Here is a 57,671-nt window from a genome sequence, read left to right on the forward strand (position 1 = left end):
GCGCGGGCACCCTCGACACCGTCGCGGAACTGACCGCCGAGGTGCGCCGCGCCCTGCTGCGCTGGGAGCCCCGGGTGGACGTCGTGAACGTGGAGGTCAATCCCGCCGAGGACGACCCGTCCGTGCTGTACATCGAGATCACGTACCGGCCGAAGGACACCAACGACCACCGGAACCTGGTCTTCCCGTTCTACACGATCCCCGACGACCCCGAGAGCGACTACTGATGGCCCTGCCCACCCCCGACCTCGACGACCGCCGGTTCCAGGACCTGGTCAACGACGCCAAGCGCATGGTCATGCAGCGCTGTCCGGAGTGGACGGACCACAACGTGTCCGACCCGGGCGTCACGCTGATCGAGACGTTCGCGTTCATGACCGATCAGCTGCTGTTCCGGCTCAACCGGGTGCCCGACCGGCTGTACCTGAAATTCCTCGACCTCATCGGGCTGCAACTCGTGCCGCCCGTGCCCGCCGAGGCGCCGGTGACGTTCTGGCTGTCCGCACCCGCGTCCGCCCCGCTGACCATCGCCGCAGGCACCCAGGCGGGCACCCCGCGCACCGAGACCAGCGAGTCCATCACGTTCGCGACCGTCGAGGACCTGCCCATCGTCCCGGTCGCGCTGACGCACGTGCTGACCCTCGGGGCGGGCGCGGAGTCGTTTCTCGACTGCACCGAGGCGCTGCACCAGGCCCACCCGTTCGGCGTCTTCGGCGAGCGTCCGGCGCCCGGCGACGCCGTGTACCTCGGGCTGTCCGACGCGGCGCCGCGCTGCGCCGTCCGCCTCGACTTCCGCGGCCACCTCGACGGCGTCGGCGTCGACCCGCTGCAACCGCCGCTGGCCTGGGAGGCGTACGACGGGCGGGACTGGGTGCCGTGCCACGTCGGCGACGACGCCACCGGCGGGCTCAACCGCTCCGGCGCGATCACCCTGCACCTGCCCGGGGACCACCAGCCGACCGTCGTGGGCGGCGTGCGCGGCGGCTGGCTGCGGGCCCGCGTCACCGAATGCGGGACCGACCAGCCCGCGTACACGATGACCCCGGTCGTGGACGGTCTCACCGTGGCCACCATCGGCGGCACCATGACCGCCCTGCACGCCGACCTCATCCAGAACGAGACCCTGGGTACGGCCGAAGGCGTGGCCGGGCAGCGCTTCACGGTGTCGCGTACCCCGGTGTTGCGGGCCGGGGTGGACGCGGAGCTGGAGGTCAGCTCGGACGACGGCTGGCAGGCCTGGACCCGGGTGGACACGTTCGCCGACAGCGGCCCGGACGACCGGCATTTCCTGCTCGACGGCGCGACCGGCACGGTCGCGTTCGGCCCGGCGCTGCGCACCGAGGACGGCGGCATCCGCCAGTACGGTGCGATCCCGGAGGCCGGAGCGGCGATCCGGATGCGCCGGTACTGCGTCGGCGGCGGCGCCCGCGGCAACGTCGGCCCCGGCGCCATCCGCACCCTCAAGTCGTCCATTCCGTTCGTCGCCGGGGTGGAGAACCTGCGCCGCGCCCAGCACGGCGCGGACGGCGAGAGCATCGAGCAGGCCAAGGCGCGCGGGCCCATCCTGCTGCGCTCGCGCAGCCGCGCCGTCACCGTCGAGGACTTCGAGACCATCAGCATCGAGGCCGCGCCCGAGGTGGCCCGGGTGCGCTGCCTGCCCGCGGGCGCCGAAGGCGTCGAGCCGGGCTCGGTGAAGGTGCTGGTCGCGCCGACCGCCGCCGCCGACAACGGCCGACTGCGCCTCGGCGACCTGGTGCCCTCCGACGACACGCTGCGCCGGGTCGCCGAACGCCTCGACGCGGTGCGCCTCATCGGCACCCGGGTCGTCGTGGAACCCCCGATGTACCGGGGCATCACGGTCGTCGCGCAGCTCGTCGCGAAACCCCGCGCCCGGGCCGAGAAGGTGCAGGCCGCGGCGGCCGAGGCGCTGTACCGGTTCCTCAACCCGCTGACCGGAGGGCCGGACGGCACCGGGTGGCCGTTCGGCCGGGCGGTGCACGCGGGCGAGGTCTTCGGGGTGCTCCAGCGCGTCGACGGGGTCGAACTGGTCGACGACGTGCGGCTGTTCAGCGCCAACCCGGTCACCGGGGAACGCGGCCAGCCCGCGGGCAAGGTGGAACTGCCCGCCAACAGCCTGGTCTTCTCGTACGAGCACCAGATCCGGGTGACGGCGCGGTGAGGGGTACCGTGCCGGGGCTGGGCACCCCGTACCCGCTGCACACCCTGCTGCCCGCGGTCTACCAGGAGGAGGACCCGTTCGTCGTCCGGTTCACCACCGGGCTCGACGACGTGCTGGCCCCGGTGATCTCCACCCTGGACAACCTCGAATCGTACGTCGACCCGCTGCTGGCACCGGAGGACTTCCTGGCGTGGCTGGCGGGCTGGGTCGGGGTGACGGTCAACGACAACGCGCCGCTGCCCCTGCACCGGGCCACGGTCGCCCGGGCCGCCGAACTGCACCGGCTGCGCGGCACGGTCGCCGGGCTGCGCGCCGCCCTGGAACTGCTGACCGGCGGGGACGTCGACATCAGCGACAGCGGCGGGGCCACCTGGTCGGACACCCCGGGCGCGCCCGCACCCGGCGACCCCCACCCATGGGTACGGGTCCACGTCCGCGTGCCGGCCGACCTGGGCTGGTCGCCGGACGCCCTGCACGCGGCCGTCGAGGCGGCCGTCGTGGCCGCCAAGCCCGCACACGTTCAGCACGTCGTGGAGGTGACCACCCGATGATCGTCTGCAAGAACTGCGGGTACCGCAACGCCGGGTCCGACTCGTTCTGCGGCTCGTGCGGCGCGTTCCTGGAGTGGACCGGGGAGCGGGTCGAGCAGCCGAAGCCCGCGCCCGCCCCCGAGCCGGAACCGGAGCCGGAGCCCGCCAAACGGGGCCTGCTGTCCCGCGTGCAGTCCATGCTGTACGCCGACGTCGGCCACCGCGACCCGATCCCCCGGCCCACGCGGCCGGGCATGCCGGGTGGGGCGGGTGCACCCGGCGGTCCGCTGGGCAGTGGGTCCGGGCTGAAGCCGCCGGCCGCCAAACCCGCCGTGCCGCCCCCGCCGGGTGGCCGTCCCGCGCCGCCCCCGCCGCCGGGTGGCAAGCCTGCGCTGCCACCGCCGCCGGGTGGCAAGCCCACCCTGCCGCCTCCACCCGGACGCGGGCCGGTACCGCCTCCACCCGGGGGTGGCTCGGTGCCGCCTCCGCCGCCGGGCGGCAAGACCACCTTGCCTCCTCCGCCGCCACCCGGCGGGACCCAGCAGCCGAGTGCGCCGACCTCCGGCCCTGTGAAACCCGCTGATGGGGCCGTGCTGCCCCCTCTGCCGGGTGGGGCTGCGCTGCCACCCCCGCCGGGGCGACCTGCCGGGTCGCTGCCGCCGCCGCCCGGGGGCCGGGCCACCCTGCCTCCGCCACCCGGCGCGGGTGCCCTGGTCGCGCCGCTGTCCAGCGGTACCGACACACCGGCCATCACCCCGGATCCGTTGCCCGGGCCCGGCGTCAGCACGCTGCCGGTCCGTACCCCCGGCAGTGATCCCGGGGTCGTGGCGCCGCAGGAACGTGGTCGCGCCCGCCGGTCCGTGCCGCGCAGCGCGCCCAGCCGCCAGCTGCAGCCGGGCGACCTGGTGTGCGGCGAGTGCGGCGAGGCCAATCTGCCGACCCGCCGGTTCTGCAGCCGGTGCGGTAACGACCTGAACGACGCAGAGGTGGTCCGCGCCAAGTGGTGGCAGCGGATCCTGCCGAAACGCAAGCCGCGCGAGGCGCGCGCCGTCGAGGCGGAGACCGGGGTCGCCAGGACCGGCGAACGCCGTCAGCACAAGCGGTCCATCCTCCCGGCGCTCCGCAGGATCGTCGCGGTCGTGCTGCTGCTGGGCGGCCTCGCGTACGCGTTCGTGCCCGCGCTGCGGGAACGCACCAACGCCGAGGTGCTGGGGTTGCGCGGGCGGGCCGAGAAGCTCATCTTCGGCCAGCCCGTCCCGGTGCGGGCGGTGAAGGCCACGTCGACGCCGGTAAACAAGAAGCACCCGGCGGACGCCGCGGTCGACGGACACTGGAACACCTACTGGTCCACCCCGGTCTCCGGGGCGCGGCGGCTGACCCTGACCTTCCAGCAGCCGGTGGAGCTGCACCGGGCGCTGATCCGGGGCGGCATCGTCGGAGACGTCCGGGCCAGCCAGCGGCCCAGGACCCTGCACCTGGTGTATCCGAGCGGCCAGGGCCAGGATCTCGACATGGTCGACCACACCGACCCGCAGGAGTTCGAGCTGGACAGCGGCGGCAAGGTGAGTTCGGTCGAGATCTACGTGCAGGACACGTACACGAACGCCGAGAGCAAGCAGGTGACCATCAGCGAGGTGGAGCTGTTCACCAAGGAGTGAGCCCGCCCGACACGACATCGGCCCCCGACCCGGAAGGGCGGGGGCCGATGTCGTGGGCCGGGCTCAGCTGGTGTGGTAGTTCCCGTCACCGAAGAGCTGGAAGTCCCACTGGAGGCTGCGGGTGTTGACGAGGCTGCTCACCGAACCGCTGACGGTCAGCGGCAGCCGGGCGACTGGTGCCGTCTCCGTGCCCGCGTTGCTGGGGTTGTGCACGTTGATCTGGACGTCCACGTCGAAGCCCCACAGTACGCTGCAGCGCGGCACGTACAGGTAGCAGTTCGGGATGAAGGCGCCGCCACCGTGGTGGCGGGCGCCGTACTCCCAGCGCAGGTCGAACGCGATGTCGACGACCTCGACCCCGAACGCGTTCTCCATCTGCAGGCGCCAGGTGAGCCGGTTCGGTCCCTGAGCGCCGGTGAGTGAGCTGATCGGGTCGGCGACCCCGGCCGGCACCGCGTTGCAGGTGTTGCTGGCCAGGCTCGCCGAGGGCTTGCCGGACTCGATGACGTGCCAGGCCGCGCTGGCGATGTTCGCCACATCGGTCATGCTGTCCACCCCTCCCGCAGGCCCTCGCTTCGCTCGGTCATGCGATCGCGCTCCCGTCCCCGTGGCCGTCCATGTCGGGTACGTCGACCATCGCGACCTGCTCCTCCTCGATGCCGGTCTGCGGCTCCGCGGCGAAGTAGTAGGTCTCGAGGTATTCGCGTTCCTCCGGCGTCCACTGGCTGGGGTCGCTGGGGAACGGTGTGCCGTCACCCCGCAGCGGCACCCCGTCCTCGCTGATGTGCTGCGTCATTGCCGTCCTCTCCGTGGTGTCCTTCATCTCCGGATGTCGAAGTCCGGGGGCAGGGGGCTGCCGGGCACGATGACGAACTCGAGCGTGGCCTTCAGCGGGGCACTCAGCTCCGGCGCGGACGCGGGGAGCACATCGGCGGTCAACGGGTGCTTTCCGGTCCAGGTGTTCGGGAACACCACGAACGGCACGGAGAACGTCCCATCCCCGCGTGCCTTCGCGGTCGTGGTGCCGGGCATACCGGTGAGGTGCAGCTTGGAGACGCTGTTCGGGGGGAACCCGGTGCCGCGGACCTGGATGACCCGGCCCGCCGGGGTGACCGTCGGGCTGGAGACCAGCGTGGGTGCCAGCCCGGCGCCGGTGAGGCTGACCGGGAAGCTCAGGGCGGTCGCCGAGGGCCCCTCGTACCCGATCGTCAGCACGGCCGGGCGCGAACCGACCGCGGTGGGCCGGTGCGTCACGTCCACGCGGCAGCTGCCGCCGGGCGCCAGCGTGTTGTTCGTGCAGGTGTCCTTCGCGACGCGGTAGTCGTCCCGGAACAGCGAGGCGCTCAGCCCCACGACGCCCAGTCGCAGCGGTCCGGCGCCGGTGTTGCGGACGGTCACCGACCTGACCGGGCTGGTGCGCAGCACCGGGCGGCCCCCGAAGTCGAGGCGGTCCGGTGCCGCCGCGAACACCCCCGGCGGCGCGGGCGGCGTGGACGGCGGGGTGGACGGCGGAGTGGACGGCGACGTGGACGGCGACGTGGACGGCGTGGGCGGCGCCAGCCCGGCACCGGTCAGCGACACGGCCAGCGGGGTGTCGCTGCCGTCGAAACTGATCCGCAGCACCGCGCTGCGCGGCCCGTCCGCACTGGGCCGGAACCGGATCGACACGACACACTTCTCGGACGCGTGCAACACGTCCCTGGTGCATGTCTCGCCCGGGAAGAGGTCGAAGTCCGCGCCGTCCACGACGACCTCACGCACCCGCAGCGGGCCCGCGCCGACGTGGGTCACCGTGACATCGCGCAGCACCTGGGAGTCGAGCGGCACCTGCCCGAAGTCCTGCGGGTCGGCCGCCAGCGCGGGAGCGAACCGACGCTTGAACACGTCCAGGTGCTTGTTCGCGTCGTCGCCGACGAGATCGTCGGCCGCCGATCCGTACGCCACCGCGGATCCGTTGGCGCTGAGCACCGGCGAGCCGTCCGGGCCGAACACGGTCTTCATCGACTCGGTGCTGGGGTCATAGTCCTTCGACCCGTCGCCCGTCGGGCGCAGCAGGCCGCTGTCGCCCGTACCCTCGCAGGGTTGGGGTTTGGTCGCGCACGTGGTCGACGGCGAGGCGAGTTCGGCGGGCAGGCGGGGCTCCCCGGCCTTCGCGCGGGCCGCGTCGACGATCACGTCGCGGACCACGATGTCGCAGAACGAGCTGTCGCCGAGGCAGGAACCGTCGCGGTTCCCGACGTCCGTGCCGTTGTGCATGCCCGGGGTCGGCGTGGTGAAGGCCAGGTAGCGGCCGTCCGCCGAGAAGGCCGGCTGGCTGCCCCGACCCTCGGTGCCGTCCGCTTTCCGGGAGGCGACCTCCACCGTCGGCGTGCCGAACGTGCCGTCGCCATCCGGATCGCGGTCGAACAGCAGCACGCGGGTCGGACCGAAGTCCTTCTTGTCGGTGAACGCGTAGCGGCGCCCGTCCCCGGACAATGCGGGTGCGCCGAACACGCGTCCGCCCTCGGCGATCGTCTTGCCGTCGGCGTCCAGGTCGAGGCGGGTCAGCTTCATGGTGCTGACGTTGTAGTCCAGCACGGTGTACACGGCGGGCGACTCGCTGTCCGAGTACTCGGCCACGAACGCGACGTGCGTGCCGAGGGTGCCCATCGTGGACTGGTCCTGGCGCCGCAGCCGCCGCCACGTGTCGTCGTTCAGGTCGTTCGGGGCCGTGACGTACGCACGGTCGGCATCCGCGGGGACGAGCAGCCGACCGTCGTCGCCACGGCGCAGTTCCACGACCTCGATGTAGCCCTTGCTCGGGTCGATGTCGTCGCCCGGTGCCTTCCGGGCCGCTGCTTTCCGGGCCGCTGCTTTCCGGACCGCTGTCATCTTTGCGGGGGCCTTCGCGCCCGGCAGTGGCGTCGAGTGGGCCTTCAGGCTGACCTGCGGCACGCGGTGTCGCGGGACGTCGTACGAGACCCGTCGCCCGTCACCGGAGATGTGCGGGTTGGACGGGTCGTAATCGTCGCCGCTGACCACGGTGAACCGGCAGGTCCCTTCGAACCTGCCGTTGCCGTCCGGGTCCCGGTCGCAGACGACGATCGCGTGCTGCTCGAAGCTTGTGGCGATGTTCCGGGCATTCGTGCGGAACACCACGAACCGTCCATCGTCCGAGATGGACGGCTGGGAGCTGTTGCCGTTCGCGGGCACGACGGTGTCCCCGCTGTCGACGTCGAGCCACAGACCGTGCGAGATGAGCGTCGTCGTGCCGACCCGGGTGTCGCGTACGTACACATCGGCGTCCGGTCCGGGATCCTGGACCGTGCGCGACGTGTCCTGCGAGGTGCTGAGCAGGTCCACCGGGTCGAACGGCTCGTCGGTCGTGAACGCCACGTACCGGCCGTCCGCGGAGATGGCGGGTTCACTGCTGTCGTAGACGTTCGCCGGGGGCGTGGCGCCCGATGTGCCCACCGAGACCCGCTGGGTGCCCGATCCCGCCTCCGCCGCGGCCGAGTCGTTCGCGAATGTCAGGCCCACCACCACGGCTGTCGTGCCGAGCGCTGCGGCCAGCCCGCCCGCCAGCATCATCCGGTGAACCTGAGTGCGCTGCCTGGGCACGGCGTCTCCTCGCAGTCTGGGTGACTCGACGCTACGGAGATCCGATGTGGGCACCGCAGTGCTGCGGGGCGTCCTGCGGGGCAGCGCGGACTGCCCTTTGGTGCCGCCGGGTGCGCCCGGCCGGGTACCCCCGCGAGCGTCCCGTGGACGCGGCGGCCGCCGCACACTTCAGCGCCATGGGAGTGTCAGTGTCATTGAGCGCCGAGTCGCTCGAGGTGGTTCCGGGCGAGGAAGCGGTGTGCGCGGTGACCGTGCGCAACACCGGCACCGTCATCGACCAGATCACTGTGGACGTGGTCGGACCGGCGGCGGCCTGGTCGGTGGTGGAGCCGCCGACGGTCAACCTGTACCCCGGTGACGTCGGCGAGGTGCGGGTGTATCTGCGACCGCCGCGCGCCTCCCAGCCCGGCGCGGGCCCGGTGCGCTACGGCGTACGGGCGACCTCGCTGGAGGACCCGCGGGGGTCGGCGACCGCCGAGGGGGTCGCCGAGATCGCGCCGTTCACGGAGCTGCGGGTCAGGCTCGTACCGCAGATCTCCCGCGGCAGCCGCAAGGGCAAGCACAAGGTCGACGTGTCGAACCTGGGCAACATCGCGGTCGGCACGCAGCTCAGCGCGGTGGACCCGGACGACGCTCTGACGTTCGACGTGCCCCGCCCCGCCGTCGTGGCGCCGCCCGGTGTGGTCACCCAGGCCAAGCTCAACGCCGTGCCACGCCGCAAGTTCTGGACCGGCAAGCAGCAGGTCAAGCCGTTCCAGGTGGTGGTGCAGCCCGAGCGCGGACCGGCCAGCACGGTCGACGGTACGTTCGAGCAGGACCCGATCGTGCCGCGCTGGGCGGCGGCGACCGCGATCGCCGCGCTGGCGCTGGCCGTGGTGCTGGCCGGGCTGTGGTTCACGCTGGTCAAGCCCGCGGTCAAGTCGGCGGCCACCGAGGCGGCGGCCACCGAGGCGTCGAAGGCCGCCGCGGCCGCGGCTTCGGACACCGGCGGCGGTTCCTCGGGTACGGCCTCGGACGTGGCGCCGTCACCGTCCGCCCCGACCCTCGTCAAGCCGGCGAAGAAGCTGGAGCCGGGTTCGCCGGGTAACCCGCTGCTGGCGCCCATCTCGTTCCGGATCGAGACCAAGGTGAAGCCGAACAACAAGTTCAGCACCGTCACCTCCCCGAACCAGCCGAAGAACAAGCCGCTCGACGTCACGGACCTGCAGCTGCAGAACCCGGCCGCGGACAGCGGATTCCTGGAGGTCCGGCGGGGTGACGACGTGATCTACCAGGCCGGTCTGGACAACTTCCGTGACCTCCCGCAGGCGTACGTGACGCCGGTGCGCTATGCCAAGGGGCAACTGGTCACCGTGGCGATCCAGTGCGCCAACCCGGCACCCGAGAAGCGGCCCTGCACCGCCGCCGTGACCGTGGTCGGCAAGACGTCCTGAACGGCGCGTCGCCCGGGGGTGGCGGACACCCCCGGGCGACGCGTTGCGTCAGATCAGGCCCTCGCGCAGCGCGTACGCTACGGCGTGCGAGCGGTTGCGCAGCTGGAGCCGGGTGGTGACGTCGTGCAGCACGGTCTTGATCGTGCGCTGCGAGTACGACAGCCGGTGGGCGATCTCGGCGGTGTCGAGGCCGTCCGCGACCAGCCGCAACACCTCCACCTCGCGGTCCGCCAGCACCGCGAATGACAGCCCGCGCGGTGCCAGGACCTGCCGCTGAAGCTGTCCGACCTGGTTGAGCAGGCGGCTCAGCAGATCCGGGGGGACCGCCGCCTCACCGGCGGCCGCGGACCGGATGACCGACACCAGCCGGTCCGGTGTCGCCTCGGCGCGCCGCACCAGGGCCGCCACACCGGCCTCGATCGCGGAGACGAGCGCCGCGTCGTCCAGCTCCACCACCACGAGGACCACGCTGGTCCCGCGCTGCCGCAGGGTACGGATGGCGCGCAGTGCCGGTTCGCCGACCCGGTCCGCGACGACCAGCGACACCGTCGCGTCCTCGACGTGGGCGGAGTCGAGTACTCGGACCTCGGGCCGCGGCCGCAACTGGCTGGCGACCCCCGCCCGCGATATCGGGTCGTCAGCGTGGATGTAGGTCGTGATGCGTTCCATGGCTTGTCCTTCCATGCCCGCCCCCACGGCAAGGCGCGCAAAGAGTGCCGTGTCCCACTCACCGCCCGATCAACGAGGACTCAACGGGGGCTTTCCCCCGGTTGCACGATGGCTTTCCGTGACGCGACCGGAGATGCTTCCTTCACACCCTGAAGCGGTGTGACCTGCGAATACGCCGCCTTTCGCGACAAGGGCGCCCACGCTGTGTCACATCGACGACGGGCGCTGTCGACGAGCGGAATTCAACCGTTCGGCCGATGCGCGTGCTGTCCTCCCGTATGGGCGCGGCCTCGGTAAACCGGCCTGGCGGTGCCGTCCACCAGCGCGGACCGTAGCCCTCGCATTACCAGATCCCGTGACCGCAGACCGGTTCTCCACAGGACAGGACACCGTCCACAGGACCACGGTTCGCCGATTGAGCCGCACCCCACCGGCCCGGGAGCGTGTGGGCACCCACCACCCGCCGCCGTTGGAGGCCGTGATGCGTGCCCCTAGCTCCGTCCGCTCCGGACCCCGCCTGCCCCTCGTGATCACCGGCGATCCGGACCTGCTCGACGACCTGTTACGCCTGGCCGCGGCCGGTGGCGCCGAGGTCGAGGTGGCATCCGACCCGGCCGCCGCCCGCCCCCGTTACACCGCCGCACCGCTCGTGGTCATCGGCGCCGACCAGGCCGAGTCCTGCCTGCGCGCCCGTCTGCCCCGCCGTCCGCGGGTGGTCATCGTCGGCCGTGCCCAGCTCGCCGAGGCCGTGTGGGAGGTCGCCGAGCTGTTCGGCGCCGAACACGTGGCGGTGCTGCCCACGGCCGAGCCGTGGCTCGTCGACCGCTTCGCCGAACGCTACGACGCGCGTGCCGGGCGGGTACTGGCCGTCATCGGTGGCCGCGGCGGCGCGGGTGCCAGTGTCCTCGCCGGGGGCCTCGCGGTCACCGCGGTCAGCGCGGGCCTGCGTACGTTGCTGGTCGACGCCGACCCGCTCGGCGGCGGGCTCGACCTCGTCCTGGGGTGGGAACAGGTCGACGGCCTGCGCTGGCCCGCCCTCACCGGCACGGGCGGCCGGGTCGACCCGCCCGCCCTGCTGCGTGCCCTGCCGCACCGCGGCGACCTGGTGCTGCTCTCGTTCTCCCGCGACGAACCGCCCGCCGTACCCGGCGAGGCCATGGCGGCCACGCTGGACGCCGCCCGCCGGGGGCGCGACGCGATCGTCGCGGACCTCCCGCGCCACCTCGACGATGCGGCGGCCCTGGCCCTGCAGGCCGCCGACCGGGCCCTCATCGTGGTCCCCGCCGAGCTGCGGGCCACCGCCGCCGCGGCCCGGGTCACCGCGGCGGCCGCCGTGCACTGCGACCGGCTCGAGGTGGTGGTCCGTGGCCCCGCGCCGGGGCGGCTCAAGGCCCGGGAGATCGCGAGCGCGCTGGGCCTGCCCCTGGCCGGGACGCTGCGCCCCGAGCCCCACCTCTGCCAGGCCCTGGAACGCGGCGAAGCCCCGGCCGCCGATGGGCGAGGGCCCCTCGCCGAACTGTGCCGCCGCCTGATCGACGATCTGGTGGCCGGCACCCACAGCCCGGCCGCGGCATGAGCGCGCCGCTCGGACCGGCCCTCACGGACCGGGTCCGGCGGCGGTTCGCCACCGCGGGTGTCGAGGCGACCCCCGCCGCGGTCGTCACCGCGGTGCGCGACGAACCCGGGGCGGCGGTGCTCGGCGACACGACCCTGCTGCGCCTCGCCGGCGAGGTACGCGACCACCTCGTCGGCGCCGGGCCGCTCGCCCCGCTGCTCGGCGACGACGAGGTCACCGACGTGCTCGTCAACGGTCGCGAGGTGTGGGTGGACCGGGGACACGGCCTGCACCGGGTGACCGTGGACGTCGGCGGTCCGGACGACGTGCGCCGTCTCGCCCAGCGGCTCGCTGCCGCCTGCGGGCGGCGGCTCGACGACGGCCAGCCGTACGCCGACGCCCGCCTGCCCGACGGGACCCGGCTGCACGCCGTGCTGCCGCCGGTCGCCACGAGCGGTCCCTACCTGTCGCTGCGCACCTTCCGGCACCGCCCGTACACCCTCGCCGAGTTGGTGGGACAGGGCACCGTGCCGGCCGCGGTGGCCCCGGTGCTGGCCGCCGTGGTGGGCGCCCGGCTCGCGTACCTGGTGGTGGGCGGCACGGGCAGCGGCAAGACGACCCTGCTCGGCACGCTGCTGGGACTCGTCCCGCCCACCGAACGCATCGTGCTCGTGGAGGACGCTGCCGAGCTGCGCCCGGTGCACCCGCACGTCGTCGGGCTACAGGCCCGCACCTCCAACGTCGAGGGTGCCGGCGCGGTCGACCTGACCGACCTGGTGCGCCAGGCGCTGCGCATGCGACCCGACCGCCTCGTGGTCGGGGAATGCCGGGGCGGCGAAGTCGTGGATCTGCTCGGTGCGCTCAACACCGGCCACGACGGCGGAGCGGGCACGCTGCATGCCAACACCCCGGCCGACGTGCCCGCGCGGCTCGAGGCGCTGGGCATGCTCGGTGGTCTGCCCCGGGCCGCCCTGCACGCCCAGGTACTGGCCGCGCTCCAGGTCATCCTGCACCTTCGGCGCACCGAATCGGGTCGCGTGCTGGAATCCGTCAGCGTGCTGCGTCCGGCGGACGAACGTCATCTGGCCACCGTCGTGCCCGCGTGGCGGCGGGGGCACGGCGCCGGACCGGGCGCGGCGGTGCTCGCCCGGCTGCTGTCCGAGCGGGGGGCGGCCGCACCGGCCGTACTGATGGAACCGGCGCGTCCGTCATTGCCGCGGTCCAGCCGGGGCCCGGCATGACGGCCGACCGGTTCCTGCTGGCCGCCTGTCTCGTCGCCGGTGCCCTGGTCGCGGCGTGGCCCGGGATGCGGGCCAACCGACACCGGCTCCACCCGTCCACCCGCGGCCACCCGCTTCGTCCGCGCGGGGGCCGGGAGCGCCTCCCGTCGCCCATCCTCGCGGAACTGCGCTCCGCCCTTCAGGCGTGGCCGACAGCTCTTGCCGGTCAACCGCTGCGCGTTGTCGCGGTCGCCGGTGGGCTCGCCGCAATCGCCGGTTGGCTGGTGGCGGGACTGGTCGCCGGGCTGGTCGCGGCGGTCTACGCGGCGCTCGGGTGCCGGGCCCTGACCCGCGGCATGGCCCGGCGGGCAGCGGACACCGCCCGCTCCCAAGCACTGGACGATCTGTGCGCGCTCGCCGCCGATCTGCGAGCCGGAAAGCCACCGCCCGTGCCGATGTCCGCCGGATCACCGGCCGCCAGCGCTGAGCCGGACGATGGCGGGCCGGGTCCGTTGTCCGCCGACCCGGAGCGGCGACGCATCGCCGAGCTGACCGAGGCGGTATGGCATCTGGCCGAGCGCACCGGAGCCCCCGCCGCCGACCTCGTCGAACGGCTCGAGGCCGACGTCCGTGCCGGAGTCCGGGCCCGCTCCTCGGCGGCCGCGCAGGCCGCAGGCGCTCAGGCCACGGCGCTGCTGCTGGCGGCGCTGCCGCTGGGCGGCATCGCACTGGGGTACGCGATCGGCGCGGATCCGCTGCGGGTGCTGCTGCACACCCCGCTCGGGGCGGTGTGCGCGCTCGGCGCGGCGGCGCTGCAAAGCGTCGGCCTGCTGTGGGCGGACCGCCTCGCCACCGGATCCGCGCCGTGATCGCGGCCACCGCGGGGTTTGCGGTCGTCACCGGGCAGCGCTACCTGCTCGGCGGCCTTCGCCTCCATCCGGTCCGGACGGCTCGGGCAAAGCGCAGCGCCCGCCCTCTCGCCGCGGCGGTGGCGAGGTGACGGTCCTGTTGGCCGCGGGCGCGACGGTCATCGCGGCGTCGATCCTGGCCCGGCGCCGGGGCAGCGGGCGTCGTCTGGCGCGGCTCCGCCGCACCACCGCGCCGAGGCGTACCCGGGATCCGCGTCTGCTGCTGGCCGTCTTGTCCGCGCTGGCCGTCGCCGGGGTGATCGGCCGGTGGTGGGGCGTGCCCGTCGGTGGGGCGGCCGGGGTGGTGGTGGATCGGTTCCTGCATCACAGGCAGCCCGCGACGGTGCGGGCCGCCCGGCTGCGCGCCACGGCCGACCTGCCATTGTGCGCGGATCTACTGGCCGCGGCGTTGCGCGCCGGTGCGCCCGTCGACCGGGCGGCCGGTGCCGTGGCCGAGGCGCTCGGCGGCCCGCTCGGCCAGCGGCTGGCGTGCACCGCGCGAGCCCTGCGGCTCGGCGCCGACCCACCCGAGGCATGGGCACACCTGTCCGGGGTGGACGGTGCGCAGCGTGTGATCGCCGCGGCGATCCGCTCCGCCGCCAGCGGTGGCGCGTTCGCGGGTGCACTCGTCCGGCTGGCGGACGACCTGCGTACCGACCGCACCATCGCGGTCGAGGCGGCGGCCCGGCGGGCGGGCGTGCTGATCGTCCTTCCGCTGGGGCTGTGCTTCCTGCCGGCCTTCGTGCTCGCCGGCCTGGTGCCGGTGGTGGTCGCCGTCCTCGGCGACGTGCTGTGAAACCGGGAAACACCCACAGAAGAGGAGAGACACATGCGCAAACTCATCACCCGACTCCGGGGCGACGACGGGATGAACACCGCGGAGTACGCGGTCGGGACGCTGGCCGCAGTCGCGTTCGCGGGCATCCTGCTGAAGGTGCTGACCAGTGGCAACGTGCAGGCGGCGCTGACCGCGGTGATCGACCGGGCGCTGAAGTGACCGCGCGCCGGTGGCCCGGCCGCGACCGGGGCTCCTTCACCGCCGAGCTGGCGGCCGGGCTGCCGGCGCTCATGCTGCTTCTGCTCGCCGGGCTCACCGCGGTCAACGCCGTGACGACCCGGGCCCAGTGCGTGGACGCGGCCCGCGAGGGCGCCATCGCCGCCGCCCGCGGTGAATCGGGCACGGCGGCCGCGGTCCACGTCGCACCGTCGCCATCCACAGTAGACGTCCTGACGAGTGGCGACACGGTCACCGTCACGGTTGCCGCCCGGGTTCGCCTCCTCGGCGGAGGTCTCCCGGGCTTCACCGTGCGGGCCTCGGCGACCGCCGCGCGGGAACCCGACGGCCTGGCGGCGATCCCATGAGGTGGCCAGGCCGCACGGGTGCGCGGCGGTGGGCGGCGCACCGCAGTGTGCGGCTGGCGGCACTGGCCCATGTCATCCACCGCCGCACCGTCGAAGCCGTTCTCCTCCACCGCCGGGCCGTCTTCCTCCACCGCCGGTCAGTTTTCCTCTACCGCCGGGCGGGCGACGCCACGACCGCCTCATCCCGGCGCCATTTACGGGACCGAGGTGCGGCGTCGCTGCTGGTGCTGGCGATCGGTCTCGCGCTGGTCGCCGCCGGGCTCGCGGGAGCCGCGGTCGGGGCGGCACGGATCGGACGGCACCAGGCGCGAACCGCTGCAGATCTGGGCGCGCTCGCCGGAGCCGCGCGCGTCGTCGAAGGCCCGGCGGTGGCCTGCGCCGAGGCGGCGCGCTTCGTGGCCGCCAACGGGGCCGTGCTCAGCTCCTGCGCGGTCGAGGACCTGGAGATCGTCGTGCGTGCCGAAGTGAGCGTCACCCCGCTGCCCGGGCTGACCCGGCAGGCCTGGGCGGCCGCCCGCGCCGGGCCGGTGCGGACACCCCCCCTCGCGGGAGCGCCCCTGGCGGAAGCCGGGCCGGTGCAAGTCCCCGCGCGGTCAGTTCGGCAGGGCGTCCAGGACCGCCTCCAGCACGGCGACCGCGGCGCCCTTCGCCAGCGGGCTGTTGCCGTTCCCGCACTTGGGCGACTGCACGCAGGAGGGGCACCCGTTCTCGCACGCGCACGACGCGATCGCCGCACGAGTGGCTCGCAGCCACGCGGCAGCCGTGGCGTACGCCCGCTCGGCGAACCCGGCGCCGCCCGGATGTCCGTCGTAGACGAACACGGTCGGCGCCTCGGTGTCGGCGTGGTTCGCGGTCGACAGGCCGCCGATGTCCCAGCGGTCGCACGTCGCCATCAGCGGCAGCAACCCGATCGCCGCGTGCTCGGCCGCATGCAGCGCCCCGGGTACGTCGGCCGCCGCGACTCCCGCAGCGGCCAGCGCCTGCGGCGAGATCGTGAACCAGACGGCCACGGTCCGCAGCTCACGTTCGGGCAGGTCCAGCGGCCTGGTGTCGATGACCTCACCGGTGCGGAGGCGACGCCGCTGGTACGACACCACCTGGCTGGTCACGTCCACCTCGCCGAGGAACAACCCGACCGGCCCGGCGTCGACGTACGCGCGGACCTCGGCCACGGACAGGTTCGTGACGTCGCGAGCGTGGGTGGAGAAATCCGGTTCCGCGGCGTGCACCAGCGCCACCGCGTCCTCCAGATCCAGCTGGTCCACCAGGTACGACACTCCCTGGTGCAGGTACACCGCGCCGGTGTGCAGCTGCAGGTGCGCCGAACCCGGGTCGACCGTGCCGAGCAGGCGTCCGGTCGCCGATTCGACCACCGAGACGGGGGCGCCGCCGGTGCCGCGCAGGTCCACCTCGGGGCGGCCGCGATGGGTCCAGTACCAGCCGGACGGCCGGTGCCGCAGCGCACCCGCGTCGGTCAGCGCCGCGACCGCCTCCCGCGCCGGGGGACCACCGAACAGCTCCAGATCATCCGCGGTGAGCGGAGCTTCGGAGGCGGCACTGCACAGTTGCGGGCCCAGCACGTACGGATTGGTGGGGTCCAGGACGGTCGCCTCGACCGGACGGCCGAACAGCGCCTCCGGATGGTGCACGAGGTACGTGTCCAGCGGATCGTCACGGGCCACCAGCACCGCAAGGGCCTCCCCGCCACTGCGCCCCGCCCGTCCCGCCTGCTGCCACAGCGACGCCCGGGTGCCCGGGTAGCCGCAGATCAGCACGGCGTCGAGGCCGACCAGGTCGACCCCGAGCTCCAGGGCGTTGGTGGAGGCCAACGCGAGCAGTTCCCCCGTCAGCAGTGCCCGCTCGATCGCGCGCCGGTCCTCCCGCAGGTAACCCCCGCGGTACGCGGCCACCCGGGCGCCCAGCCCCGGCACCGCCTCGTCGAGCGCTCGCCGTGCCATGCTCGCGACGACCTCGGCTCCCCGCCGCGAGCGCACGAACGCCAGCGTGCGGGTGCCTGCCGCGACCGCCTCGGTGAGCAGGTCCGCGGTCTCGCGCAGCGCCGAGCGCCGGACCGGGGGCAGGTCCACGGCGACGATCTCGGAATCCGCGGACGAGGTCGTCGCCTCGGTGGCGATCGTGTCCGGCCCCCCGGCGGTGGCATCGTCGGGTGCGCTCCGCGGCCGGACCGGGCCGGGTCCCGGCTCCGGCGCGAGCAGCGGGGGCTCCCACAGGGCGAAGGTCACCGCGCCGCGCGGGGACGCGTCCTCGGTCACGGCCGTCACGGGCAGCCCGGTGAGCCGCGACGCGGTGTCCGCGGGATCCCCCGACGTGGCGGACGCCAGCACGAACGTGGGCCGGCTGCCGTACCGGGTGGCGGCGCGGCGCAGGCGACGCAGCACGTGTGCCACGTGGGAGCCGAACACCCCCCGGTAGGTGTGGCATTCGTCGATCACCACGTAGCGGAGCCTGCGCAGGAAGACGCCCCACCGGGCGTGGCCGGGCAGCAGGGAGTGGTGCAGCATGTCCGGGTTCGTCAGCACGAACCGCGAGTGCTGCCTGATCCACTCCCGCTCCTCGCGGGGCGTGTCGCCGTCGAGCGTGGCGGGGCGGACCCCGTCGAGGCCGAGGCGGGTGATCGCGCGCAACTGGTCGGCCGCCAGGGCCTTGGTGGGCGACAGATACAGCACGGTGGCGCGCGGGTCGGCCAGCAGGGCGCTCAGCGCCGGCAGCTGGTACGCCAGGCTCTTGCCGGAGGCCGTACCCGTGGCCAGCACGACGTGGCTGCCGCCGTGGGCCCGTTCGGCCGCCGTGGCCTGGTGTTCCCACGGCGCGTCGATGCCGCGCGCGGCCAGCGCCTCGCGCAGGGGAGCCGGGACCCAGCCCGGCCACGGCGCGCGGCGGCCTTCCCGAGCGGGCACCCGCTCGACGTGGGTGATCGGGGACCCGTCGGCGCCGGAATCCGCCCCGCCGGAAACGGCGATACCGGGCCCGGTCCGCCCGCGGAGCCGGTGCAGCAGCTCCGCGGGCCGCAGCCCCGGTGACCCGGACGCGGCGACGGGTGCCGGTAGCCCGGTCGAGAGGGCGCGGGCGGCGGTGGTCACGGCATGCACTCTGTCACCGGTGTGCCCCGAACCTCAAACGGGTACGCCGGTGGGTGCCGCGCGTGGCTCAATGGTCGACGGTGGTTAGATTCGCTGGGGAGATCGGCTGGGTGATGGGGGCAGTCCCCGGCGGAAGGAGGACCGATGGAGCTGTCGCTGGCGACCCGGACCGTCGCCGAGCACACGGTGCTCGAGGTGGGTGGCGAGGTCGACGTCTACACGGCTCCGCGGCTGCGCGAACGCCTCGTCGAGCTGGTGGATGCCGGGGCCCGCAACGTCGTGGTGGATCTGGGCCGGGTCGACTTCCTCGACTCCACCGGGCTCGGCGTCCTGGTGGGCGCCCTCAAGCGGCTGCGCGCGGCCAGTGGCACGTTCGCGCTGGTCTGCGCCAAGGAACCGTTGCTGAAGATCTTCCGGATCACCGCACTCGACCAGGTGTTCCCGATCTATCCGTCGGTGGAGGCGGCGACCTCGGCGACCCGGGGTGAGCACCGCGGCAGCGGTCCGACGGCGTGATGGCGACGGTTCGGCTGTCCTTCTCGCCCGCGCCGGTGCACGTCCGGACGGCCCGGCTGGTGGGTGTGGCGGTGGCTCGGCGGGCGGGGGTCGCCGAGGAGCTGCTCGATGAGGTCCGGCTCGCGATCGGCGAGGCGTGCACCCGCGCGGTTGCCCTGCACCGCCAGTACGGCCTGCCCGACCTCGTGATGGTGGAAATGTCCGATTCGGACTTCTACGCCGTGAGCGTGATCGACCGTGCGCCGATCGAGGCCAGCGTGGGCCTGGCCAAGCTGCCGCCCGATGAGCTGGCGGACGAGTCGTTGACCGACGAGGCGCTCACGACCGGCGTCGGGTTCGCGCTGCTGGCCGGTTTCGTCGACGACCTGCAGGTGCGCCCGGTCGAGGAAGGCGCGGGCACCGAGGTCCGCATGGTCTGGCCGCTCCAGCGCCGCTGACCCAGGCACCGGAACCCGCTCCTACGTGCTGACCGCGCCCGCGATCAGGTCGCCACGCCGCTGACCGCGCCGCGATCAGGTCGCCACGCCGCTGACCGCGCCCGCGATCGCGCTCCTGCGACGCTGGCCGCCCCTGTTCCACGTCGCCCGGCGATGCGGAACCCCGGCACCCCGATCCGTGTCGGTGCTGGCGATCCGTCCGTTCCCGGCCGCTGTGCACCTGGCGGGTGATCTCGGTGGCTCCCGCGGGCGAATGAGGCGTTTGTCGGCTCTGGCCTGGAAGGACACGGGACGGGCGCGATCTTGCGTGGTGCGGCGAGTCGCCGACCGTTCGCCGTACATATCGCCTAAAAAGGACACGCACAAGAAACCGCCACAATGCGCGGACCCGACAGCCTACCCAGGAACGGCTTCGCTAACACAGCGGTAAACATCACCACGACACGGCCGGGTCCGGGTGTGACCGCCACCACCACTGGCCTATAAAGTACGCGAGTTATCAGCACCTGCTTCCTGGTCCCGCGTCCGCGGGGCCCAGTTGTCGTCTCCCCCGCGCGGGGATGCGTCCGGCGGTTTCGTCCACCGCTCGGGCGCGGTCGGTGTACAGGAGGACATTGATGTCCGGGACCTCCACATCCCTCGCCGCGGAGAGCGGCGGGGTGTCCCTCAGTGGTGACAACCTCACCTACGTCATCGTCGCGGTGGCGTTCGCGTTGGTGGCGTTGGGCTTCGCCGCGGCGTTCGTCAGGTCGGTGCTCGCCGCCGGTCGCGGCACCACCAACATGCAGGAGATCGCGGGCGCCGTGCAGGAAGGCGCATCGGCGTACCTGTTCCGCCAGTTCAAGACGTTGGCGATCTTCGTCGTCCTCGCGGTCGTGCTGCTATTCCTGCTGCCGGTGCACAACACCGACAGCGAGATCGCGGTCAGGATCGGGCGATCTCTGTTCTTCATCGTCGGCGCGATCTTCAGCTCCTTCATCGGCGGCGCCGGGATGGCGCTGGCGACCCGCGCGAACCTGCGGGTGGCCGCGGCGGCCGGCGAGTCCGGCGGCCGGGAGAAGGCCATGGGCATCGCGTTCCGCACGGGCGGCGTGGTCGGCTTCCTCACGGTCGGCCTGGGCCTGTTCGGCGCCGCGCTGGTCGTACTGATCTACCGCGAGGACGCACCGACCGTCCTGGAGGGCTTCGGCTTCGGCGCCGCCCTGCTGGCGATGTTCATGCGGGTCGGCGGCGGCATCTTCACCAAGGCGGCCGACGTCGGCGCCGACCTGGTCGGCAAGGTGGAGCAGCACATCCCCGAGGATGATCCGCGCAACGCGGCCACGATCGCGGACAACGTGGGCGACAACGTCGGCGACTGCGCCGGCATGGCGGCCGACCTGTTCGAGTCGTACGCGGTCACCCTGGTCGCGGCGCTGATCCTGGGCCAGGCCGCGTTCGGCCAGGACGGTCTGATCTTCCCGCTGATCGTCTCGACGATCGGGGTGGTCATCGCGATCGTCGGGGTCTTCATCACCCGCCTGCGCGCCTCGGACCGCAACGGCCTGACCGCCATCAACCGGGCGTTCTACATCTCCGCGGCGCTGTCCGCGATCCTGGTCGGGGTGGTCAGCTTCGCCTACCTGCCCGCGACGTTCAGCGAGTTCGGCAGCGTCGCGGCGGGTGTCGCCGAGAGCGGCCGCAACCCACGGTACGTGGCCATCGGCGCCGTGGTCATCGGCATCGTGCTGGCCGCCGCCATCCAGGCGCTGACCGGCTACTTCACCGAGACCAACCGTCGTCCTGTGCAGGACATCGGCAAGTCGTCGCAGACCGGCGCGGCCACGGTCGTGCTGGCCGGCGTCAGTGTCGGCCTGGAGTCGGCGGTGTACTCGGCGCTGCTGATCGGCGCCGGGGTGTTCGGCGCGTACCTGCTCGGCGGTTCCTCGATCACCCTGTCGCTGTTCGCGGTGGCGCTCGCGGGCACCGGCCTGCTCACCACGGTCGGCGTCATCGTCGCGATGGACACCTTCGGCCCGATCTCCGACAACGCGCAGGGCATCGCGGAGATGTCCGGCGATGTCGACGAGCAGGGCGCGCGGATCCTCACCGAGCTGGATGCGGTGGGCAACACCACCAAGGCGATCACCAAGGGCATCGCGATCGCCACGGCCGTGCTCGCGGCGACCGCGCTGTTCGGCTCGTACACGAACACCCTCGCGTCCTCGCTGGCCGACGCGGGGATCAAGGCGGACCAGGTGGGCGCCGAGATTCTCGGCCTGCTCAACATCAGCAACCCGCGCAACCTGGTGGGCCTGCTGGTCGGTGCCGCGGTGGTGTTCCTCTTCTCCGGCCTGGCCATCAACGCGGTCTCCCGCTCCGCGGGCGCGGTCGTGATGGAGGTACGCCGCCAGTTCCGCGAGTTCCCCGGCATCATGGACCGCACCCAGCGCCCCGAGTACGGCCGCGTGGTCGACATCTGCACCCGCGACGCGCAGCGCGAACTCATGACGCCCGGCCTGCTGGCCATCATGGCGCCGATCGCGGTCGGTTTCGGGCTCGGCGCGGGCGCGCTCGCGTCGTACCTCGCCGGGGCGATCGGGGCGGGCACGCTGATGGCGGTGTTCCTGGCCAACTCGGGCGGAGCGTGGGACAACGCGAAGAAGCTGGTCGAGGACGGCGCCTACGGCGGCAAGGGCTCCGACGCCCACGCCGCCACGGTGATCGGCGACACGGTCGGTGACCCGTTCAAGGACACCGCGGGCCCGGCCATCAACCCGCTGCTCAAGGTGATGAACCTGGTATCGCTGCTGATCGCGCCCGCCGTGGTGACGTTGAGCATCGGCACGGACAGCAACACCGCGGTCCGGGTCACCATCTCGGTCGTCGCGGCGCTGGTCATCGTGTCCGCGGTCGTGTTCAGCAAGCGCAAGCCGATCTCGATGGGGGAGGCCCCGGCGGCCGGTGACGGCGAGGAAGCCGACACCCCGGAAAAGGTCAACGCCTGACCCAGAAGATCAACGGTACGGGGGCATCCGCCGGGTGCCCCCGTACCGTCTGCGCACCCGTGTAGGCGATCGAGCGTCGCTGCTGTCGGCCGTTGCCCGTACGCTGCATCCCATGCGTTCGGCTCGACGGGGATCCCTGCCCCTGCTACTTGCCCTCGCCATCCTCCTGGCCGCCTGCTCCAGTGCCCCCGGCCCGCGTGACTGGGCCGAGTCGGTCTGCACCGTGCTCGCCCCCTGGCGCACCGAGATCGGCACCCTGGCCACCCGCACCCAGCAGCAGATGACCGCTGCGACGACCCCGGCGCAGGCGAAGGAGAACCTGGTGCGTCTGTTCGGGGGCGCCGAGACAGCCAGCGAGCGGGCCCGAGCCGGGGTGGCGCGGGCCGGAGTCCCGGACGTCGACCACGGCAAACAGGTCGCGGACAGCTTCACCGCGTCACTCGGGGCGATGCGCGACGCGTACGGGCGGGCCCGCAGCGGCATCGAAGCCCTGGCCACCAGCCCCGCCAAGTCCTTCTACACCCAGGTCGGCGCGGTGGTCGACACGCTTAACACGGAATATCGCCGCAGTGAGCTGGATACCAGCAAGCTCGACTCGAAGGAGCTGAGTCAGGCGTTCGACGACGTGCCCGAGTGCCGCTGAAAATGACGGAGCCGGGCTGGCCGCTGATCCCGCGCGAGGTCCTGCCCGCGCCGGTCCCGGCCGCCCACCCCACCGGACCGGCAGCCGGTCGGCGCCGCGTTGCGGATCCCCGCGCGGCCGGCACCCACGACACTGGGCGCCAATTGTCGATCTTCGGAGTGGAGGCCACCGAGCCGTCCCCGGCCGACCTGGCCGGGCTGCTGGTGGGCCCCGGCCGACTCGGTCGCATGGGCGGGACGGCGCGGGTGTCGGTCCGGGTCGACGCCGCGTGGCGGGTGCACGTCCTGGCGGCCGAGCTCTTCGCCCGCGGCCTGCCGGTGACCTGGTCCCCCCTACCGGACCTGGGGCCCCACCCGGACGGCCCGCCCGCCGCCACGGAGGACCCGGCCGGTGCCGATCCGGCCCGCGACGATCCGGCCCGCGACGATCTGGCCCGCGAGGACCCGGCCCGCGAGGACCCGGCCCGCGAGGGCCCGGCCCGCGAGGGCTCCAGCAGCCAATACCCGGCCCGCGAGGGCTCCGGCAGCGAACACCCGCCCAGCGCCGATCCCGCCCGCGGGGACTTCGGCAGCGAGGACGCTGCCGGCGAGGAGAGCGCCGGGCGAGACAGCACCGGTGCGGCGGCTCGGGTGAGAAACCTGGCTGGCCGGAGCGCTCCCGACGGCGGGCCGATCGCCCCCGCCGGGTCCACCGCGACGGGTGTGGAGGTGGGCGCCAGGCCGGGCGGTGTGGCCGGTTTCGAGGTGCGGACGGCGTACTCGAGCAGATTGAACGCTCTTGCCCGCGCTTGGCCGCCACCCGCCGACGGCCTGTTCCTGGACGGTGCCCGGCTGCGGTTGTGGGTGGCCGCCGCCGGGGCCCCCGGCCTCGGCGGTTACGTCCTCGGGCTGGGCGCCTGGGCCAGCGGAGATCGAGATACTGTCGAAGCCGCGCTGTCCAGGGCCGGGCTCGCTCCGGTGCTGTCGGATGATGGACTCAGCTTCGTCATCACCGACCGCAAGCGGCTGTCACGACTCGCTGAGCTGGTCGGAGACCGGCCCGCGGCGGCGCCCCCGGCCCTGTGGCCGGGTGGGGCGACTTCGTGATCTTCTCGGATTGTGTGCGACAAGACGCCCCGTTCGCGGTGTACGGTGTCGCCGTCGGACGCGTGCGGTGGCCGGACCGTTACCATCCGGCTCCGGGCTGCCCGGGGAATGGCTTCTCGTCCGGCGCGTTACGTTGAACGTCCGCGGATCGCCACCCGAAATGACGACCCGTCGAACGAGTACGAAGTGTGGGAGTGCCGTGCCGAGTGACACCAGGACGACCCGTCTGGTCATCGTCGAGTCCCCGTCGAAGGCCAAGACGATCGCCGGTTACCTGGGGCCCGACTATTTCGTCGAGGCCTCCTTCGGTCATGTCCGTGACCTGCCCCGCAACGCGGCCGACGTCCCGGCCAAGTACAAGGGCGAGGCGTGGGCGCGGCTCGGCGTCGACGTCGACAACGGCTTCCATGCGCTCTACGTGGTCTCTGCGGACCGCAAGCAGCAGATCGCCAAGCTGACCAAGCTGGCGAAGGAGGTCGACGAGATCCTCCTCGCCACGGATGAGGACCGCGAGGGCGAGGCGATCGCCTGGCACCTGGTCGAGACGATCAAGCCGAAGGTCCCGGTCCGCCGGATGGTCTTCCACGAGATCACCAAGCCCGCGATCCAGGCCGCGGTCGCGAACCCCCGCGACATCGACCGCGACCTGGTCGACGCGCAGGAGGCCCGGCGCATCCTCGACCGGCTTTACGGGTACGAAGTAAGCCCGGTGCTGTGGAAGAAGGTGATGCCCCGGCTGTCCGCAGGCCGTGTGCAGTCCGTGGCGACGCGCATCGTGGTCGAGCGGGAGCGCCAGCGGATGGCGTTCCGCACCGCGGAGTACTGGGACATCAACGCCCTGCTGGCGGTGCAGGGGCAGGCCGACGGGCCGCGCACCTTCTCCGCCACGCTGATCGCCCTGGACGGCGACCGGATCGCCACGGGCAAGGACTTCGAGCCCACCACCGGCCAGGTCAAGCCCGGCGCGGCGGTGGTGCACCTCGACGGCGACGGGGCCCGCGGCCTGGCCGCGCGGCTGGAGGACCGCCCGTTCACGGTCACCCGGGTCGAGGAGAAGCCGTACCGGCGCCGCCCGTACGCGCCGTTCATCACGTCCACGCTGCAGCAGGAGGCGGCCCGCAAGCTGCGCTTCTCCGCCTCGGTGACGATGCGCACCGCTCAGCGGCTGTACGAGAACGGCTACATCACCTACATGCGTACGGACTCGGTGAACCTCTCCGAGACCGCCCTGGCCGCCGCCCGCCGCCAGATCGCCGAGCTGTACGGCGAGGCCAACGTCCCGCCGCAGCCGCGCCGCTACACCGGCAAGGTGAAGAACGCCCAGGAGGCGCACGAGGCGATCCGTCCCGCGGGCGACAACTTCCGCACCCCCGGCGAGGTGGCCAAGGAGCTGTCCGCGGACGAGTTCAAGCTGTACGAGCTGATCTGGCGCCGCACGATCGCCTCCCAGATGACCGACGCGGTCGGTAACTCGATCTCGGTGCGGATCCGCGCGATCTCGACGGCGGGCGAGGAGGTCGACTTCGCCGCCACCGGTAAGACGATCACCGACCCGGGCTTCCTGCGGGCGTACGTGGAGTCCTCCGACGACGAGACCGCCGAGGCCGAGGACGCCGAGCGCCGCCTGCCGAACCTGGTCAAGGATCAGCCGCTGACCGGCGAGGAGCTGACCGCGGTCGGCCACCACACCTCCCCGCCCGCGCGCTACACCGAGGCGTCGCTGGTCAAGGCGCTGGAGGAGCTGGGCATCGGCCGCCCGTCGACGTACGAGTCGATCATGCGGACGATCCAGGACCGCGGGTACGTCACCAAGCGCGGCCAGGCCCTGATCCCGGAGTTCCTCGCGTTCGCGGTGATCGGCCTGCTGGAGAGGCACTATCCGCGGCTGGTCGACTACAACTTCACCGCCGCCATGGAGAACCAGCTCGACGAGATCGCGGGCGGCGAATTCGCGGCGCTGGACTTCCTCACCTCCTTCTACTTCGGCAGCGACAAGTCCGGCGACGACTCCATCGCCAAGGCCGGCGGCCTGAAGAAGATGGTCACGGAGAACCTGAGCGAGATCGACGCGCGTTCGGTCAACTCCATCCCGCTGTTCACCGACGAGTCCGGCCGCGACGTGGTCGTCCGCGTCGGCCGGTACGGCCCGTACCTGCAGCGTCAGGCGCCGGGCGCCACCGAGGAGGCCCCCGAGGACCGGGTGTCCATCCCGGAGGGCGTCGCCCCCGACGAGCTCACCCCGGAGAAGGTCACCGAGCTGTACCTGGGCGGCGGTGGCGAACGCAGCCTCGGCGAGGACCCGGCCACGGGTGAGCAGGTCGCGCTCAAGTCCGGCCGCTTCGGCCCGTACGTGCAGGCCGGGGAGCGCAAGTCGTCGCTGCTGCGCACCCAGTCCCCGGAGACGCTGACGCTGACGGACGCGCTGCGGCTGCTGGAGCTGCCCCGCACGGTCGGCGTCGACGAGAACGGCGCGGAGATCGTCGCCGCCAACGGCCGGTACGGGCCGTACATCAAGCGCGGTGACGACTTCCGCTCCCTGGAGAGCGAAGCGAAGCTGTTCACGGTCACCCTGGACGAGGCGCTGGCGCTGCTGGCGGCGCCGAAGACCCGCCAGCGTGGCGCCGCCAAGCCGCCGCTGCGGGAGTTGGGCCCGGACCCGGCAACCGAGAAGCCGATGGTCATCAAGGAGGGCCGGTTCGGCCCGTATGTGACCGACGGGGAGTACAACGCGTCCTTGCGGCGCGGGCAGACGCCGGAGGAGCTGACGGTCGAGCAGGCGTCGGAGATGCTGGCCGAGAAGCGCGCCAAGGGCCCCGCCCCGCGCAAGAAGGCGGCCGCGAAGAAGGCCACCGCCAAGAAGGCGGCCGACGGCGAGGCCACCCCGGCCAAGAAGACCGCCGCCAAGAAAGCGACGGCCAAGAAGACGGCAGCCAAGAAGGCCCCGGCAAAGAAGGCCCCCGCCAAGAAGGCAACTCCCGCCAAGGCAACGGCCGCCAAGGCAACGCCCGCGAAGGCAACGGTCGCCAAGCCGACCAACGCTTCCCCAGCCACCGCCTCACCGCCGACCGCGTCGCCCGCCCCCATTCACTGACCAAGATCGCGGGGTGTGCCTAGCCTGGGCCACCACTGCGGTGGGGTCATGACGGATCGCCCAGGCGGGAAGCGGAGTATTCGCTCACCCCGCGATCCACAGGGCGTTCTGGCGGCTCATGTCCGCCCACGCCTGCCGCACCTCGAGATGGTGTCCGCCATCCACCTCGACGTGGACCTGCCATTCCTCGAACAGCGCGTCCAGGTAGCGGCGCCGCTCCGCCGCATCGCTCCGCACGACCTGCAAACTCGGTTCGGGCAGGCGATGCCGACGGCACAGCGCAACGAAGTCGATCTCAGCCAGCGAGTGGGCGCCACCCGTCGAGTCGTCCACCGCTCGGGCGATGATCCAGCGGCGCCGTGCCCGCGGGAGCCGCTCGAGCACCGCCCGGACATTTGCCTCTCGCACCAGCCTCTGCTGGAACCCGGCCGCCACGATTGCCTGTGCCTCGGCGACGGTGCGTGCCCACTGGGCCGCGTCCACCAGCGAGCGAGCAGCCCTGGTCCGTGGCGGGCATGGCACGAGCCCGCCCGGCGGGGTGCCGGGCGGGCTCGTGTGACGTGCGGGCGTCAGGCGATTTTGACGTTGAAGAGGGGGTTGGCGGCGAGGGTTTTGAAGGCGGCCAGGTTGGCCTTGGTGGAGTCGATGCTGATGTCGCGGTCGCCCTCGTCGTCGTGCTTGGTGTCGAAGTACACGATCGCCTTGATGTTCGGGCGCTTGGCCAGCTCCGGCAGGACGCTGTTGTAGCCGGCGGTCTTGTCGGTGGGCTTGCCGATGCGGTGGTAGACGCCCCACTCGGCGATCATGATCGGCTTGGACGCGTGCTGGGTGGTGGCCCAGTCGTACCAGCCGGTGCCGCCGCCGGAGGGCTCGCGGTCGAGCAGGTCACCGAACTGGCCGTAGTGGTAGTAGCCCTTCTCCGCGCTGACGTAGGAGTCCAGGCCCATCCAGTCCACGACGTCGTCGCCCGGGTACAGGTCCTTCCACCAGGACTGCGCCATCCACTTCTCGTTACCCATGTACGCCATTACGTTGATCGCGTTGTCCACGCCCTTGCTGTCGAGGCGCTGGATCACGTGGCGGTACATGGCCTTGAAGTCCTTGGCTTCCCAGCCGGAGCCCTTCTTCGCGATGACGTCGTTCTCCGGCTCGTGGTTGAGCACGAGGAAGAACTTCTCCGGATACGTGGTCTTGATCCGCTTGGCGAACGCGTCGATCCGCTTGTCCTGCTCCCCGGCGGCGACCTTGGCCCAGGTCGAGCCGTAGGCGACCTTCCAGTTGACCAGCAGCACCCGCGGCTTGGCCGCATCCCGGGTCATCGCGATCTCGGAGGCGGTGGGGAAGACCTCGTCGCCCTTGTGGTAGGTGTGGAAGATCGACGCGGTCCGGCCGGACAACTGCTCCCAGTCCTTCAACGCCTCGTCGCGGGGGGCGGAGGTGAACCCGCCCGCGGCGGCGCCCCAGAGCACCCCGCAGGAGGGGACGAGCTTGTCGCCGGTCACGCACTGCTTGGTCGGCTTCGGGGCGGCGGCGGGGGCGGCGTGGGCGGCGGGAGTGGCCAGCGGGGCGAGCAGTGCGGCGGCGGTGCCGGCGACGATGGTGCCGAGGATGGTGCTGGCCTTCTGAACGTTGCGAGTCAAGGAATCTCCCCCGTTTTGCCCGGCCACGTCGCCGGTCACATGAAGAAGATTCGGTGTCGCGCGGTGCACCCCCGGGTCTAGGAAGGTTTCCTAACGGTTGCACCTCATACTTTCGGCTCGAGGCCGACGCCGGTCCAGCGCCATCGGATCGGCTGAGTGGGTATCCGTGCTGGTAGACAGCTATTTTTCATTGACTACGGTCGTTCGGCGGCGGGGGTTCGTGACCCTGCCCGTCCGCGCCCGGGCGCATGATCGGCTTCCTGCGCGGGGGCCGTGCGCTCATGTCGGGTCAGGGCCGCGCCATCCGGGCAGCCCGCGACGGGTGCTGCTGACCGCCCGGGTCAGGCGCCGGCCAGCAGCGGTATCGGGTCCGGCGGCGCCGCAGCTGAGACTGGCAAGGGTCGCTGGCGCAGGGCCGCGTGGATGTGGGCGAACATCTCCGGGGCGAGGTAGCGCTTGAGGCAGCGCAGGATGTCGCGCCGGCCCAGGCCCTGCGCCGTGCGTCGCTGGACGTACTCCTGGGTGCGGGCGTCGGTGTTCCACCGGCTCATCGCAATGGTGTGCAGGGCGTTGTTCGCCTGCCGGTTGCCGCCGCGGTTGAGCCGGTGCCGGTCGGTGCGCCCCGAGCTGGCCGAGATGGGGGCGGCGCCGCAGAGCATGGCGAAGGCGCGTTCGTTGCGGATGCGTTCCGGGTTGTCCCCGGCGGTGATCAGCAGCGTTGCGGCGGTCACCGGGCCGACGCCGTGCTGCTCCAGTTCGCCCCGGTCAACGGGTCGGTCATGTCGAAGCCTGGGCGCAGACTGCGGCGGTCTTGACGAGCCGGCCGATCGTCAGCCCGGTCAGGTGGCTGCGCAGCGGCTCCGGCGCGGTGCGGGACATGCCGATCAGCGCGTTCTTCGCCGCGACGTGCGCGCGCATCGCGGACGCGCGGGCGGTCTTGATGCCGTGTAGCGCCTCGACGATGCCGTTGCGGGTCTTGGGGACCGTGGTGGCGGTACCGGCCAGAACGGCCCGGGCGGCGGCCTCGGCGTCAATGGTGTCGGTCTTGCCGCGCTGGCGGCGCATCTTGCGGTTCGCGCGGTCGACCTCGATCACCTCGACGCCCTGGTCGTGCAGGTGCCGGAACAGGCCGACGCCGTAGCTACCGGTGCCCGCGATGCCGACTGCACGGATGGTGCCCTAGCTGCGCAGCCAGGTCAGCAAGGCCCGGTACCCGGTCGGATCGGCGCTGAACTGCTGGGTTCCGCGGACCCGGCCGGTCATGTCGATCACGGCGGCGGTGTGGGTGTCGAGCGTGCGTGTCGACGCCGCCGATGACCTCCCGCTGCTGGCTCTCCATACGCTGCTGTCCTCCCTGCTCGTCCGGCAAAGGCGCTGGCACACCGCCAGGCAGGCGGACAGACCGTTGACGGGGCGATGAAGCCAAGCTCCTGTGAAGTCACGTTCCTGCCCGGCGGTGAGCCTCGGCGGCGGACGACAATGCAAGGCAAAGGCCGCCACGCGGGCGCCTGGGGGAAAACGAAGGGGCCAGACCACCGCCGAGAATCCACCAAGTTCTATCGCGGACGCCATAGGGATACCGAGTCAGGCCAGCCGCCGAGGCCCTCTGAGGATCTCAACGGTCCTGTGGACCGCCTGTGGATAACTTTGGTCAGGGGCCAAGCACGCGGTCGAGGTAGGGGTTGGTGAAGACCCGGTGCGGGTCGAGCTGGTCGCGGGCGGCGAGGAAGTCCGCAAAATGCGGGTACGCGGGCCGCAGCGACTCCGCATCCCGGTAGTGCAGTTTGCCCCAGTGCGGCCGTCCACCCAGCGCCGCGCACACCGCCTCGACCGCCCGGAAGTACGGCTCGTACGGGCTGCCGGTGAACTGGTGCACCGCCACGTACGCCGACTCGCGCCCGTAGCCGTGGGACAGCCAGACATCGTCCGGGCCGGTGAACCGCACCTCCACCGGGAACTGCACCTTGAACGGCATTCGCTCGATGATCCGGGGCAGGGCGTCCAGCACCTCGGGGAGGGCGGCGCGGGGGATCTCGTACTCCATTTCGGTGAAGCGCACCCGCCGCGGCGTACAGAAGACCCGGTCCGACCGGGCCGTGTAGCTGCGGGCCGTGAGCGCCCGCGCGGCGATCGCGCTGACCGGCGCGACGACGGCCGGGACCGCCCGGCCGAGCCGGCACACCGCCCCGAAGACCGTGTTGGAGAGGAACTCGTCGTCGAGCCATTCCCGGAATCTCGACAGCGGACGGTCCGCGGCGGCAACGGTGTTGTTGCGCTTGAGCTGTGCCCGGTCCGTGTACGGGTACCAGTAGAACTCGACGTGCTCGTTCGTCGCGAGGTGCTCGTCGAGCCCGGCGAGGACGTCGGGGAGTGACATCGGCCGTTCGTCGGCCAGCAGCGTGAACGCGGGAACACAGCGCAGCGTCACCTCGACCATGACGCCGAGGGCGCCCAGGCCGAGCCGTGCCGCACCGAACAGCGGCGAGGAGGCGTCGATCCGTTCGACCGTGCCGGAGCCGGTGACCAGGGTGACCGATTCGACCACGGACGCGAGGGTGGCGTGCCCGAGCCCGGTGCCGTGGGTGCCGGTGGAGATGGCGCCGGCCACGGTCTGCGCGTCGATGTCACCGAGGTTCGGTACGGCGAGGCCGTGGCCGGCCAGCAGCATGTTCAGCGCGTACAGGGGCATCCCGGCCTGGACCGTGACCAGGTGCCCGTCTACGGACATGGGTGCGGCGAGGCGGTTCAGGTGCAGCCGCAGGTCGTCCGCCACCGCGATGTCCGTGAACGAGTGCCCACTGCCGACCGCTTTGATTCGCCGGCCTGTGGCGACCGCCTCCTTGACGAGCGCGACGACTTCATCGACGCTGCCAGGAGCGGAGACGTCGACGGCGACGGACTGCTGATTGCCTCCCCAGTTCCGCCAGCGGACGGATCCCACGGGCGGTGCGATGTCACTGGTCATTCCGGCCTCTCCCTCACGACGGGCGGACAGTCGCACAAAACCGGGAGCGCCTGCGAGACCTGGCGTCCCGTCGATGCTCCTCGCTCGTTGATCCGAGTAACGTTCCGATTAATACTGCTGAGAGGGAGTGGCGACGCGTGTCGACACCAACCGTCACCACCGGGCCGCTGCGCCGGGTTCCGGTGCAGGGCAGAAGCGTTGCCCGGGTCCAGCGCATGCTCGACGCCTGCGCCGAGCTGGTGGACGAGGTCGGGTACGAGGGCCTGACCACCACACTGCTGGCTGAACGAGCCGAGGTCGCCATCGGCTCGGTCTACCAGTTCTTTCCGGACAAACGGGCCATCGTCCAGGCCCTCGCGATGCGCAACATGGACGCCTACCTGCAGGACCTGTCGACCCGGTTCGGCAACGAGACGTTCGCGCACTGGTGGGACGGGGTGGACGCGGGTATCGACGCGTACATCACGATGCACCGCAGCGTGCCGGGGTTCCGGACTCTGCATTTCGGCGACGTGGTGGATGTGCACCTGCTCGACGCGGAGCGGGACAACAACGCGGTCATCGCGGAGCGCCTGGCCGAGCTGCTGGTCGACCAGTTCCAGCTGATGGACCGGGTGCGGCTGCGGTTCGCGTTGCAGATCGCGGTGGAGGCGGCGGACGCGCTGATCAATCTCGCGTTCCGGCGTGACCCGGTGGGCGACGAGGCCGTGCTGGTCGAGGCGAAGGCGCTGATCCGCGAGTACCTGCACCGCCACGTCGACGCCTAGGTCAGCCGAGGAAGGCATGGCCTTCTCCGCGGTACGTCGGGGCCGGCGTGGCGGTGTGGCCGTCGACGAGTTGCAGCTCGTTGAGGTGCTCGCACAGCTCGCCGGCCTTGGCGTGGCGGAACCACACCCGGTCGCCGGGCCGCAGTCGGTCCGCGGCCGCGCCGACGAGCGGGGTCTGCACCTCACCGGCACCCTCGTCGCCGCGGAACCGCAGCCCCTCGGGCAGCCACGGGGTCGGCTGGCGCGATGTCCCGGGCGGACCTGAGGCGATCCAGCCGCCGCCGAGCACGGTGGCGATGCGCGGGGCCGGGCGGCGGACCACGGACAGCGCGAACAGCGCCGCGGGCCGTGGCCGCCATGCCGTGTACCCGTCGAACAGCGTCGGCCCGTACAGGCCGGAACCGGCGGTGATCTCGGTGACCGCGGGGTCGGCCGCGGTGGCGGCCACGCTGCCGGTGCCGCCGCCGTTGACGAATTCCAGATCGGCGTGTTCGCGGACCGCGGCGACCGCGGCGGCGCGGCGCCGCAGCAGTTCCGGGTACGAGCGACGCTGCATGAGCCGGATCGCCCGGCCGCGCAGGGCCTGCCCCGGCGGGGCGTCGCCGAGCCCCGCGATGTGTGCCTCGTAGGACATCAGCCCGACGAGCGTGAAGCCGGGCCGGGCGACGAGCCGCCGCGCCAGCACCCCCGCCTGCGCCGCCGAGTGCACCGGGGAGCGGCGCACCCCGACGTGCAGCGGACCCGCGGGCCGCCAGGAGGCGTCCAGGTCGAGGCAGAGCCGGACCGTGGGCCGCTTGCCGGGGCTGGTGACCTGGTCCACCAGGTCGAGGTGGGCGGGGCTGTCGACCATCAGGGAGATGGCCGCGGCCAGCTTGGGGTCCGCGGTCAGCTCACCGATGCCGGCCCGGTCCACCGACGGGTACGCGACGAGCACGTCGTCGCTGACTCCGGCGCGGACCAGCCAGATCGCCTCCGGCAACGTGTACGCCATGATCCCGTGCCAGCCGGGCCGGGCGAGCACCCGGTCGAGCAGGGCCCGGCAGCGCACGGATTTGCTGGCCACGCGGAGCGGCTTGCCGCCCGCCCGGGCGGTCAGCGCCGCGGCGTTGGCGTCGAACGCGGCCAGGTCCACCACGGCCAGGGGGGTGTCGAGGTGGGCCGTGGCGCGGTGCAGCCGTTCCCGGAGGGCGGTGCGTTCACCGATCACGTCAGCACGCTAATGCCTCTGGTGCTGATGTGAAAAGGCTTCATTTCTGCGCCACCTGAACGTGCGTATCCCCAGCCCGCTACGCCCGCCGGTTAGAGTGCTCCGAGCAGCAGTCACGGGAGGTAGGGACATCAACACCGAAGCGGGCTCGGAGCGCGCGGACACCGGACCGGTCGACCTCTCCGGTTTCGCCGCGCTGCGCTCCGTGCTGCGCATCCGCCCGTTCCGCCGGTTGTGGCTCGTGCTGGGCGCGGCCTCGTTCGGCGACTGGCTCGGCCTGCTGGCCACTGGCCTGTTCGCGGCGTCCCAGGTCAGCGGCAGCGCGGCGCAAGGCGCGGCGTTCGGCGGCACGATCGCGGTGCGCCTGGTGCCGGCCCTGCTGCTCGGCCCGATCGCCGGGGTCATGGCGGACCGCTTCGACCGCCGTTACACCATGGTCATCACGGACCTCATCCGTTTCGTGGTGTACCTGTCGATTCCGCTCGTCCCGTTGCTCGGGGCGTCCGGGGCGGTCACCGTCACCTGGGCCGCCATCGCCACGTTCATCGGCGAGACGATCACCCTGATCTGGATCCCGGCCAAGGAGGCCTCGGTACCCAACCTCATCCCGAAGTCGCGGATCGAGGTGTCGAACCAGCTCACCCTCGTCACGACATACGGGATCGCCCCGGTCCTGGCCGCCCTCGGGCTGTCCGCCCTGACCGCGATCACCCAGCATTCCGGGGTGTCACTGCCGCACTGGGCGGAGCCGGTGATCCTCGCGCTGTACTTCAACGCTTTCTCCCGACTGGCCACCGCGCTCGTGGTGTTCTTCGGGATCAAGGAGATCGGCGGCAAGAGCCCGGAGCGGCAGCGGGACGCGCAGCAGACCATGCTCCGCCAGTTTGGGGAGGGCTGGCAGTACATCGGCGGCACGCCGCTGGTCCGCGGCCTGGTGCTGGGCATCTTCGGGGCGTTCGCGGCCGGCGGCATCGTGATCGGCACGGCGCGCACGTTCGCCACCTCGTTGGGCGCCGGTGAGGCCGCGTTCTCGCTGCTGTTCGGCACGATCTTCATCGGGCTCGCGGTCGGCATCGGGCTGGGCCCGATGATCGTCAAGGACCTGTCGCGTCGCCGCTGGTTCGGCATGAACATCGTGCTGGCCAGCGCCTCGGTGACGTTCCTCGGCTTCGCGTTCCACCTGTCCATGGCGCTGGTCGGGGCGCTGCTGGTCGGTGCGGGCGCGGGCATGGCGTTCCTGGCGGGCACCACCCTGCTGTACGGCGAGGTCGGCGACGAGGTGCGCGGCCGGGTCTTCGCCGTGGTGCAGATCGGCACCCGGATGGTCCTGCTGCTGGCGATCGTCCTGTCCGGCTTCCTGGTCGGGATCGGCAGCTCCCGCCGGGTCGCGATCGGCAGCGTCGCGGTGGACGTCTCCTTCACCCGGGTGCTGCTGATCGGCGCCGGGCTGGTCGGGGTGTGGGTGGGCATCAGCGCGTTCCGGCAGATGGACGACAAGCGGGGCGTCCCGGTGCTGGCCGACCTGTGGGGTTCGTTGCGCGGGCGGCCGCTGTCCGCGGCCGAGCCGTTCCCCCGGCGCGGGTTCTTCGTGGTCTTCGAGGGCGGCGAGGGCGCGGGCAAGTCCACCCAGGTGGAACGGCTCGCCGCGGTGCTGCGGGAGACCGACCGCGAGGTGGTGGTGACCCGCGAGCCGGGCGCCACCGACGTCGGCACCCGGATCCGCGGCCTCGTCCTGAACTCCGGCGACGTCGCCCCGTCCCCCCGCGCCGAGGCCCTGCTCTACGCCGCCGACCGCGCCCATCACGTCGCCACGGTGGTGCGCCCGGCCCTGGCCCGCGGCGCGGTGGTGATCAGCGACCGGTACGTCGACTCGTCCCTGGCGTACCAGGGGGCCGGACGTACCCTGCCGGTCCAGGAGATCTCCTGGCTGTCCGCCTGGGCGACCGGCGGCCTCAAGCCCGACCTGGTCGTCCTGCTCGACGTCGACCCGGGGGTGGGGCTGAGCCGGGTCGACGCCCGCGGCCTGGGTGCGGACCGGCTGGAGAGCGAGTCACGGGCCTTCCACGACCGGGTCCGGTACGCCTTCCTCGATCTCGCGGCCGCCGACCCGAAGCGCTATCTGGTGCTGGACGCGGCCCGGCCGCCCGCCGAGATCGCGGACGCCGTGCACAGCCGGGTGGCGAGCCTGCTCGGCCCAGGCGCTCCCGGGCAGCCACCGGCTCCGCCCGCCGCCCCACCGGATTCCGGACCTCAGAAGGCGGATTTCGTCGCCGTCCCCCCGGACGGTCTCCGGCCCTGACCCCGGGGTTCGGGGTGGCGCCGCGTCTGCGGGTGCCGGGTGGGTCGTTCTGTCGGTGCCGCGCCCTAGGATCGACGGGTGCCTGCCACCGTGAGTGCCGTCCCCGCCGACAACGCCGGTTCTGCCCCCGCCGTCGGCCCGGGTGTCTTCGCCGACCTGGTCGGGCAGGACGAGGCGGTCGAGACGCTGCACCGGGCGGCGGCGTCGGCGGCCCGGATCGTGGCCGGTGCCGCGACCGGCAACGGCGCGATGACCCACGCCTGGATCTTCACGGGGCCGCCCGGTTCGGGCCGCTCCGTCGCCGCCCGGGCGTTCGCGGCGGCCCTGCAGTGCGAGCGTGACGGGATCGGCTGCGGCACCTGCCATGGTTGCCACACCGTGCTCGGGCGCACCCACGCAGACGTGCGTTTCGTCGTGCCGGAGGGGTTGTCCATCGGCGTCGGGGAGATGCGCGCGCTGGTGCTGCGGGCCAGCAGCGCCCCGTCGGGCGGCCGCTGGCAGGCCGTCGTGATCGAGGATGCGGACCGGCTCACCGAGGCCGCCGGAAACGCGCTGCTGAAGGCGATCGAGGAGCCGCCGCCGCGGACGGTGTTCCTGCTCTGCACCCCGTCGACCCACCCGGACGACATCTCCGTGACCATCCGGTCGCGCTGCCGGGTCGTGCCGCTGCGCCAGCCACCCGCCGACGCGGTCGCCGCCGTGCTCACGGCCCGGGACGGCATCGCGCCGGACGTCGCGGCCTGGGCCGCCGCGGCCGCGCAGGGTCACGTCGGCCGCGCCAAGCGCCTCGCGAACGATCCTGAGGCCCGTAACCGGCGCGACGCGGTCCTGGCGGTTCCGCGCCGGCTCACCGGCGTGGGTGCCTGCTTCGACGCCGCATCCGCGCTGATCGAGGCGGCCGAAGCCGAGGCGGCCGCGTCCGTCAGCACGGCGGACACGACCGAACGGGCCGCGCTCGAGCAGGCGTTGGGGGCCGGGGGGACGGGCCGGGGCGCCGCGGCGGCCATGCGCGGCTCGGCGGGCCAGCTCAAGGACCTGGAGCGCCGGCAGAAGTCGCGTGCCACCCGGGCCCAGCGTGACGCGCTGGACCGCGCGCTCGTGGACCTGGCCGGCTTCTACCGTGACGTGCTCATCACCCGTTTCGGCGCGCCGGTCGACACGGTCCACACGGACACCGCGTCGGTGTCCGCCGCCGCCGCCGACCGGTGGTCGCCGGAGAGCGCGCTGCGCCGGCTGGAGGCGGTCCTGGCCTGCCGCGACGCCATCGAGCAGAACGTCAAGCCCAGGATCGCGGTCGAGGCCATGATGCTGGCCCTCTGGCGGGGCTGAACCCACCGATATCCACAAGGGACATCTCCAGGGTCGCGGCGAGGTCGCTCAATTCGGTACGGTTCGATGCCGACAGCAACGCCCGCAGCACGCCCGGTGAGGAGTGGTGGATGGCGCGCGAGATCGACGAGGCGTGGATCGACGAGGCGATCGATCGATACCGCCGCATCGACGTGCTGCGTGCCGAGTTCGACAAGGCTGTCGCGGCGCACGTGGTCTCCGTGCGTTCGCCCGACGACACCGTCGAGGTGCTGGTCACCGCGGCAGGCGACATCACGGACGTCCGCTTCCGCGGCAGCCTGCAGCACCGCAGCGCCGCGGATCTCGCCCGGGAGGTGCAGGCCGTGATCGCCAACGCGGCCGAGGCCGCCCGCTGGGCTCGGGGGAAACTGCATGACGAGGTCTTCGGTGGTTTCCGGGCGCTGGGGGAGTGCTGAGATGGAGTCACTTGCCGACCAGCTGGGCACCGCTGCCGACCGACTGACCACAGTGGACCGCTCGACGGCGGGCCTGGACATCCCGGCCGGGGCGTTCGCCGCGGACGAAGCGGGACTGCCGGGCCGCCTCGGTCGCGCGTTGTACGCTCACTGGTCCGCTGTGCTGGCCGCCCGCTCGCGGGAGGCCGGCGAGGCGGCGGCCGGACTCGCCGACCTGGCCTATGACCTCCGCGCCACCGAACAGGGCTATGCCGAGATCGACGAGGTGGTCGGCCGCCGGGTGGAGCGCCACGGTCCACTGTGGTCCGCCGAGAGGGGCTGTTGATGGACCGGCTCGGCCATCTCCTGGACACGAGTGCCCCGCTGCTGCGACGGGTTGACGAGGTGCTCTCGGCGGCAGGTGCCCCACCGGGGCATCCGGTCTGGCCGGAACTGCGCCGCGTCCGCCTCCTGCCGGGCGACGCCGTGCGCGCGGTGGCCGCGCTGCGCCCCGCGGGGCTCGCCGACGCCGCACGGGAACTGCACGCTGATGCCGACACATACGCGGAGGTCGCCGACTCGCTACCCCCGCCCGGCGGCTGGTCGGGTGACGCGGCCGGTGCGTACGACGACGCTCGCCGCCGCGCCGCCACCCATCTGAGCGGCGCCCCGGACAGCCTCGACGCGCGCCTGGCGGCCACCGCGGAGCTCGCGGAAGCCCTGGTCGACTGGATGGAGCAGACCCGCGCCGACCTTGCCGGGTCATTGGCTGACGCACTCGGTTCGACGGCGGCGGTGACCCTGTCCACAGACGGGCCGATCGACCCGGCCGCCTGCCCGCAGGTGCTGGCGGCGGCCGAGATCGGGCAGCGGGTGCTACGGACGATCAGGGAGCGCTACGACGCGGTGGCCGATCTGTTGCACAGTTCCGCCGAGCTGGCTGAGGCCCGCCCGGCCCCGCCGCGGTCACGAAGCTGACGCCGGTCCGGGCATCTCGCGCGGGCCAAACTAGGCATTTGGTGCGACCCGGATGGCCCCGTAGGGTGGGGCCATGGGCATGCTGTGCGCGGTGAGCTTCAACCGGTACGGGCGGCTCTACTACCTCGACCCCGGTGAGTTCCGGCCGGCCGTCGGCGACCGCGTGCTGGTGCCGACCGACGACGGCCCCGAGGTGGCGGAGTGCGTCTGGGCCGCCCAGTGGGTAGATGAGGAGACCGATCGCTTCCCGCGGATCGTCGGGCTGGCGGACGAGCGCGACCTGCGCCGCGACGAGCTGCTGCGCCAGCGCAAGGCCGAGGCGAAGGTCGCGGCCAAGAAGCTGATCAAGGCGCATGAGCTGCCGATGAAGGTCGTCGCGGTCGACCACGTCCTGGACCAGGGCGGGAGCGGTGGCTCCCGCACCACCATCTATTTCACCGCGCCGCACCGCGTCGACTTCCGTGCCCTGGTCCGCGACCTTGGCGCCACGCTGCACTGCCGGGTCGAGCTGCGCCAGCTCTCCGCGCGCGACTCGGCCCGGGTGCAGGGCGGCATCGGCTCCTGCGGCCGGGATCTGTGCTGTGCCACCTTCCTCACCGACTTCGAGCCGGTGACCATCCGGATGGCCAAGGACCAGGATCTGCCGCTCAACCCGCTGCGGATCTCCGGCGCCTGCGGGCGGCTGATGTGCTGCCTCAAGTACGAGCACCCGCTTTACCAGAAGTTCCAGGCGGCGGCGCCGAGCGTCGGATCCCGGGTCAGCACCCCTGAGGGAGACGGCCGGGTGGTCGGCCACAGCGTGCCCCGGGACGCGGTCGTGGTGCGGCTCGACGCCGACGGCACCCGCTGCTCCTGCAGCCGGGCCTCCGTCTGCGGCCCGCGCCAAGCCCACGACCAGCACTACGGCTGAGCGGGGGCCGGGCCGCTGTCCCCACCGAGCCGGAACGGCTGAGCGGCGGCCGGGCCCGCGATGACGATCGGCGGCTCGATGAAGTGGGTGCGCAGCGGCTGTCGTGGCCGGAGCCAGGGTGCGTCCGGTGCGCCTTCGGGATCGGGCACCCAGTCGCGGCTGATCCGGTCCACTCCGATCGGGTGCACCGTCAGCGTGCCGTCGCGGGCGATGTGCAGGCGCAGGAAGCACTTGGCGTCCTCGATGGCTTGGCCGGCGAACAGCTCGTTGACGTTCACGTCGAAGGCGCTCGCCAGCAGCAGGTACGCCGCCACGAGCTGGGTCGCCAGCAACCCGATGATCGGCCCGTAGCCGAGTGCCGCACCCACCAGGGGCCACGGCCACGGCCAGTCCCGGATCGGCAGCAGCAGCCACACCCAGGTGCCCGCCCAGACCAGTCCGATCTGCGCGAAGCCGTGCAGCAGGCCGAGGATCCAGTGTCGCGGGCGCCGTTCCGCGCTGGCGCCCGGCGGCTGGGCGAACAGCACCGCGCCGAGCATGATGACCACCAGCATGAACACCAGCGGGATGCTGAACAGGCGCTGGATGTCGCCGCCCCGGCTCATCGCCCCCGCCAGCGCCAGCATCGTCAGCGTGTGGACGATGCCGAGCATCGTCGCGAAGCCCGGATTGCGGCGGAGGATCCGGTGGAAGACGCCCCAGCTGAAACGCCGCGACTCGGCCACGCTCGGGTAGCGCGTGACCAGGTCGTACTCCAGGCTGGGGCTGGCGCTGCGGGTCAGGGTCTCCTCCGGCGGCACGGTCAGCCGCTCCGGCAGTTGTCGGGTGCCGAGCAGGTACGCCCCACCGCCGCCGCAGGTGAACATCTCCCGCTCCGCCCCGGTGTAGCGGGCGTAGTGGTGCAGATCGCCGGAGACGAGCATCCGGACCTCCGCCCCGGTCGGCGCCAGGATCGTGCGGATGAAGTAGTCCACCGCGTCGTACGCGTCCGGCTTCTGGGCCGCCTTCACCCAGGTCGGGGACGGGGCCAGGAGGATGATGTGGTCACCCGGCCGGACACTGCCCGCGGCGTGCTCGAAGTAGACCAGCTGCGGATCGTCGAGGTACGCGCCGAACTGCTCGTCGATGGCGAACAGCCACCACCGGCCGGGCAGCTGGACCGCGAAGTACGACCGGCGTTGCAGGGTGCGCCAGCCGCCGATGTGGCCGTCCTTGCGGCGTGCGAACAACCGCAGGAACGCGGTCAGGCCGTCGTACCAGTCGTGGTTGCCCGGCAGCGCGAACAGCGCAGGTTGCGGGCCGTGGACCGGCGCCTCCGGCAGCGCCGCCCGGTACGGCCCCTTCGTGCGGTTCTCGTAGCTGTCCCCGTTGGCCAGCGGATACACCTGGTCCCCGCCCATGAGCAGGAGCTGCCCGCGCGGGAGGGTCCGGCCCTCGACCTCGAGGGTGGGCTGGGCGAGCAGATACGCCACCGAGTAGGTCGCGGGGAATCCGTCACCCAGGTCGGCCACGTAGTCGAACCACAGCTCGCCGTCCGTGCCCGGCTGGGCGAAGACCTCCGCGTCGAGTGCGTTCTGCAGCTCGCGCTTGTCGAGGTACGCCCCGAAGAGAATGGCCAGCAGGGTGCGCAGCCCGGTGCTGAGCAGCAACAGGGGCGCCAGCCAGCCGACCGGAGGCTGCGGCTTGAAGCCGAGCTGCTGCGGATCCAGGCTGGTGGGGCGGCGCGGGACGACCGGCTCGGCCGCGGTGGCGTGCTGATGATCCGTCACGGATCGGACCCTACTCGGCGGGTATGACGGTGGCTGTCCGCTTCTCGCATGTCTCGGACACCTGCGCGCGGGGCCGACCATGGATGCCGTAGAGTGGTAGGCCGTTGCCGCCTTAGCTCAGTCGGCTAGAGCGACGCACTCGTAATGCGTAGGTCGTCGGTTCGATTCCGACAGGCGGCTCCACTGGAATGTGGTTGTGACCAGGCGTTCGGCTTTCAAGCCGGGCGCCTGGTCTGCGTTTGAGGCGAGGCGCAAGGGGCGCTGTGAGCCCGACGTGAGCCCGGCCGTCCGGCGCGGGATCTGCCGGGGTACGAGCTGGGCCGCCGCTTCGGCCGCCGCGCGAGCAACCTCCGGCAGGGCGCTGGTGTACGTGTCGGCGGTCAATGACTGCGATGAGTGGCCCAGCATTTCCTGAATGGTCTTCGGGTCAGCGCCTGCCGCGTGGGCCAGTGTCGCGGCTCCGTGCCGCAGATCGTGCAGCCGGATCGGTGGCAGCCCGGTCTGGCGCAGCAGTTGACGGCGCTGCGACCTTGGCGCCAGCGGTTTCGATGTCAGTGGTGAGCCCCAGGGCGCGGACGGCTTCGATGGTCTAAGTGGTAACGGCTGGCGGCGTTGCGGGCTCCTGTAGGTCGAGAGCGTGCGGGTCGGTGGGGTGGGCTCGGAGTCAGCAGGTCGTTCATCGGTGGGTCGGAGTGCTGGTGCTGCTTGTCGGCGCGTTGCGGCCGCGCCGGTCGTCGGGCTTGGGGGAGAGTGCAGCGTGCCGCGGGCCATCGATTCTCCTTTCTCGGCGTTCTCGACGCCACCAAGCCTCCAGACCACTACGGCGAATCGATCATGAGGACTCGTCCGAATGGGTGGGAGTGGTCGATCGAATGGCTATGGTGCTCGATGGAATGGTCGGACGACCTGATGGCTTCTGGTGTCCGCATTGATCCGACTTCAGGAGCGGTTCCGGAATTGCCTCGCGGGTCGTCACCCGCCAAACAGATGTGTTGAAGCCGAAATCACCACTTCTGGCTCATCGGATGCCTTCTCGACACCCATCAGGGATGTCAGTCGGTTCGGGGTGCGCTGGGTCGCGGGACTTGACTCGTGTGGTCAATACCGCCATTGCGTGCTGCCGCTACGGTGCTGCCAGGGCGGGTCGGAGGCATATTTGCATTCCTGCGCGGCGGACATGATGTCCGGCCGAATCTCGCCACTGACAAGGAGGTCAGTTTTGATCGCACGTTTCAAGGCCAGATTCGGCAGAAGCACGGTGGCCAAGGCTCTGGTGGCGGCTCTTATCGGCACTGCGTCGGTGGTCGGGATTGCCGCGCCGGCGCAGGCCAGCAACTGCGCTACGCCAGCAATCCTTGCGGATTGGTACCTGCCCAAAGGTGCCTACATCTGCGAATACGGCTATACCACCAAGTTGTACCAAGGCCGGATGCACATCTTCGTGGTCGGCACTGACTACACGATTTACAGCACATGGCAAACGGCCATCGATGGCCCGTATGTACCGCACTGGACGAGCCTCGGAGGCAAAGGCCGAAGCGGGATCACGGCGATCACGTATAAGGAAACCGCCAGCGGCCGCCTGGTCCTTGCGTTGTCAGTGATGGGTACCGACGGAAACCGGTGGCACAAGATATACAACTACTATGTCCCCAATACCTGGTGGCCGAGCCAGCTGGGCTGGAGCCGCTAGTTTGCTGGTTGTCGCGTTGTCTGGCGGTCCGCAGTGGGCCGCCAGACAGCCCGTATCCATACTGGCCGGACGTGGCGGCCGCGACGAGCCGCACGCCTCACGATCCAGAGGCGTACGGAGGTGGCGGATTAGCGTTGCGATGCTTCGTAGACCCTTGAACGCTGCGGACTCGCGATCAATCAGTCAGTGCTCATGTCCGGAGTCCGACTGTGGGGGAATGAGCTGGTCGTTTTCGTGGCTGCCGACCCACGGGACACGCGAGGCTGCGGTTCCTGCCCGATGCCGCGGATGAGCAGTTGATCGCGATGCTGGTCGACATTCCATTTGGCGCCTGTATGAGGAGCTTTGACGGCGTCGGACAAGTTGCTGCCCTGTGAGGCTCACACGCTTCGTGCCCTGACCGCCACGCGGCGTGGATTCTGATCTTGTGGGTCCCGGCTGTCGTTTCCGGTTCTGTAGGGTGGCCGCTGCTGGATAGCGCGACACACCTGCGGGGAGGGGTTTAGCGATGTTGCCGGCTGATGCGGTGATGCAGCAGATTGCGGTGGAGATCGACGGCCTGAAACAGGTCGCCGCGAGTCTGCGTGGGGAGCTTGAGGGCAGCTTCCGGGTGCAGGTGCCGAAGGTGTACGACGCGGTGCAGCCCGGGGCGACCGTGGGCGCGTCGATCGTTGGGGATGCCTGGATCGGTCTGCAGGACTCCCTGCACGCCAGCCTGCAGGGCACCACCGACGCGCTGTTCAACCTCGATCGGGGCACGCAGGCCGTCACCACCGCGGCCGAACAGATCGCCCAGGACTACGGCGACGCGGATGCCTTCTCGAAGGCCAAGGTGGAGGACGTCCACGAGATCATGGTGGCGCCACCGCAGATCCTGGCACCGCTGTCGTCGACGATCCCGGCGGGAGACCTCTGATGGCGGAGGTGGGACGCTTCATTGCGGGTTCCAATTACAGCGGGTTCGACGTCAAGCAGTTGTTCACCATGGTCGATGCCGCGGCGTCTAACCTGGCGCCCAGTCACGCTCAGGTCGACGCGCTCAACCGGGCCCAGCAGACCCTGAACGCGCACGGGCAGGCCTTGAAGAACGCGCGGGCACAGCTCGCGCTTCGGTGGCCGCCGGAGACGAACGCGGCGTCGAACGCGTATCTCGTCGAACTTGACCGCCTGATCGCGGCCGTCGACGACACCGCGCTGAACTGCGCGGTGAACGCGGCGCATATCAACCTGGTCAGCAACGCGATCGTCGAGTCCCGCAAGACGCTGAAGCCGCTGCACGACGAGTACGTCGCCAACGAGAGCGCCCTCGCCCAGTACGAGCAGGAAGTCCATGACTTCGGTGACGGCGCCAAGGACATCCCCTTCGGTAAGAGCATCGCCGAGGGTGCGAAGCGGCTCTTCTCGGATCCGCCGGTCGCCGACGGCCGCCAGGACGAGCTGACCCAGCGGGTACGCCGGGAGATGACGGCGCTGGCCGGGGCCGCGCAGGACGGCGCCGCCCGGATCCAGCCGCCGACACCGTACGAACCGCCGAGGGTGAACGGAGGAGTCAAGGGTGGCTACCCCGACCCCGGCGGTAACGGTGGCGGCGGTGGTGGGTCATCCGGTGGGGCTGTCCGGCCGCCGCGCATCGACCCTCCGGCACACACACGTCCTTCCACCGAGGGTGGCGTGTCCGGCGACATCCCTGCGCCCAGCGGGCATGGGGGTGGTGCGGTCGTGCCGTCGCCGATTGCCGGTGCGAACCCGCTCCCGTCCGGAGTTCAACCCGGGCCGTCCGGGAGCGGCCCGGGCCTGGCGGGTGGTATCGCCTCGCCGGTGCTGCCCCCGCCGGTCCAGCAGGTGCCGGCCCCGGGGGTCGGACCCGTCCCCGCGCCACCCACCGGTCCCGGGGTTCCGGTGCCGGGCCTGTTCCCGGGCGTGCTGCCCGGCGCCGGTGGACCACCAGCAGGTCCAGGTCTCGGGCTGGTCGGGCCGGGCGGGCGCATCGTCGGTGGTGTCCCCGGCGGACAGCCCGGAATGGTGGCTGGCCAGAGCGGTCCACTCGGTGGCCTGCGGAACGGGGTCATCGGCGGCGTACCAGGCGTGGGCGGGGCCCCCGGCGCGGGCGGCGTCCCTGGCGCGGGCGGCCTGCGGGCCGGAGCCGGTGCCCGGCCGAGGATCAATCCGGTCGGCGGCGTCATCAGCCAACAGCACGAGCCAGCGGCCGGGAGCCCCGGCCGTGGGGCCGCGGGCCGTCCCGCCGGCCGAGCGGGGATGGCCGAACCTGGGCCCGCAGGCCGCGCCGCCGGTCCAGCGGGGATGGCCGGAGCCGCTGGCGCTCGCCGCGGTCGTAGCGGCGATCCCGATGAGGGCCAGCGCTGGGATCCTGACAATCCCTGGGCAGCCGCGGAGGGTGTCGACGCGGTGATCGCGCCCGATCAGGCGAGCGGCCATGTCGATCCCGGACCCGGCATCATCGGACTGCATCGGTGACCCACCGCTTCGCCCGCCTTGCCGTCGCGGCGGCCGGCGGCCTCCTGCTGGCACTCGTCGGTGCGCCCCCGGCGCTCGCGGACTCGGTCCGCGATCGCCAGTGGTACCTGGGCGCGTTGCACGTCACCGCAGCCCACAAGATCAGTCAGGGCGAGGGTGTCACCGTCGCACTCATCGACACCGGTGTCCGCGCCGATCATCAGGATCTGATCGGCAACGTCCTGCCCGGTTCCGACTTCCGCGGGGTGGGGACCCGAGGGTGGGTGGACGCTGGCGGGCACGGCACCGCCATGGCCGGGCTCATCGCCGGGCACGGCCACGGCGCGGGTCGTGCCGACGGTGTGCTGGGCATCGCGCCGAAGGCCAAGGTGCTGCCTCTGCGGGCCCTCAACGACCAGGATGTGCCCAAGGACAAGGAGCCCGACGCGATCGCCGAGGCTATCCGCCAGCACGCTGACGTCATCTCCATGTCGCTCGGGACGAACCCCACCGACCGCTTGCAGCGCGCCATCCGACAGGCGATCGACGCGGACATCGTGATTGTCGCCAGCTCCGGTAACCGCCCGGAGGACGTCTTCCTGCAGTACCCGGCGAAATACCCGGGCGTCGTCGCGGTCGGTGCGACCGGACGTGACGACAAGGTTGCCCCGGTGACGACCACCGGCCCGGAGATGGCCCTGGTCGCGCCCGGCGTCGACACCGTCACCACCGCACGCACGGGCGGATACACCGAAGGAACGGGGACCAGCGGCGCCACCGCAATCGTCGCCGGTGCCGCTGCACTGATCCGGGCCAAATACCCGGACCTGTCCGCCGCCGAGGTCGTGCACCGGCTCACCGCCACCGCCACCGACAAGGGCGCCCCCGGCCGAGACAGCGACTACGGCTACGGCACGCTCGACCTCGTCGCCGCGCTCACCGCCGACGTGCCCGCCAGCGCCGGGCAGCCCTCCGCGGCCCCGAGCGGTTCAGCGGCCTCGCTGCCGGATCCGACGACGAACGCCGACACCGCAGCAGCCCCCTCCACGCGCAAGGCCGCCACGGTCAACTGGACGGCCATCGGCGTGGTTGTTGCCGTCCTCCTCATCGTGATCGGCTTGATCGTGGGCCTGCCCACCTGGCTGATCCTTCGTAGCCGCCGACACCGCAAACCATGACATCCGGCCCTTCAGGCGGTGTCGCTTCCGGCCGCGCTGTCACGCCGACAGGCGGCGGTCAACCGCACCCGCCCAAGATCAGCGCAAGAAGCATCCCTACCTCGGCACGCCACGAGTCGCCCGGCCGCACCCTGCGAGTCAGCGTCAATCGCTGACAAACCCACCAGCGTCCTGACTGGCCCGTCGGTGCACAACAGCGCCTCGGCCAGCTCGAATAGGGCGTCGGCCCGCTTGTTCAAGCATTCGTAGAGCTGCTCGCGGAATCCCGCCAACACATCGATCACTTCCGCCCGATCCGGCATGACCGCGACAACGAATCTGATCAAGCCATTGACCTCAAGTGGGCTTGATGTTGGATGCTCGGCTCTCTCCACCCTGAACCCAGGAGGCTTGCCATGCCCATCGTCTACCGCATCGACAAGTTCGTCGTTCCGGAAGCGGCTCGGGAAGAATTCTGGCGACACGTGCATCGCACGCACGGGATCCTGCGCGGCCAGACGGGCTTCCTTGACGACACCTTGCTGGAGCGGCTCTCCGGTCCCGGTCGTTTCAACGCGGTCACGGTCATCCGTTGGTCGTCGGCCGACGACCTCCCTGCGGCCCGCGCCGCTGCTGAAGCCGGCCATCGCGCAGCTGGATTCAACCCTGCGGAGTTCTTCAACCGTGCCGGGATCGAGGCGGACGTGGCCAACTACGGTGAGGTGCCGCGGTCCTGATACCAACTTGCTTCTCAGCGGCTTCGCTGCAACCGCATCCGGATCTGGCCGAGATGAGTGCGCTCGAACCGTGGTGAGGACGACGGTACCGGCCATGGCGGGGGAAACGCCGCTCTGCCAACCCGCGGCCCGCACTCGACCCGTCCGGATCTGACCGCCGACCAAGCGTTTCGGGAGTTGCGGGGCGCCGAAGCCAGGACGTCGGGACGTGCCGATGAGCGGGTAGGGCAACGTGCGACGTGCCAAGATCCCAGTCATGGCAGGCGGCGGCAGATTTGAAACGGGTCGAGCAACCGAAGCGGACCCGGTTGGAATCCAAACTGCCTCCTGGGAGCTCTTCGCTGAGTTGGTCCGCCCCGCGACTGTCTACGAGTGAGGGCGCCTGGGTGGGTGAGCCGTCACGTGCGCCCAGACCTTCTACGGGGCGAAGGCTGGTGTCTGGCTTGCCGGTTGCGCTTCGGTTGTGCTGTGGACTACGCGGGTGTCGAGGGTGCGCCGCAGGTAGGGCATTGGCGCAGGCTCGTGCCGCGCGAACGGCGGCCCGGCGACCAACGGCCCCGTGCCACAAGGGCGAGCGACACCAGCATCGGTCCAATCGTGACCGCCAGCACCGATGCGACGACCATGGATGACCACTCCGGAATCACCGCTCGGCCTGGGCCGGAGTCGAGCACCGCGCCAAGCGGGTTCACCGCGAGCATCCCGATCGGCGTGAGCAGAATCAGCATCGCCCACGCACCGCGAAAGTCGCGCCGGGCGGCCAGGCCGAGCGCGATCAGCAGCGTGCCGATCAGCAGTGTGACTGCAGTGGCGGGCGAGGCCGTCGCGGGGAAATCGAAGTAGCCGGTGATGAAGTCCAGGCCGGGCGCGGTATCGATGGTGATCGGGAGGACCGCCGCGGCAGCGGCGATCGGCATGAGCCGGACCCACCATTGGCGCGGGCCCGCCGCACCCAGCGCGACGACACCGAGCACGATCTGGGGCAGCAGCACCGACAGCGGCGGGCGGGGCGATCCGGTCAGCGCCGCGGCCGGCACGATGCCGACAGTCACCAGTACGGCCAGGCCAACCGCCCAGCGCAACCATCGGCTGCTCGCTGCGACGTGTACCACGGCGGCGAGCAACCAGGCCGCCCACGCTGCAACAGCGAGCGAGAGAAACGGCCCGACCCGCGAAGACCAGGGTGGTATGGGGGCAAGCACCTCAAGCCCGGCCCACCAGGTCGCGAACGCGGTCGCCGTCATCAACGCGAGCAAGCCAGCGAGGCGGAAACCGGGACCGAGTCCCTGCGCGATCCTCAGATGCTGCCGCAGTCCACCGACCGCAAGGTCCGCGACGTCGCTGGCTGAGGGTCTCCTGCGTCCGGGCGCTGCCAGGGACAGGTAAGTGTCCACCAGTTCCGAACCGCGCTCCCGCCGATAGTCGACCGGATAGAACAGCACCGTCCACCGCGCATAGCGGCGTTCCAGCCGGCTAACGGCAGAGCTGCCTGCATTCTGTTCTCCAGTGCGGTCATGCCCGCTCTCCACCGGGATCATGCGAGTCCACCACTGAGGCGAGGCGACGGCTTGGTGGCGCGCAGCCGGGCGGTCGCCGCCTCGACGTTGCGGCGCATGCGTTCGGTCTCGACGGCCAACACCTCACCACCCGGCTCGGTGAGTCGGTAGTAGCGGCGCAACCGGCCGTCGACGATCTCCTCTCGTTCGACGGCCACGAGTCCGGCGTCGACAAGCCGGTCGAGTGCGCCGTACAGCGTGCCGGGTCGCAGCGAGATACGGCCGTCGGAAAGCCGGGCCACCTCAGCGATCAAGCCATACCCATGCATCGGCTCACCGGCCAGGGCGGTGAGAATCAGGAACGTGGGTTCGCGCAACGGAGTCTCCACACACGACAATATAACGGCTGCGAAGGTATACCGAAAGATCGCCATCACCGCCGGCCGTGGAAGCACTCCACGCGTGCCGGAGCACCGCATCCCGAACCAGCACAGTGACCCGGCGGTCCGGCTTCCGCTACGCACGGCACACTCGACTGCGATGCGAAACATCTTCTTCTGCCACAAATTGCGCACCTGGGCCGGGGTGGATCGTCACGCTGTGTCCCCGGTGCCTGCCCGACGCCCCCGGCTGTCGAGAACGTGAGTCGGGTCAGATCCGCAACAGCCGTCTCACCCGTGGGCCAGGCGCCGTATCGCGGTGACGTAGCGGTCCGTCGCGTACTGCTGGATCAAGCGCGTGAAGGGCCCGCCGACTCGCGCGACCAGCGATGCCGGTCGGCTGAACGCTCGGATGCGGATGCGCACGTCACCTGTTCCGGTCAAGACGACGGTGAAGGCTTCCTCGCCGCTCTCCGGATGACCGGGCAGGGTCCCATAGGCGAATCCGCGACGATCGGCCTCATCGACGGTGTACACGACCCGGCACGGAATCCTCAGATGCAGCGGACCCCAACCGGCCTGCAGCACAACCACGATCCCCGGCGCGGGCTTTCCGCCGCAGTAGACGACAGCGAGCCCAGCCTCTTGATGCATGCGCCAGCCGAACAGTGCGGCAACCGCCCGCTCGAACACCTCGGATCCGCTTCCCAAGCTGACATCTCGGAACACGTGGCCGTAGCGGCTGGGCATCGACTCGGTGCGGGTGGCGCCGACTTCCGGATACGTCAGTGGTGCGGTGGCCAGCTCGGGAAAGGTTCTCGTCGGAGCACGCCGCACCCGATCACCGTAGCCGAAGGCGCGTCATGAAACGCTAGACACCTCCGCAGACGTCGCGGCCGGTGCGTGGCCAACTGACCGTTGCAGTCACAAACGCTCCGGCCGCCGGGTTCGAGGGCTTCCACGGCCTCTTGAGGGCTTCTGCGATCTGCAAAGCGGCTTGGGCGGGCGTGAGGTGCGTGGTATCGACGATCTCGGCCTCGCTGTGTAGCCACGTGCGGGCCGCCTCGGCGTAGGGCTCGAGGTATCTGAGGCGGAACGGGGAGGGGACGGTGTGTTCCGCCTCGATGCGCCCGCGGAGGGTGTCCTGGTCAGCGTGGAGGACGAAGTGCCTTACCGGGATGGCATGGTGGTCGAGGCCCGCCCTGATCTCGCGCCAGTACTGCTCGACCAGGACGGTCATGGGCATCACGAGAGTGCCGCCGGTGTAGTTCAAGACGCTGCGGGCGGTCTCGACGACGAGATGCCGCCACGGCGGCCAATGCTGGAAGTTGTCCGTATCGGGCAGCCCGGGTGTGATGTCCATGAGTGTCTCGCCGACCTTCTCGGCGTCGAACACCCGGGAGTCCGGGATCAGCTGTTGCACGAGTGGACTGGTCGTCGTCTTGCCCGCGCCGTGAGTGCCGTTGATCCATACGATCATGGGCTCGACGCTAGCGGTCGTGACCAAGCCGGGTAATCGCCAACGACCGCCCGCGGAATCTCGGTGGTCAGCACCGCCACCAGCATGGAGCGGTACGAGACGGCGCACGCCACCTACCGGCAACTGTCGCGATGGTGGGCCCCGGAATGCCCGGCCACGGCGACGGCCAGCCATGACCTCAGGTACGCCGAAACGCTGCTGCACTGGGGGCTGCGGCTCGACCAACTCGATGCTTCGCGAGAGCGCGGCGCTCCAATCCAGGCTTTCCGCGGTAGACCTGCGTCTGGTCGCATATCTGCAGGCATGCCTGTACGGCCCGGTCCGGTACGCGTTCACTCTCTCGCCGAAGGTGACGAACACCGACGCAAGTGATCGACACCCTTCCCCGGAAGGCCGCAGCATGTCCAGTGCCCGTCGGTCCACGGGCTCGACCCACTACTGGCACAGAGGAATCAGATGTTCGGGGGAATCTCCCGGAGGATGGCCGCAGGCGCGACCGCCTCCGCTGCACTTGTGCTCGCCACACTCGGCGTTCCCGCGCCGGCCGCTGCCGGGAGCACGCCGGCGCCGTACCAGGTCACCTGGGACGACTTCCGGTCCGGGTTCAGCCACACCGGCGACGACGCCCGGTGGACGCTGTTCCCGGCCGGTCCGCTGCCGGAGGGCGACGGTGTGCCCACCACGTCGGCCGCGGGCCTCACCGTGGTACCGACGGGCCGCCACCCGGTGACCGGCCGCCCGGCGTTCGCGTTCAGCACCGGCCAGGAGGCGGACAACGGCGGCGGCGAGGCCGACCACGTGAAGTGGTACGCGGCCGCGAACCACACCTCCAGCGCCGGGTACACCGGGTTCGACACCGTACCCGGGCAGGTCTTCGGCTGCGATGCCACCATCTCCGCCCGGACCTTCGGCACCGCCGGACACCCGTTCGGCGGGGCGGTACGTGACCCGCAGTCCGACCCCCGCCTGGCCGCCGGCGCGCTGTCGGTTGTGGACATGGAGTCGTGGGTCGTCTTCGACTTCTTCATCACCAACCACCAGGTGTACGCGTACTACGAGCGGCTGCCCCAGGCCGGCGCGGGGAAGGCCGCCTTCTCCTACGCGGTGCCGGTGGCCACGCGGACCCCGGACCAGTGGCATCACCTGGCGATCTCGTACGACCGCTCGGCGGGCGTTGCGGCGTGGCAGGTCAATGGTCGGGAGGTGTTGCGGGTGAACCAGGTCGGTCATCGGCCGGTCGACCGTCGTCACCTGCTCATCGACACCGGCGGCGCGGACGAGCTCGTCACTCCCCGCCAGTTGTCCTGCGGCCTGGCGACGTTCACTCTGCTCGACGGCGAGGCCGAAGGCACCGGTGGCGGCCTGGTGCGCCTGTCCAGCAAGCCGGACCACTACTTCGATCCGAGCGTCGGTTTCCCGTCGCCGCAGCACTTCGTCGACGACGCGAGCCGGCCCGGCAACCGGCTGTGGGGACAGGGTGCCCAACTGTCCGTCCGTCGGGTCGGCGTCACCTCCCTTCCGAGTCGGTGACGCGTCCAGCGGGGGGCGGCGCAGATCCGAGCCGGTCACCGGGCCAGCACGGGCAGCGGCCGGGGCACCACCTGCCTGCGCCGGACGACGCCCGACCGGGCGGCCGCCGACCGGGGCGGTCATCGCCCGGTCGGCGGGCCGGGACCGGTGCCTCGCGCGCCGCCGGTGTACGTGACGCGACTTCGATCAGTGCTCAACCGCAGAATGAATCCGGCAGTGCCGAACTGCTGACTCCGTTGGTGCGGCGTCAATTGCCGAAGTTCGGTCGAGGAACCGGCTCGCCCGATGACCGGCAAACATTTCCAGAATATTCAGGCTGGCGGCCCGGAGGTCATGAGACCCTGTTCCATTTCAATTTTCTCCGACCGGGCGATGAAATAGCCGAGTTGAAGTCTGCTCACGGCGCCGAATTCGTCTTTCATTCGAGCAATGTGCGCCTGAACGGTCCGCTGACTCAGGCCGAGTCGACGGGCCACGACGGTGTCTGGATAGCCTTGGACAAGAAGACGCTTGATGGCCGCACGTAGCTCCGGAATGACGTCCGGGGCACTGTGCGCAGCCGACGCCGGCACGAATGGATGCGCTTCGGCGCGGCTCCACGACCGCTCGAAGACGTCGGCCAGGAAGGCGACCAGGGCCGGCTCGGTGACCCGCAGCGCCGCGGAACGGTCCGGATTGGCCGGCACCAGAGCCACCTGCCGGTCAACCAGGATCATCCGGTCGAAGAACTCGTCGAGCGTCCGAACCTCGGCGTTGTAGCAGGACACCGCGCGTACGTATTCCTTGGTGGGCTCGTCGAAGCGCGCGGAGTGCTGATAAAGGGTCCGCATGGCCACGCCGGCACGGAGTCTGTCCTCAACTGTCCGAAAGGCCTCCTTGAGAACGTGCGGCGGCCGGAAGCCGTCCGGCTGCGCACTGAGGATCTCGATGCGCGCCTGGCAAACCGCCTGCCGTACCGCCTTGGTGATCTCCTCAGGACCGTGGAGGAACGTCAGCGGCTGAACGACCAGATCGGATTCCCGGGGTCGTGGGGGCGAGTCGCGCTCGGCGCCGCTGGCAACGCGTACCACTCCGGTGGGCGCGGGCGGCGGGTGGGGAGTCTCGGTCATGCGCGGACCTCGAACAGACTGCGGACCCCCCGGATCCTCACGAACCACCGACCTTCATGATCGTCCCCGTATGTCCGGTTTTGGATCACTCGCATTTTCGCAATCTCCCCAGCCTCGCGCCATTGGCGTTGCAAAGCCGTCGATATTCGATCATCGTATCAAACGAACGATCTTCGAGGAGTCCATCCTGGTGGACGCCGGTCGATTCGAAACGGGGAGTACTGAGCTGATGGAACGTTCCGTGTGTACTGTTAAGAATTTAACGGTTCAATCAACGACCGCACTGGCCCGGCGAGATGTGGGCTGGGACACAAAATCCATTAGGTGTGGAAGCACTGGCCGGTTCCCACGGTTGGCACGCTAATATGGACGGTCGCCACGAAACAGTGCAGGGCATGGTCGACATCGGTCAATCCGCTTCGTCCCGCCCCCCACGCAGCCATCGCCTGACCAGCGCTTCGGCTCAGGCCGCCACTCGGCACCCGATCCCTCGCAGGCCTCAGCAGTTCCCGGACCGCGACCCCGGTGCGCGGACGGGTGCGGCGGACCGCGCACCGCGCGGCGGGCCGGTCGCGACGCCACTCGCCCAGCCCCGGGTGGAAGACACCTGGCGCACCGCCGAATGGCGCAGGCCCTACGCGTCACCGGTCCGTTCCCTGTCCCATGGTGCCGGACGCGACGTGCTGCTCGACGATCTCTGCTCGACGCTGTTCGCCTCGCTGCGGCGCAGCGACCAGCGCCGCAAAGGCAGGCAGTACCTGAAGGGCCTGCTGGACGTGGAGGGCCGCAAGTCCATCCGCAACATCGCCACCGCGATCGGCGGGCACGCCTCCGAACAGAGTCTGCACCACTTCATCGCCAGCTCAACGTGGGACTGGCTGCCCGTGCGTCAGGCCCTGACCCGGTACGTGCACCGGGCGTCCGAACCGCTGGCGTGGGTACTGCGGCCGATGGTCATTCCCAAGGTGGGTGAACACTCGGTCGGAGTCGCCCGCCGGTTCATCCCGGCGCTCGGGCAGCTGCTCAACGCGCAGCACGCGGTGGGCGTCTGGACGGTCGGGGAGGAGATGACCTGTCCCGTCAACTGGGCGCTGCATCTGTCACCAGCCTGGCAGGACCGGGTACGCGAGGTCGATGACGCCGTCGACGTCGGGCCGGACCCCGACGAGCCGATGGGGGACTGCACCGTCGGCACGCTGCTGGACGTGTCGGCGGAGTCCGGGTTCTCGAAGCTCCCGGTGGTGTTCGACGGGCGGGAACGGAACCTGGTGAACCTGCTGCCCGAGATCCGGGCGACCGGCCACCCGTTCCTGGTCAGGATCAACGATGACATGCCGTTGCATCTGGTCGACACCGCGTTGGCCGGACACCGCGGAGGCGCGCTGCGCGCCGGGCACATCATGAGCGCCCTGACCGATCTGCGACGTCCCGTGATGTGGGCGGATCGCGAAAGCCGCCGCCAGGTGCTGAGCCTGGTGGCAACCGCCCGAGTGCGCCCGGTGACCGCGACGCGGAACACCGGCTCCGGTCCCGTTGCCGGCGGTGGTGAAATGGCCCTGGTGGCCATCGCCGAGCAGGCATCGGACTGGCCCGGCACCCTGTGGCTCACCGACCTGGTGAACACACCCCCGGGGGACCTTTTCCGGCTGACGCGACTGGTGGATCGCGTGGACCGTGACTTCGCGGACATCGCCGACCGGGTGGGCATTCGCGACTTCGCCGGGCGCTCGTACCACGGATGGCATCGGCACACCACGCTGGCCTCGGCGGCACATGCCGTCATGGCCCTCACCATGGCCGCGAACCGGACTCTCGACGACGCGCGTTTCCCGGACGCGCTGGCCCCGGTCTAGCAGTCGCCCGGCGCCGGGAGGCGTACCCGAAGGCCGGTTGTCGGAGCCGGAGCTCTGCGGCTCCGACAACCGGCTCGGCCCGACCATGCCGGTCGGGTGCGGGCGCTACGGGACGATCTCCATCTGAGCCATCATGCCGAGCCCGGAGTGCTCCAGGAAGTGGCAGTGGAAGAGATAGCGGCCGACATAGTCGCGGAAGGTGGCCTGGATCCGTACGGTGCTGCCCGGCTCGATCAGCACGGTGTCCTTGACACCCGCCTCCCCGGCCGCCGGCGGTCTGCCGTCCCGGTCGAGCACGCGGAACTGCGCCAGATGCAGGTGGAAGTTGTGCGGAATCCCGAGCGCGGTGTCCAGATTGGTGATTCGCCAGATCTCCGTGGTGCCCCGTTTGATCTGGATGTCCACCCGGTCGTGGTCGAATGTCCTGCCGTTGATCCGGAAGGCCACCGGTTCCCCCGGCGGCGTGATGCCCAGCTCGAAGTCACGCTCCACGGTGGCGTCGCCCACCGGCGGCAGGGGGCGCAGCTGTGGGGGAAGGAAACTCTTGTCGGTGCCGGTGCGCACGACGTCGAATCGCAGCACCGGACCGGTGGTGTCGGAGAGCACCAGCTGGGTGCCCACCGGGTGCGCCGAGAAGTCGACCACCACCTCCGCCCGCTCGGCGGGCGAGACCTTCAGCGTGGTGACCGGCACGGGTGCCGGCAGCAGTCCCCCGTCGCTGGCGATCTGCTGCATCTGAGCCCCGTCCAGACTCAACGTGAAGACGCGGTGCGTTGAGCCGTTGAGGATGCGGAACCGGTACTTGCCGGCCCGCACCCGCAGGTACGGCTGCGGCCGTCCGTTGGCCAGCAGGGTCGGCCGGTCGAACGGGTTCGCCGGATCGAACACGAGCGTGCCGTCCTCGGCGAACTTGGCCTCGGTGAGCATGATCGGCACGTCGTACTGCCCATGCGGCAGGTTCAGCTGCCGCTCGGCCGGGTCGTCGATGAGGTAGAACCCACGAAGGCCGCGGTAGACGTGCTCCGCCTCGAGATGGTGGACGTGGTCGTGGTACCAGAGCGTCGCCCCCCGCTGCTGGTTCGGGTACCGGTACGACCGCGCGGCGCCGGGCTCGATGACGTCCATCGGGTGCCCGTCGTCGGCCGCCTCGACGTGCGCGCCGTGCAGATGGACGTTGGCGTGCTCGGTCAAGCCGTTGCGGAAGGTCACCACTGCGGGCCGTCCCGACCGGGCGCGGATCGTGGGACCGAAGAAGTCGTTTCCGTAGCTCAGCACTGACGTTTTCCGTCCGGGAAGTACCCCCACGGCGACGGTGCGGATCGGAAGCTCGTAATAGTCGGTTCCGCCCTTGGACGAGACCGGGTTCAGCACCGGCGGAATAGGCATCGGCACCGTGAAGGGGCTGTCCGGGGCCGCGGCCGTAATCGAGCTCGCCGCGCGGTGGTCGTGAGCTGCGCGCGATGCCGGGCCGGTCCCGGTCGCCGCCTCCGCCGATTCCTGCAGAGCATTGGGTAGCACTACCCCCGCGCCGGCAAGAGTGCCAAGCGCCAAAAGATGTCTTCTCTCCAATTTCATGCTTGTCCCCCATTACTTATGATGCGTTTGTCGGAATGCCGCGAGATGGGGGTCTACGGCGGCGGGGAATTGGTTCGGCGCTGGGTGGTCGCCGCACGCCGCCCGGACGGCTTACGCAGACCTGACTATGTCCACCGGCATGCCGGAATTACTGTGTTGACCTGGGGATGAGCTGGCGGCCGTGGTCGGTCGGACCCGGGCGGATGTCGGGGAGCGCAGGGCGGTCCCGCCGCGTGCGTCACCCGCCACGGTGGCGGTGGAGTGCACGCTCAGGCGAATGACATCGCCCGGTCCGAGCCAGCATGGCCGCCGGCGGCATGTTGCCACGCTGTCGAGGCGACCTACGTACCAACATTGGTTATGTGAGATCGGCATAATGTGTGCCAGCCTGTTGTGGCCTCATTTTCCGGCGGCCGGTCAAGAATGACAACGGCGTCGCCGACAATCCGTCAGATCGGCCAAACTCCGTCAGATTGGCAAGACTTCGTCATGTGCTGGAACGGGACATAAAGCAACCAACGTATCACCCTACGTCAATGGTTGCCGTGAGAATGTCCTATTACGGCCGCGTCGATAACCAGATGAGCTACCGGGCACTTGACGTACTGCGCGGCGAATCGTTGGCATCGTGCTGCGCATTCCACACGCTGTGAGAGCAACCCGGTGCGCGCGCACCCTCACGCTGTCGGTACTCGTCGAGGCAACCAGCCCGTCACCGCACGTACCGCGGTTCCCTGTCCTGACTCGGCTGTCCTACCACCGACGGCCGCAACGGCACCCACCATCGACCGACTCGCACGCCAGCGCTACACGCGCCCACCAGCGGCGGTATCGCCACGGGAGACATGTTGAACACTCTGCTGGACGTCCAAACAGCACCCTCCCCGCAGCAACCTGACTGGAAAGACTCACCACACCTGAGGCGGGTCAAAGAAGACCTGGCCCTGCGACCG

The 57,671-nt window shown here is 71.2% G+C and carries 49 protein-coding genes, 1 tRNA gene and 3 pseudogenes (2 of these 53 cut by a window edge); 34 read left to right on the forward strand and 19 right to left on the reverse strand.

Features of this window, described 5'->3' with window-relative positions; genetic code table 11:
- The 4 genes in view from ACMCNO_RS03615 to ACMCNO_RS03630 are tightly spaced (each overlapping or abutting the next) and all read left to right on the forward strand, a layout consistent with a single transcriptional unit that may run on beyond the window.
- Positions 1 to 227 carry the 3' portion of a GPW/gp25 family protein gene (locus ACMCNO_RS03615; protein ID WP_412747992.1) on the forward strand. The gene continues 184 nt to the left of window position 1, outside the view, so only the last 227 of its 411 coding nucleotides appear in the window; the start codon falls outside the window, past its left edge; it ends in the stop codon at positions 225 to 227.
- The gene (locus ACMCNO_RS03620; protein WP_412747993.1) at positions 227 to 2,179 is read left to right on the forward strand and encodes a putative baseplate assembly protein; all 1,953 of its coding nucleotides are present in this window, start codon (positions 227 to 229) and stop codon (positions 2,177 to 2,179) included. The genes ACMCNO_RS03615 and ACMCNO_RS03620 overlap by 1 nt, the downstream gene beginning before the upstream one ends.
- Entirely contained in the window at positions 2,176 to 2,730 is a 555-nt protein-coding gene (locus ACMCNO_RS03625; RefSeq protein ID WP_412747994.1) for a phage tail protein, read from the forward strand. The genes ACMCNO_RS03620 and ACMCNO_RS03625 overlap by 4 nt, the downstream gene beginning before the upstream one ends.
- Entirely contained in the window at positions 2,727 to 4,367 is a 1,641-nt protein-coding gene (locus ACMCNO_RS03630) for an NADase-type glycan-binding domain-containing protein (RefSeq protein WP_412747995.1), read from the forward strand. Before ACMCNO_RS03625 ends, ACMCNO_RS03630 begins: the two co-directional genes overlap by 4 nt.
- Positions 4,368 to 4,430: 63 nt before the next feature.
- On the opposite strand, the gene ACMCNO_RS03635 is transcribed toward ACMCNO_RS03630, so the two are convergent.
- The 3 genes from ACMCNO_RS03635 to ACMCNO_RS03645 are packed head-to-tail and all read right to left on the reverse strand — an operon-like array spanning position 4,431 to position 7,967.
- Entirely contained in the window at positions 4,431 to 4,913 is a 483-nt protein-coding gene (locus ACMCNO_RS03635; protein ID WP_412747996.1) for a hypothetical protein, read from the reverse strand.
- 37 nt (positions 4,914 to 4,950) lie between these two features.
- A complete protein-coding gene (locus tag ACMCNO_RS03640; protein ID WP_412747997.1) occupies positions 4,951 to 5,163 on the reverse strand; it encodes a hypothetical protein in 213 nt (70 codons plus the stop codon).
- 23 nt (positions 5,164 to 5,186) lie between these two features.
- Complete coding sequence (locus tag ACMCNO_RS03645; protein WP_412747998.1) at positions 5,187 to 7,967, reverse strand: choice-of-anchor D domain-containing protein; 2,781 nt, start codon at positions 7,965 to 7,967, stop codon at positions 5,187 to 5,189.
- A gap of 176 nt (positions 7,968 to 8,143) precedes the next feature.
- Here ACMCNO_RS03645 and ACMCNO_RS03650 point away from each other — a divergent pair, with 176 nt between their 5' ends.
- The gene (locus tag ACMCNO_RS03650) at positions 8,144 to 9,400 is read left to right on the forward strand and encodes a hypothetical protein (protein ID WP_412747999.1); all 1,257 of its coding nucleotides are present in this window, start codon (positions 8,144 to 8,146) and stop codon (positions 9,398 to 9,400) included.
- A 48-nt stretch (positions 9,401 to 9,448) separates the two neighbouring features.
- Here ACMCNO_RS03650 and ACMCNO_RS03655 read toward each other — a convergent pair whose 3' ends face one another.
- Complete coding sequence (locus ACMCNO_RS03655; RefSeq protein ID WP_412748000.1) at positions 9,449 to 10,069, reverse strand: LuxR C-terminal-related transcriptional regulator; 621 nt, start codon at positions 10,067 to 10,069, stop codon at positions 9,449 to 9,451.
- Between the two features lie 529 nt (positions 10,070 to 10,598).
- Here ACMCNO_RS03655 and ssd point away from each other — a divergent pair.
- The 7 genes and pseudogenes from ssd to ACMCNO_RS03690 all read left to right on the forward strand — a co-directional run.
- Complete coding sequence (ssd, locus tag ACMCNO_RS03660) at positions 10,599 to 11,645, forward strand: septum site-determining protein Ssd (RefSeq protein ID WP_412753602.1); 1,047 nt, start codon at positions 10,599 to 10,601, stop codon at positions 11,643 to 11,645.
- Complete coding sequence (locus ACMCNO_RS03665; protein WP_412748001.1) at positions 11,642 to 12,865, forward strand: TadA family conjugal transfer-associated ATPase; 1,224 nt, start codon at positions 11,642 to 11,644, stop codon at positions 12,863 to 12,865. The genes ssd and ACMCNO_RS03665 overlap by 4 nt, the downstream gene beginning before the upstream one ends.
- A complete protein-coding gene (locus ACMCNO_RS03670; RefSeq protein WP_412748002.1) occupies positions 12,862 to 13,713 on the forward strand; it encodes a type II secretion system F family protein in 852 nt (283 codons plus the stop codon). The genes ACMCNO_RS03665 and ACMCNO_RS03670 overlap by 4 nt, the downstream gene beginning before the upstream one ends.
- Before the next feature lie 175 nt (positions 13,714 to 13,888).
- On the forward strand, positions 13,889 to 14,548 hold the full coding sequence (locus tag ACMCNO_RS03675; protein WP_412753603.1) for a type II secretion system F family protein: 660 nt from the start codon (positions 13,889 to 13,891) through the stop codon (positions 14,546 to 14,548).
- Positions 14,549 to 14,581: 33 nt separating this feature from the next.
- Entirely contained in the window at positions 14,582 to 14,749 is a 168-nt protein-coding gene (locus ACMCNO_RS03680; protein WP_412748003.1) for a DUF4244 domain-containing protein, read from the forward strand.
- Positions 14,746 to 15,114, forward strand: a complete 369-nt coding sequence (locus ACMCNO_RS03685) for a TadE family type IV pilus minor pilin (protein WP_412748004.1) — start codon at positions 14,746 to 14,748, stop codon at positions 15,112 to 15,114. Before ACMCNO_RS03680 ends, ACMCNO_RS03685 begins: the two co-directional genes overlap by 4 nt.
- A pseudogene (locus tag ACMCNO_RS03690) lies at positions 15,111 to 15,581 on the forward strand (Rv3654c family TadE-like protein); the annotation flags it as partial. The gene ACMCNO_RS03685 and the pseudogene ACMCNO_RS03690, both read left to right, overlap by 4 nt.
- A 126-nt stretch (positions 15,582 to 15,707) precedes the next feature.
- Here ACMCNO_RS03690 and ACMCNO_RS03695 read toward each other — a convergent pair.
- Positions 15,708 to 18,215 carry a DEAD/DEAH box helicase gene (locus ACMCNO_RS03695; protein ID WP_412748005.1) on the reverse strand — a complete coding sequence of 836 codons (2,508 nt, stop codon included), beginning with the start codon at positions 18,213 to 18,215 and terminating at the stop codon, positions 15,708 to 15,710.
- 144 nt (positions 18,216 to 18,359) lie between these two features.
- Here ACMCNO_RS03695 and ACMCNO_RS03700 point away from each other — a divergent pair, with 144 nt between their 5' ends.
- The 6 genes and pseudogenes from ACMCNO_RS03700 to topA all read left to right on the forward strand — a co-directional run bounded on the left by ACMCNO_RS03700 (position 18,360) and on the right by topA (position 26,974).
- A complete protein-coding gene (locus tag ACMCNO_RS03700) occupies positions 18,360 to 18,731 on the forward strand; it encodes an STAS domain-containing protein (protein ID WP_412748006.1) in 372 nt (123 codons plus the stop codon).
- Complete coding sequence (locus ACMCNO_RS03705; RefSeq protein WP_412748007.1) at positions 18,728 to 19,168, forward strand: ATP-binding protein; 441 nt, start codon at positions 18,728 to 18,730, stop codon at positions 19,166 to 19,168. The genes ACMCNO_RS03700 and ACMCNO_RS03705 overlap by 4 nt, the downstream gene beginning before the upstream one ends.
- Positions 19,169 to 19,785: 617 nt before the next feature.
- Positions 19,786 to 22,155, forward strand: a complete 2,370-nt coding sequence (locus tag ACMCNO_RS03710) for a sodium-translocating pyrophosphatase (RefSeq protein WP_412748008.1) — start codon at positions 19,786 to 19,788, stop codon at positions 22,153 to 22,155.
- 112 nt (positions 22,156 to 22,267) lie between these two features.
- Positions 22,268 to 22,798 carry a hypothetical protein gene (locus ACMCNO_RS03715; RefSeq protein ID WP_412748009.1) on the forward strand — a complete coding sequence of 177 codons (531 nt, stop codon included), beginning with the start codon at positions 22,268 to 22,270 and terminating at the stop codon, positions 22,796 to 22,798.
- Positions 22,799 to 22,800: 2 nt separating this feature from the next.
- Positions 22,801 to 23,127, forward strand: a pseudogene (locus ACMCNO_RS03720) (hypothetical protein); the annotation flags it as partial.
- A gap of 955 nt (positions 23,128 to 24,082) precedes the next feature.
- The gene (topA, locus tag ACMCNO_RS03725) at positions 24,083 to 26,974 is read left to right on the forward strand and encodes a type I DNA topoisomerase (RefSeq protein WP_412748010.1); all 2,892 of its coding nucleotides are present in this window, start codon (positions 24,083 to 24,085) and stop codon (positions 26,972 to 26,974) included.
- An 84-nt stretch (positions 26,975 to 27,058) separates the two neighbouring features.
- Here topA and ACMCNO_RS03730 read toward each other — a convergent pair whose 3' ends face one another.
- The 5 genes from ACMCNO_RS03730 to ACMCNO_RS03750 form a co-directional block, all read right to left on the reverse strand.
- Positions 27,059 to 27,457 (reverse strand): hypothetical protein, encoded by a 399-nt coding sequence (locus ACMCNO_RS03730; protein ID WP_412748011.1) that lies wholly within the window; start codon positions 27,455 to 27,457, stop codon positions 27,059 to 27,061.
- 86 nt (positions 27,458 to 27,543) lie between these two features.
- Entirely contained in the window at positions 27,544 to 28,614 is a 1,071-nt protein-coding gene (locus tag ACMCNO_RS03735) for a glycoside hydrolase family 26 protein (RefSeq protein WP_412748012.1), read from the reverse strand.
- Positions 28,615 to 28,955: 341 nt separating this feature from the next.
- A complete protein-coding gene (locus tag ACMCNO_RS03740; protein WP_412748013.1) occupies positions 28,956 to 29,345 on the reverse strand; it encodes a transposase in 390 nt (129 codons plus the stop codon).
- Between the two features lie 46 nt (positions 29,346 to 29,391).
- The gene (locus ACMCNO_RS03745; protein ID WP_412753604.1) at positions 29,392 to 29,787 is read right to left on the reverse strand and encodes an IS110 family transposase; all 396 of its coding nucleotides are present in this window, start codon (positions 29,785 to 29,787) and stop codon (positions 29,392 to 29,394) included.
- A gap of 478 nt (positions 29,788 to 30,265) precedes the next feature.
- Positions 30,266 to 31,567 (reverse strand): D-arabinono-1,4-lactone oxidase, encoded by a 1,302-nt coding sequence (locus ACMCNO_RS03750; protein ID WP_412753605.1) that lies wholly within the window; start codon positions 31,565 to 31,567, stop codon positions 30,266 to 30,268.
- Positions 31,568 to 31,716: 149 nt separating this feature from the next.
- Between ACMCNO_RS03750 and ACMCNO_RS03755 the strand changes: the two genes are divergently transcribed.
- Positions 31,717 to 32,346, forward strand: a complete 630-nt coding sequence (locus ACMCNO_RS03755; protein WP_412748014.1) for a TetR/AcrR family transcriptional regulator — start codon at positions 31,717 to 31,719, stop codon at positions 32,344 to 32,346.
- Between the two features lies 1 nt (position 32,347).
- On the opposite strand, the gene ACMCNO_RS03760 is transcribed toward ACMCNO_RS03755, so the two are convergent.
- Positions 32,348 to 33,553 carry an amino acid deaminase/aldolase gene (locus ACMCNO_RS03760; RefSeq protein WP_412748015.1) on the reverse strand — a complete coding sequence of 402 codons (1,206 nt, stop codon included), beginning with the start codon at positions 33,551 to 33,553 and terminating at the stop codon, positions 32,348 to 32,350.
- Between the two features lie 205 nt (positions 33,554 to 33,758).
- Here ACMCNO_RS03760 and tmk point away from each other — a divergent pair, with 205 nt between their 5' ends.
- From tmk to ACMCNO_RS03790, 6 genes are all read left to right on the forward strand, one after another.
- Positions 33,759 to 35,852 carry a dTMP kinase gene (gene tmk, locus ACMCNO_RS03765; RefSeq protein ID WP_412753606.1) on the forward strand — a complete coding sequence of 698 codons (2,094 nt, stop codon included), beginning with the start codon at positions 33,759 to 33,761 and terminating at the stop codon, positions 35,850 to 35,852.
- A 90-nt stretch (positions 35,853 to 35,942) separates the two neighbouring features.
- Positions 35,943 to 37,181: a DNA polymerase III subunit delta' gene (locus ACMCNO_RS03770; protein WP_412753607.1), complete on the forward strand. Its 1,239-nt coding sequence runs from the start codon at positions 35,943 to 35,945 to the stop codon at positions 37,179 to 37,181.
- Between the two features lie 110 nt (positions 37,182 to 37,291).
- Positions 37,292 to 37,618 (forward strand): YbaB/EbfC family DNA-binding protein, encoded by a 327-nt coding sequence (locus ACMCNO_RS03775; protein WP_412748016.1) that lies wholly within the window; start codon positions 37,292 to 37,294, stop codon positions 37,616 to 37,618.
- A 1-nt stretch (position 37,619) separates the two neighbouring features.
- Positions 37,620 to 37,943 (forward strand): hypothetical protein, encoded by a 324-nt coding sequence (locus ACMCNO_RS03780; RefSeq protein ID WP_412748017.1) that lies wholly within the window; start codon positions 37,620 to 37,622, stop codon positions 37,941 to 37,943.
- Positions 37,943 to 38,575: a hypothetical protein gene (locus tag ACMCNO_RS03785; RefSeq protein ID WP_412748018.1), complete on the forward strand. Its 633-nt coding sequence runs from the start codon at positions 37,943 to 37,945 to the stop codon at positions 38,573 to 38,575. The genes ACMCNO_RS03780 and ACMCNO_RS03785 overlap by 1 nt, the downstream gene beginning before the upstream one ends.
- Before the next feature lie 73 nt (positions 38,576 to 38,648).
- Entirely contained in the window at positions 38,649 to 39,485 is an 837-nt protein-coding gene (locus ACMCNO_RS03790) for a stage 0 sporulation family protein (RefSeq protein WP_412748019.1), read from the forward strand.
- On the opposite strand, the gene ACMCNO_RS03795 is transcribed toward ACMCNO_RS03790, so the two are convergent.
- Complete coding sequence (locus ACMCNO_RS03795; RefSeq protein WP_412748020.1) at positions 39,476 to 41,335, reverse strand: metallophosphoesterase; 1,860 nt, start codon at positions 41,333 to 41,335, stop codon at positions 39,476 to 39,478. The two genes, ACMCNO_RS03790 and ACMCNO_RS03795, sit on opposite strands and share 10 nt — an antisense overlap.
- A 25-nt stretch (positions 41,336 to 41,360) precedes the next feature.
- Between ACMCNO_RS03795 and ACMCNO_RS03800 the strand changes: the two genes are divergently transcribed.
- Positions 41,361 to 41,437, forward strand: a tRNA-Thr gene (locus tag ACMCNO_RS03800).
- Between the two features lie 234 nt (positions 41,438 to 41,671).
- Here the strand turns inward: ACMCNO_RS03800 and ACMCNO_RS03805 are convergent.
- Positions 41,672 to 42,025: pseudogene (locus tag ACMCNO_RS03805) on the reverse strand (hypothetical protein); the annotation flags it as partial.
- A gap of 448 nt (positions 42,026 to 42,473) precedes the next feature.
- Between ACMCNO_RS03805 and ACMCNO_RS03810 the strand changes: the two are divergent.
- The 5 genes from ACMCNO_RS03810 (at position 42,474) to ACMCNO_RS03830 (ending at position 47,295) form a co-directional block, all read left to right on the forward strand.
- Positions 42,474 to 42,947: a hypothetical protein gene (locus ACMCNO_RS03810; RefSeq protein ID WP_412748021.1), complete on the forward strand. Its 474-nt coding sequence runs from the start codon at positions 42,474 to 42,476 to the stop codon at positions 42,945 to 42,947.
- Between the two features lie 508 nt (positions 42,948 to 43,455).
- Positions 43,456 to 43,863, forward strand: coding sequence for a hypothetical protein (locus tag ACMCNO_RS03815; RefSeq protein WP_412748022.1), 408 nt, complete (start codon positions 43,456 to 43,458; stop codon positions 43,861 to 43,863).
- Positions 43,863 to 45,422 carry a hypothetical protein gene (locus ACMCNO_RS03820; RefSeq protein ID WP_412748023.1) on the forward strand — a complete coding sequence of 520 codons (1,560 nt, stop codon included), beginning with the start codon at positions 43,863 to 43,865 and terminating at the stop codon, positions 45,420 to 45,422. Before ACMCNO_RS03815 ends, ACMCNO_RS03820 begins: the two co-directional genes overlap by 1 nt.
- Entirely contained in the window at positions 45,419 to 46,579 is a 1,161-nt protein-coding gene (locus ACMCNO_RS03825; protein ID WP_412748024.1) for a S8 family serine peptidase, read from the forward strand. The genes ACMCNO_RS03820 and ACMCNO_RS03825 overlap by 4 nt, the downstream gene beginning before the upstream one ends.
- A 395-nt stretch (positions 46,580 to 46,974) precedes the next feature.
- Positions 46,975 to 47,295 (forward strand): antibiotic biosynthesis monooxygenase family protein, encoded by a 321-nt coding sequence (locus tag ACMCNO_RS03830; protein ID WP_412748025.1) that lies wholly within the window; start codon positions 46,975 to 46,977, stop codon positions 47,293 to 47,295.
- 473 nt (positions 47,296 to 47,768) lie between these two features.
- On the opposite strand, the gene ACMCNO_RS03835 is transcribed toward ACMCNO_RS03830, so the two are convergent.
- The 4 genes from ACMCNO_RS03835 to ACMCNO_RS03850 all read right to left on the reverse strand — a co-directional run bounded on the left by ACMCNO_RS03835 (position 47,769) and on the right by ACMCNO_RS03850 (position 50,651).
- Positions 47,769 to 48,833, reverse strand: coding sequence for a hypothetical protein (locus tag ACMCNO_RS03835; protein WP_412748026.1), 1,065 nt, complete (start codon positions 48,831 to 48,833; stop codon positions 47,769 to 47,771).
- Positions 48,830 to 49,180 (reverse strand): PadR family transcriptional regulator, encoded by a 351-nt coding sequence (locus tag ACMCNO_RS03840; RefSeq protein WP_412748027.1) that lies wholly within the window; start codon positions 49,178 to 49,180, stop codon positions 48,830 to 48,832. Before ACMCNO_RS03840 ends, ACMCNO_RS03835 begins: the two co-directional genes overlap by 4 nt.
- Before the next feature lie 282 nt (positions 49,181 to 49,462).
- The gene (locus ACMCNO_RS03845) at positions 49,463 to 50,008 is read right to left on the reverse strand and encodes a DUF1990 family protein (RefSeq protein WP_412748028.1); all 546 of its coding nucleotides are present in this window, start codon (positions 50,006 to 50,008) and stop codon (positions 49,463 to 49,465) included.
- A gap of 34 nt (positions 50,009 to 50,042) precedes the next feature.
- On the reverse strand, positions 50,043 to 50,651 hold the full coding sequence (locus ACMCNO_RS03850; protein ID WP_412748029.1) for an AAA family ATPase: 609 nt from the start codon (positions 50,649 to 50,651) through the stop codon (positions 50,043 to 50,045).
- 513 nt (positions 50,652 to 51,164) lie between these two features.
- Between ACMCNO_RS03850 and ACMCNO_RS03855 the strand changes: the two genes are divergently transcribed.
- Entirely contained in the window at positions 51,165 to 52,181 is a 1,017-nt protein-coding gene (locus ACMCNO_RS03855) for a DUF6081 family protein (RefSeq protein WP_412748030.1), read from the forward strand.
- A 311-nt stretch (positions 52,182 to 52,492) separates the two neighbouring features.
- On the opposite strand, the gene ACMCNO_RS03860 is transcribed toward ACMCNO_RS03855, so the two are convergent.
- Positions 52,493 to 53,290 (reverse strand): LuxR C-terminal-related transcriptional regulator, encoded by a 798-nt coding sequence (locus tag ACMCNO_RS03860; RefSeq protein ID WP_412748031.1) that lies wholly within the window; start codon positions 53,288 to 53,290, stop codon positions 52,493 to 52,495.
- A gap of 326 nt (positions 53,291 to 53,616) precedes the next feature.
- On the opposite strand from ACMCNO_RS03860, the gene ACMCNO_RS03865 reads away from it, so the two are divergent.
- Positions 53,617 to 55,143, forward strand: coding sequence for an IS701 family transposase (locus tag ACMCNO_RS03865; RefSeq protein ID WP_412748032.1), 1,527 nt, complete (start codon positions 53,617 to 53,619; stop codon positions 55,141 to 55,143).
- A gap of 105 nt (positions 55,144 to 55,248) precedes the next feature.
- Here the strand turns inward: ACMCNO_RS03865 and ACMCNO_RS03870 are convergent, their stop codons facing one another.
- A complete protein-coding gene (locus tag ACMCNO_RS03870) occupies positions 55,249 to 56,718 on the reverse strand; it encodes a multicopper oxidase family protein (RefSeq protein WP_412748033.1) in 1,470 nt (489 codons plus the stop codon).
- 845 nt (positions 56,719 to 57,563) lie between these two features.
- On the opposite strand from ACMCNO_RS03870, the gene ACMCNO_RS03875 reads away from it, so the two are divergent.
- Positions 57,564 to 57,671, forward strand: partial view of a 3-deoxy-7-phosphoheptulonate synthase gene (locus tag ACMCNO_RS03875; protein WP_412748034.1) — the start only. Its footprint extends 1,065 nt past the window's final position; only the first 108 of its 1,173 coding nucleotides appear in the window; it begins with the start codon at positions 57,564 to 57,566; the stop codon falls past the right edge of the window.

The sequence above is a fragment of the Krasilnikovia sp. M28-CT-15 genome, from assembly GCF_047159595.1.
Taxonomy (GTDB): domain Bacteria; phylum Actinomycetota; class Actinomycetes; order Mycobacteriales; family Micromonosporaceae; genus Actinoplanes.

Coding starts and splice junctions, on each gene's coding strand:
- ACMCNO_RS03820 (WP_412748023.1), top strand. CDS start 43,863: ATGGCGGAGGTGGGACGCTTCATTGCGGGTTCCAATTACAGCGGGTTC.
- ACMCNO_RS03650 (WP_412747999.1), top strand. CDS start 8,144: ATGGGAGTGTCAGTGTCATTGAGCGCCGAGTCGCTCGAGGTGGTTCCG.
- ACMCNO_RS03680 (WP_412748003.1), top strand. CDS start 14,582: ATGCGCAAACTCATCACCCGACTCCGGGGCGACGACGGGATGAACACC.
- ACMCNO_RS03830 (WP_412748025.1), top strand. CDS start 46,975: ATGCCCATCGTCTACCGCATCGACAAGTTCGTCGTTCCGGAAGCGGCT.
- ACMCNO_RS03620 (WP_412747993.1), top strand. CDS start 227: ATGGCCCTGCCCACCCCCGACCTCGACGACCGCCGGTTCCAGGACCTG.
- ACMCNO_RS03780 (WP_412748017.1), top strand. CDS start 37,620: ATGGAGTCACTTGCCGACCAGCTGGGCACCGCTGCCGACCGACTGACC.
- ACMCNO_RS03655 (WP_412748000.1), bottom strand. CDS start 10,069: ATGGAACGCATCACGACCTACATCCACGCTGACGACCCGATATCGCGG.
- ACMCNO_RS03785 (WP_412748018.1), top strand. CDS start 37,943: ATGGACCGGCTCGGCCATCTCCTGGACACGAGTGCCCCGCTGCTGCGA.
- ACMCNO_RS03860 (WP_412748031.1), bottom strand. CDS start 53,290: ATGACCGAGACTCCCCACCCGCCGCCCGCGCCCACCGGAGTGGTACGC.
- ACMCNO_RS03850 (WP_412748029.1), bottom strand. CDS start 50,651: ATGATCGTATGGATCAACGGCACTCACGGCGCGGGCAAGACGACGACC.
- ACMCNO_RS03630 (WP_412747995.1), top strand. CDS start 2,727: ATGATCGTCTGCAAGAACTGCGGGTACCGCAACGCCGGGTCCGACTCG.
- ACMCNO_RS03635 (WP_412747996.1), bottom strand. CDS start 4,913: ATGACCGATGTGGCGAACATCGCCAGCGCGGCCTGGCACGTCATCGAG.
- ACMCNO_RS03665 (WP_412748001.1), top strand. CDS start 11,642: ATGAGCGCGCCGCTCGGACCGGCCCTCACGGACCGGGTCCGGCGGCGG.
- ACMCNO_RS03870 (WP_412748033.1), bottom strand. CDS start 56,718: ATGAAATTGGAGAGAAGACATCTTTTGGCGCTTGGCACTCTTGCCGGC.
- ACMCNO_RS03710 (WP_412748008.1), top strand. CDS start 19,786: ATGTCCGGGACCTCCACATCCCTCGCCGCGGAGAGCGGCGGGGTGTCC.
- ACMCNO_RS03835 (WP_412748026.1), bottom strand. CDS start 48,833: ATGATCCCGGTGGAGAGCGGGCATGACCGCACTGGAGAACAGAATGCA.
- ACMCNO_RS03715 (WP_412748009.1), top strand. CDS start 22,268: ATGCGTTCGGCTCGACGGGGATCCCTGCCCCTGCTACTTGCCCTCGCC.
- ACMCNO_RS03795 (WP_412748020.1), bottom strand. CDS start 41,335: ATGGTCGGCCCCGCGCGCAGGTGTCCGAGACATGCGAGAAGCGGACAG.
- ACMCNO_RS03640 (WP_412747997.1), bottom strand. CDS start 5,163: ATGACGCAGCACATCAGCGAGGACGGGGTGCCGCTGCGGGGTGACGGC.
- ACMCNO_RS03700 (WP_412748006.1), top strand. CDS start 18,360: ATGGAGCTGTCGCTGGCGACCCGGACCGTCGCCGAGCACACGGTGCTC.
- ACMCNO_RS03790 (WP_412748019.1), top strand. CDS start 38,649: ATGGGCATGCTGTGCGCGGTGAGCTTCAACCGGTACGGGCGGCTCTAC.
- ACMCNO_RS03815 (WP_412748022.1), top strand. CDS start 43,456: ATGTTGCCGGCTGATGCGGTGATGCAGCAGATTGCGGTGGAGATCGAC.
- ACMCNO_RS03775 (WP_412748016.1), top strand. CDS start 37,292: ATGGCGCGCGAGATCGACGAGGCGTGGATCGACGAGGCGATCGATCGA.
- ACMCNO_RS03670 (WP_412748002.1), top strand. CDS start 12,862: ATGACGGCCGACCGGTTCCTGCTGGCCGCCTGTCTCGTCGCCGGTGCC.